Below are 41,139 nucleotides of genomic sequence, written 5' to 3' on the forward strand. Positions count from 1 at the left end.
AGTTCAGACGCGTGACACTAGGGGGTAGCACTTCCAACCCCCGCCATGAAAGTACATGACTATGTACTGTGCGTGCGGGGGGCAGCCCAGAACGTGGGAGGCGTGCCGTCACCCGAACCAGACCTAAGCCGCCTGCGAGATATCTTTGTCACCGCCCGCGCGGAGTCGGGGATGACGTTCGAGCAGCTCGCTGAAGCATCCGGCCTGCACCGGCAAACCCTCACCAACATCGCCCGCGGCGCAGCGAAGGGCGACTTGCGCACCTGGCTCATGCTGGCAAGGGCCTTCGACGCGACTCTTGACGAGCTCCTGGCGCCAGTGTGGCATGACTCAGCATCCTGAGGCACCCGCCCATACCCGGACGCGAAATTGAGCGAAGCGCTGCCCCGGAAGGCGGAGTTGTGGACTGGGAAGCGTCCACCGTTTCGACCCGCCGACATGGGTGACACCGAATGGTTGAAATGCCTGGAGGCCGGTCGCGTCGTCTGCGTCACGGTACGCGGTGTGGTCGCCGTGGCAGTAGCGGAAACGCTCAACTCTCTTTTGCGGGGTTGCCCTGATCGGGACGTGCCAGGCGTGCAAACGGCCCTGCAAAGGCACATGTGCGAGACCATCAGGCTTGGGCGCGAGCTGCCTAAATATGACGAAGCAGATTTACTACTACGGTCGCCGGAAACCGCGCCACTACTGGGAAGTCGACTTCTTCTCGGACTGCTGCGACGCGTTCGAGAAGAGGTGGACCAGCCTGAGCTGACCCGCATCGTTGATCAGGGTGTTCCCGTGACCGAAGGAACCCTTGTTGCGGCTGCACCGGCTCTTGATCGAGCAGGTGCTGTGCACGCTGCCCGCGAACTCGTTGACCTGTTGATCGACAATGCAGCAACGACCGCACCGAGCCGTGGCGGCAAGGACGTGAGTCTGCTGCTGCATGGGAGTGGGCGCGCCTACCGGGTGACGCCCCTGACGCAGCGAGACATGGTGCGCACAGTCATCCCCCCGGATGGCACCCCGATCGCGAATAAGGACATCCGCGAAGCCGTCAAGGAACAGTTCGGCGACGCGGCACCAACCGACAATCAGATCGACCAGACGATTGTCGGCCTGCGCCGCGACAAGGAACTGCGGCGCGTCTCGCATGGCGTCCAAGCGGCGACGGAGTTGTTCGGTCACGAGCCCTACCCGACCGATCCGGGCCGCAAGCGGGCTCGGAGCTAGGAGCACGTGAATACATGAGTGAGCACCCGTATCGGGTGCACCCAGAAAAGACGAAAGCTCCCGCCGCCAGCGTCAACTGGCGATACGAGAGCCGTCATCAAGGTCTTGGAACCGCCTTCGATGCTACGGCACCCCCAGCGGGCACGCAATCATCACTCCTGGGTGCCCCATGCCCAAAACTCTCCGAACCGCGCATGACCCACACGTCTGCGTCGAGCGCGTCTTCCAGCGCGGCGAGTGTCGCGACGTCGCACCACGTCTCACCGCGGAGCACTCGCGTCACCGTCGTGTGCGCGACATTGGCGCGCGCCGCGACGCTACGCACGGACTCGCCGGACGCGTGGAGGTGGTCACGCAGGCTGCGGCACGTCGCTTGCACGCGTTCTACGTGCGGTGGGGCGTCGTCGCGCAGCACCGCATCGGGCCAGCTGCCACTCGCGACGTAGCGGGCTGTGCGCGGTGTGCGGGCGTCACTCATGCACCCCATTTTGCCCGGGATTTCGGGGTTGTCGGTGCCTACACCTCTAATGGTGCACATGAGCACCACTTGGGGATGGGCGCATGACCGCCACGCGACCGGCACCACTGACTCTCGACCAGGCCGATGTGCTGGTGGCCGCCATGAGTGATACGCCGCTATCGACCGCCATCCGCGTCCTCATCGCCACCTGGCGCGAGCGTGCCAGTGCGGGCGACATGTCGCCTCAGACCGTCGACAAGTTCACCCTGCTCATGGGGCGATTCGACCGCTACGCCTACGCGACGGGCGCCCTCATTTGCGCCGACGTCACCCCCGACCTCGTGAGCGATTTCATCCGCGCGCACGGTCGTGACAGGCAGGGCAACGAAGCGCCACCATCGGTATCGACGCAGCATCAGCGACGCAGCGTCATCCGGCTGTGGGCCCGCGACGCGATCGTCGCCGGGTACCTCCTCGCTGATCCGACGCTGCACCTCGATCTCCCGCCCCGTAGCCGGTCGCTGACACGCCCGGTCACGGACGATGAGGTCGCACTCATCGAGTACCAGGCCGAGTCGTGGGCGACGCACACGCGCCACGCGGCGACAGTTGCCCTCGCCCTCAGCGGCGTCCACTCGGGCGAAATTGCGTCGATTCGCCCCGGCGACGTGCGGGACGGGTTGATCGCAGCGCCTGGGACCGTACGCGTGCAGGCCCGCACCCTCAGCATCGCGTCGCCGTGGTGCCGTCGTGTCCTCACCGAGCGCGTCGACCTCGTCGGTGGCGCCGATGGTGGGCGCACCCTCGTCTCCACGGGCAAGGGCACCGACGCACAGCAACAGGCCCGCGCGTGCACCGCTATCCGAGACGTCATCATCCGTGCCGGACTCGACACTGACCCGGCGATTAAGCCGTCGTCCCTGACGGCGCATCCCGCCCGCGCCGTTTTCGACCGCACGGGGCGTATCCAGGATTCGGCGCGTCTGCTTGGCGTGACATCGCTCGACGCGGCAGCGTCCGCGATCGACTGGGACTGGCAGGCCGCCCCATGATGAACACCGATGCGCTCACCCGAGAGCGGGCCCGTGTGACGCAGCTGTACAACGACGACCTGGTGAAGCGCATCAAGTCCGGTGACGCTGTACTGATCGGCGACCAGCGGGTCGAAGCGGTCATCCGCAACAGAGACCTCATGAGCCTCGGCGCGCTCGTCCCCGCTTCGAACGCCTCCGGCATGGGCCGCCCCAGTCGGTACCCGTCCTGGCTGTGGGTGTACATCGCGGCCATAGTCGGTACCCGCGGCAGCCAGCGCGCCGCGATCAACTGGCTTCGGTACCCCCGACACTGGTTCACCGTGGTGGACCTCTTTCGCGAGGTCTACGGGGACGAGGTCGCAGCCAGGCTGCCTCAGCAGCCGCCCTGCCGCTCCACGGTGCGGCATCACACCAAACGCATCATTGCTGTGTTTCCGATCCTGCAAGAGGCAGCCGCCGCCCAGTGGGTGCGCCAAGCGCAAGCACAGGGCTGCCTGGACCCTGAAGATGACAGCACGTGGATGGAGCCGTCACGCGGTTGCACGGTTTGGGGTGACGGCACCGTCGTCAAATCATCCGTGCGGCAACGCAAGAGCACCGAGAAGGCCGTCCGTCAGGCTGACGCTGCGATGTACTACGAATGCGGCGAGGAAGACGGGAACCCCGTCTACGGAGTCAAGTACGTCACCGTATCGACACGTCCTTCCTCAGACCCCTACGGCCGCGTCATTCTGCGTATGGAGCGGCAGGTGGGTGCCAGGGAGGCAGATCAGGGCGCCACCATGATCGAGCGCATTCAACACCTGTGCGGCGGCGCGATCCGCGCTGTCGCATGGGACGGCGCCCACCGTGGACTGCACCGCCAACGCGTCCTGAACGCCATCGGCGCGATCCCCGTCACCCCACCACACGGCAGCGTCAAACCGCGACGACTCAGGCGCGCCGAAGACGGCACCGACCTGTGGACGTGCGACGGAGCTCTGTGCGCCATGACGCTCACCGTGGAAGGCAAGCGCCGCTACGAACCGTTGCCCCTGCACAAGGTGCTCCGCCGACGCCGGGCCGACGGCACGTTCCGCTGGTATGCCGAATACGCCCTGCCCAGCGGCCTCATCCACCGCGAGCGACTCGATCAGACTCTCGAAGACGTCGCCACGAAGTTCAACCGCGCGGAGCACCTCCAACCCTTCCCGAAGGGCACTCCAGAGTACGAAGCCGTGTATCACCGACGCCCCGACGCGGAATCGCTGCACGACACCCTCGACAGCCTGTTCTACAAGGGGCGAATGATCGCGTACTTCAAGGAGACGCAAGACCTCGCCATGCTGTCGTTCGCCCTCGGGCAGAACGCCGTCTCGCACTGGGTGTACCGCCTCTCGCAGCTCGGAGGTGAGCTGCTGACGAACTGAAGGGCGCCCCATTCAAGGCACCAGTCTGCCCGCCGACCGCCATGGTCGCGCGGGCCCCAGCCGTGCAATCGGCTAGGCTCTGACACGCACGATCCGGCGGCGACTTGCTCCCCTGCAAGCGGCCATCACGACCGGATCGTGCAGGACCAGGCCACAGCGACGTGAACGCCCAGGCGTGAGCGACTTTTAGTCCACCTTTTCGCCCGGTCCCGCTCCCGTAGCTCAGGGGATAGAGCACCGCTCTCCTAAAGCGGGTGTCGGCAGTTCGAATCTGCCCGGGAGCACAGCTGAGAACCGTTGCCCTGCAACGGTTCTCAGCAAGTCATGCTGAGAGCGAGATGCTTGGCTGGCGTCGCGGGCGCCCTGAAGTGCACACAAAGTGCACAGCAGTCAGAAGGCGTGATCACTCAGGTCGCCTGAGCTGGCCACAAAGGCTGCCGCTGCTTCTGCCGCAGCACGCTCTTCCTGGCTGCGAGTCTCTTGCAAGGCGCGCGAGTGCACATACGCCGCGTGCGCCCGGTCGATGGCATCAGCAGCCTTGCCTACATCGGTATCGAAGAGGTCGCTGTAGGTGTCGAGGGTGATACTGGCGCTCGCATGGCCGAGCATGTTGCGCACCTGAAGAGCGCTGGCGCCGCTGCTGATAGCGATGCTGGCCGCGGTGTGTCGCAGCGAGTGTGGCGTGAGGTCAGGCACCCCGATCTTCGCGGCTGCGGCATCGAACCAGCCGCGGCGGACGCTGCGGTTCCGCAAGATCTGTCCCTTGGGGGAGCGGAAAATGTGAGCCTGATCGTTGAGGTCTACACACAGGGGCTCCAAGAGGTCCATGACGTGGCGAGGAACCCTGATTGTTCGCGGATTCCCGTTCTTCGGTGGCGACTCGACAAGCGTTCCGTTCACCTCGGTGAAGGAGCGCTCGATGTGAAGATCCCGGGTGCGAGTGTCGAGATCGTGGCGCTGGAGACCGGCGAGTTCACCGAAGCGGATGCCCGTGATGGCGAGGGTGCGAATAACGGCAGTAGCCTGGGGCCACGTTGATCCGCCGAGCTCGGCGGCTGCCTCCTCCAGTGCCTGCACCTGGTCCCATTGCAGGTAGCGACGACGCTTGGGGACTTCGCGCCGTCCGACGCGGATGTCGGCAATGGGGGAGCGGGCAATCCAGCGGTCTTGCACCGCAAGTTGCAACGGACCGGAGAGTACGGACAGTGCCTTCTTGCGGGTTGCCTGTGCGCCGGGGAGCTCGTCGATCCACCGCTGCACTTCTGCTCGAGTCACCTTGCTGAGGCGGACTTCGGACCATCGGGGCGCGACATGGTTCTTCCAGACTGACGCGTTGCGTTCTCGCGTAGAGGCTGCCCACTCAGGGTGCGCCAAGACCCAGCTGGCATAGGCGTCGCCGACGGTGGCCTTCTCGCGTTGAGTCAGTGTCAGCGTGCCTGACTCGAGGCGAGTGCGGATCTCGGTCGCATGGGCTTCGGCGTCGCGCTTCAACGAGAATTGTCTCGAGCGCTGGCGACCTGCATCATCTCGCCACCGGACCTGCCACGTCCGCTGATCAGCACGCTTAGACACCGACACCATGAGCACAGTCTGACAGGCGCCTCACGTACTCCGCTTGAGCTTCAGCAGCGCGGTTTTCAAGACCGCCGCTTCGATGCAGCCAGGGCTCACATGCCGCGCCGATCCGCGGTTACATCTACTCGAAACCGGCTCGATGAGCACCTGGCGGGGTCACCTTTGGCACACAAATGGCACACGTGCGGCCCCATCCGGCGTCCGTCTCCTGGGCTCCCTGAAAGGGCGCAGACTGCTCATCATGTCTCGCCAGAAGAGCATCGGCGCAGGAAGTCGACGGCCCGGGCCACACGCGCGCATGACGCGATTCACGTGTTGGGTGCCGTCAGACCCGCGCGTCGCAGCGCTCCTTCCGAGCGCCTGCGCCGCGTCAAGACTCGAGCAGGTCGCGCCTCAGCCGTCAGAAACGCTATGCCCACTGCGTCGGGTTGTCGGGATCACTCGGGTCGATCGACGGCTCTTCGCGATCCTCGGTCGACCACGCCCGATCAAGCTCGGTGCGCCACCCATCCATTTCTGCGGGGTGTGAGCGAGGGGGAGCGTCGAGACCGAACTCGTCGACATTGAAGGGTACTCGTCTCGGCTGCCCCGTCATGCCCTTGCTCTCGCTCTGGGCGATGCGTTCGTCCTCTATACGCATGGCCTCTAGGGCGCCTAGCACGAGGACGTCAGCGGGCGTGTCCGGGGCGTCGTGGGTCTCCGCGCGCACGATCAGCCACCTGGCTACCGCGCGCGCCGCCCGGTCCAACGCGTTCTCGTAGCCAACGAGCGCCCGGGCCCGGTTAGCCGCTGCTCGTAGGGTGGGCACGTCGACATCCACGAGGGCATCCAACGTCACGCCCAGCGCCTTGGCGAGAAGCCTGCCCTGATCCAGGCTCGGAGACATCTCACCTCGCTCTAGGCGGGAGATCCCTGATTGATCGACGAAGATCTTCGAGCCGAGAAATTGGCCCGACCATCCATGCGCCTCGCGCATAAAGCGCACCGCTTCCCCGAAATCTTGCGGGTCAACCTCCGACACCGTGGGTCTCATGAGCATCGAATCTAGCGCAAGAAACGGCAGAAGACGCATAGAAACAGCGTCGCCTCCATGCGCACCCACCCTCACGCTGGAGACATCAAGAAACCGTCTCGACCGACGAGAGGAAGAACTCATGGACCGTAACGACTTGATGCCCCTGCCCGAGGTGGCCGCCTATCTCGGTATGCGACCGGGGGCGATCTACTCCGCCCGCAGCCGCGGTCAGTTCCCGCCCGCAGCGCGTCTTGGGGGCAGGTTGGTATGGCGACGCAGTGACATCCAGCACTACCTCGAAGAGCTCGTCGCTGCCGATGAGAGGGACATGGCAGAGCACCGCTGGCGGCAGATGACCGTTAAGCGTCGCGAGCAGCCGCCAGCGTCGGCGCCCACGTCCCGCGAGGGTGGACGGGGTGCCAGCCATGTCTGAGGTGCGCGACACGGCCGTTGTCCCCCGGATCCTGGTGGCCAGGTTCGACAGTCCGCGACGAAGCATCTGGACGCGACTGGCCAAGCACACGTCTCCTACCGCCATCATGCAGCCGCCTGGGGCGGGGGCTGTCTTTGCCGTTTGGGACTCGGTCCATCCGCGCCTCGCTGACGAGGTCGTTGCGCTGGTGGCACCCCAGCCGGTCTGCTTCCTGACCCGTTTGGGGCCGGTGGGAGAGGTCGATCCCATGGTCCAGGCGTTCATCGGCGTTCTCGCGGAATATCAGGCCCTGGAGGCAGGAGAGGGCTGGGGATAACCACACCCGCAGCCAGCACCCGAGGTCCGGCCAGAACGCCTCCCGCCCTGCCCGGACTTACACCCCCACAACGAACAAGGACCGGGGTAGCCGCCCCGGTCCCTGAATGGCGAAGCGCCGCGGCTTGGAGAGCCGCTTCTCATGAATGAATCTAGCGTAAACCCTTTCACCGCGTGGGCGCAGCTGCCCCACACGGCAGTGCCCGACACCGCCTTTGCACGCTGGCCTAAGCCTGTTCGCGACAAGCTGATCGCCAGCGCCGTCAGCGAGTCCGTCGCGCAGGCATCTCAGTGGTGGGCCTTCGACGACGAACCCGAGATGCAGGAGCACTTCAACCTGTCCGGGCTCCAGTACGCAGGCGTCGGCCACCTGCCTGTGCACGCCTTCCCGGTCTTGTTTATGACCGCCCGCGGGTTTGCCCGCGTAGGGGCTGACGCGCCTCTGACGCTCGGGCGCGCGGTCGGGGGCCAGGTGCGTACCGCGGTCAAGATTAAGAAGGACTCCAACGACGGGGAGTCAAAGCCCGCACAGTATTTCACGCTTACTGGCCCGGGGTTGGACCAGCCGAACGCACCGTACGTCGGACCACTCGCGGGGAGGGCCGTTGCTGACGCGACGCAGCCGCTGGTCATCACCGAAGGGCCCCTGAAGGGCGGCTCGCTCGAGACGCAGGGCATCCCGGCCATCGCTTTGAACGGGGTGTACAACGTCAGCTGCCGAGTGACCGACGGTCTGGTCGTGGATCCCGACACCGAGGAGTTGAGGCCCCGCCGTGACGACGACCCCGAAGCACGCGTCTTCCACCCCAGTCTCGAGGCGTTTACGTGGAAGGGACGAGACGTCGTCATCGCTTTCGACGGCGACGTGATGATCAAGCCTCAGGTGAAGGAGGCGTGCCGACGTTTGGCGGGCCTGCTGGAAGGCCGCGAGGCCCGCGTGTGGTTCGCGCACCTGCCGACCACGCTGCCTGGGAGTGACAACAAGTGCGGAATCGACGATTTCCTCGCCGAGCTCGGCCCCAAGGAATTCGTAGACACGATCCGCGACTACGCCCCGGGCGAGCCCACCTTGCTGAGGCAGGCCCTCATGCAGGGCCACGATGCCGACGCGGACTGGGCGGAGGCGTGGGTCGCAAACCGGGCCGCGCGCTACGCGCGCTGGGTGGCCGACATGAAGACCTGGATGGTGTGGCGTGCCCCTATCTGGGAACCGTGCGGCGTGCCACTGTCTCATCTGTCCTCATGGCTGCTCGATGAGGCCCGGCGTATCGAACCCGAAGTCGGTGTCCTGAACGAGGAGATCGAGCCCCTGGAGGAGCAGATCGCGGCCCTCAAGGAAGAACAGAGCGCCTATGACAAGGACGACGACGAATGGAAGGAGCTGGCGGCGGAGGTCGGGAAGCTCACTCACGAGATCAACGGGAAGTCCGCCCGGAGGGATGCCGTCAAGCGTATCGAAAAGACGATTCGAGACGCTCGCTCTCGGCGCCGCATGGAAGCGATCGCGGCCGTCGCGGCCGATCTGTCGAGCCCCATGCGGATCATGACTGCCGACCTCGACCCCAATCCGCACGCCATCCCGATGAGCAATGGCATGCTGCGCCTGGACGATCTCGACGAGTCCGGAGCGCCGCGGCTCGTGCCGCACGCGCCCGAGATGCTGTCTACGATCAAGCCGGGTTGCGAATGGCGAGGGCTGGAGGCGACGAGCCCCTTGCTGGATGCGCTCCTCGAGGCCCTCCCTGACTTCGAGACGCGCACCTTCCTGCAGTGGATCGTCGGAGCTGATCTGCTGGGTACGAGCACGTCGTACCGCTGGCTGGTGCAGCTCGTCGGACCGGAAAGCAACGGCAAGACACTGCTCATGGATGCTATTCATGGGGCGTTCGGGGACAGTGTGCGGCTGCTCACCGATGAGGTACTCGGTGGTACGGAGCCTGGTGCGCCCTCCCCTGGGCAGATGAAACTGCGCGGTTGCCGCCTGGGCTACCTGGAGGAGGTACCCGGGGACATCATCCGAGCTCATCAGCTCAAGCGACTGGTAGGCACCCCGACGCTCAGCGCTCGCGAGCTCCACAAGGGGCTCGTGACGTGGAGGGCTACTCACTCCCTCATGCTCATCACCAACGACGTCGTCCAGATCGCCGGAGGAGACGCGGCGGCGTACGGACGGGTGCAGCTGCTGAAGTTCCCGTTCACGTTCACCGATGATCCCACTCTGCTCGAGATGGGCGAGCAGTCCGGATACCGGCCCCGCAATCCGGCTTTGGCTGCGGCCGTGAAGTCGCGAGAGCCTGACCTGATGGCAGCCGTCGCAGCATGGGCCGTCCGAGGATCACTCGACTATCTGGCTGCACAGGAAGACCCCGAACGGCGACAGCTGGGCCGCGGCCTGGGCATGCCGCTTCCCCGCGAGGTGGAACGTGAGACCAGCCGCTGGCGCGGTGACGTCGACGCGGCCGCGAGCCTGGCCGAGTACCTCGAGGTCACCGGTGATCCCACCCATTTCCTGCCCAACGACGACCTCAAGATCCTGTGGACCTTCACCAGTGACCAGACTGGCCGCAGCGCTCCGAGCGCACGCACGGTCAACGACCGAGTCTCCAAGGCCGAGCCCCTCAGGTCCGCCCTTGCCAGGGGTGACGTCACCCGGCCGAACTCTCCCCGCAAGGTGGGCGGGCGCTCCGTGCGCGGATGGGCCGGGGTGCGGCTGACCGCAGCAGGGCACGCAGTCGTGGCTCAGGAACCGGTAACGCTCATCGCCTGGTGAACACCTCAGGTGGGGCGAGATCGCGACGATCTCGCCCCACCTGCGGCTACGAAGAGGCACGTGCGGTTACAGGCTCGGGCGCCTTTGTAACCGCGCGGGTCCGCTGAAATTCCAGTGGTTCCTGCCCCTTCTTCTACAGAACTACAGGATTCTCCAAGAGTCTCGACCTGAGGGATGCTCCCCTCACACCTCGCTATCGGCAGGCCTAGGCGCTCGTTGCCCCTGTGGGCGCTACGGAGATGACACGTAGATGCGTAGTTCTGTGTCACGCCCCATCGGCGCGGGCCTGGTGGTGACCATCAGTCGGAAAGAGCTCGGCCAGCTCAACCCCGAGACCGCAGGAGAGCTTCATCATCGTGTCGAGCGAGGGTGCCACCTCACCGCGCTCGACGCGGCCCACCATCGAAAGGTGAAGATCCACCGCATGTGCGAGAGCCTCTTGCGACATCCCGCGCCCGGTCCTCACGCGTCGCACTGACTCCCCGAAGCGACGTCGCCCTTCGCGAAGATCCGCAGCGCTCGGCGCCCCAGGTGCGACGGGGGATCCAGGTTCGGGAGATGGCACCTCACGACCGTGCTGGAGGCGAGCGCCACGATCTAGCGCATATATGCGCTATCGTCGGGGAACTTGCCTGACTCTCGCCGGGGTGCGTGAGCGGGCCGACTGTGGGAGGTCTCACCATGCCCAGAAGTTCACTGATGGTCACGTTTGCGGGTGCAGCCTGTTTCGCCCTGTCAGCTTGCGGCGGGGGCAGCGGAAGTGCACACGATTCCAGCACCGCCACCGCGCCGTCGAGCAGCTCAGGTAACACGGGTTCCGCTCATAGCAACTCCTCGCCCAGCAGCAACGGACAGGCTTCAGCACTAGCCTCGGCTACGGCCGATGCCTCCCTGCCTAAAAATGCGGGCAAGGCCGTGTGGGTGATCCATGACGGCGGCTCATACTTGATGTCGACCGACGCCACAGTGGTGACGCAGGCGTCCTCTGACGCCGAGCGTCCTGTAGTGCGGGGCTACCACACCCAAGACGGCAGCGCGGCGTGGACCCTCGACACGAAGACTCCCCCGGGCGTGCAACTCAACGGGCCTGATTCTTCGTTGAGCGGGCCGTCCGTGACTGCCGCAGGCCAAGGCTTCGTCGTCACATGGCGCGGGACTCCTCAGAACTCGGGGAAACCATCTCTCATCTCGGCAGCGTTTTCCGCAGAAACCGGCAAGCAGGTGGGCAAGACGCTCGTGAATGAGCTGGGGCAGACGCCCCGCGCCACTACCGAACCCGCCCCGCCATTCGCGGCCAACGTGTTCTCGATCGGCAGCGCGGGGGACTTTACCTCCGTATCAGGCAAGCCTCAGTGGCTTTTCGGGGACGGCTCGACCGGAACGGTTGTTCATCAAGTCAAGGGGGTCGACGTGAATTTCACGGGCGATCAACCCTTGGTGCCGACGTCACCGCGAGGCGGTTTCGCCGCGTGGCCGCCGGACACCACGCACACGCGCACCTGGACTTATCAGGCGTACGAGGGCGAGTCCCTCACCGGGTCACCCACGACCTGCGCGCACACGCCGGACCTGACGAGTACGAAGGCGGTTGGCTCGCCCAACGGGCGGTTCATCGGTTGGGGCGCGGCGGTCATCGATGTGAAGACGCAGCACGTGCGTTGTCTTGATCAGCTGCAGGATCGCCCCGTGACCATCAATCAGGTCGGGGACGACGGCGCTACCTCTGGCAGCACTTTGGAAGGGCAGTTCTCCGCCCCTGCCGGTTCGACATCTCCGACACCACTGGATCGCCGCGCACCGCTGCCTCTCGCGACGCTCAGCAACGGCATCACCATCGCGACAGGCAACGACGCGATCGTCGGCCTCAAGAAGTAATCGCTTGGACGCATCTGGAGGAAACATGGAGACAACGCGCAGGGCACTTGCACTCATTGGAGTGCTCACACTTCCGACGATCGCCGCATGCGGTAGCTCCGACAGCGGTGGTGGGGGCGCGTCTGACGTGTCTTGGAAAGAAGTCGTCGCTAAGAAAGTCGACGCTACGGCGGCGTGCCAGGACCTCTTCGGAGCGCACAACTCTGATGGCGCCAAGAAGATCGGCACCTCGGCCCTCGCCAGCGCGCCGTCTGACCTCAAGATCACCGGCGAGGTCGACGGCGACAGCGGCGGCAAGAGCGGCGACTCGACGCTCGATCTGCAGTGCAATCTCGGTGGTGTGGCGACCCGCTTCTACCCGAGCGGTCAGTCCGACATGGCAACCGACACCTCCGTCACGGCCGACGCCAATGGCTTTTCTGCCGAGTCACACGCGGGGGCCAAGGGCCCAGGCATGCAAAGCGTTCTGGCAGATGCCGTGAAGCATCTGAAACCGTGAGAATCCACGTCGCCTGCCCCTCCGAGAGTCACCTTTTCTTTTGACTCTCGGAGGGGCAGGCGACGTGGATTTCTGGTCGTATCGCGCCGCGCAGACCGAAGACGGTGCTTGTCGAAAGCACTGGCCGCGGGCTAGTCGGTTCAGTCCCACTCGGGTTCGACGACGCGGTCTGAGAGGGCGGTCAGTACGCGCGGTGCGCGATAGCCGTGGTGCTCGCACAGCACGGTCGCGCGGTGGGTAGCGAGGCCGATGGCTTCCGCAGGATTGCGCCCGGTGGTCACGAGCGCACGGCATGTCAGCCATCGACAGACGGTCCAGAGGGCTGTGGCGATGCCGCCGTGTTCCTCGCCGCCGTGGAAAACCGCGGTCGTGCTCAGCACGCGGTGGAGGGGCTTCAAGCCGCGAGAGTGCAAAGCAGCGCCAATCATCATCGGCTCGTAATACGCGCCGTCGAGGGGCCACCATGCGCATGCAACGACGGGACTCGAGAGCGACGGATCGCGCATATCGATGTCTGAGAAATCGTCCACGCCGGTGCCAAACTCATGGACCACGGCTTCGATGTGCGGGCGGCTGCCGGGGTGCCACCAGGCACCGTCGACAGGTGAGGCGCGCAGCGCGCGTCGATCCACTGGCCTCGCTGCTTTTCCTGAGACAAGCTCCCCGAGGAGCACCGCGCTGACGTCCATGCGCCACGGGTCGTCGGCGCGCAGACATCTCCCAAGCTCGGCCAGCAGACACGTCACGAGCAGCGGCATTTCGCGCGTGTGGTCAAGGGCGCGGGCGAGATCACGCGATGTCGCAGCACGGAAGCTCCGTGCTGCGACCGGGTCGGTGTGCGCCATCGCCCACGCCCGTAGAATCTGATCAAGGGGCGGATCGGTCCGTGTCATGGCGTCCAAGTGCGACGCAGTTTGCGACGCGATCGCCGATCGTCCTGAGAGACTGTGACGCATGAGTGTGACGGTGCATGAGGTCCTCGACGATATGCGGGCGAAAGCGACGTCGGAGCGGGACAAGGGTTCGCGGTTCGAGCAGCTCATGGCCGCGTACCTGCAGACCGATCCGTTGTTCGCCGATCAGTTCTCCGACGTGTGGTTGTGGCAGGACTGGCCAGGACGTGAGGGCAAGACGGACACGGGCATCGATCTCGTCGCTGTCGACCGCGTGACGGGTGAGAACGTCGCGATCCAGTGCAAGTTCTACGCTGAGAACCACACGGTGTCGAAAGGCGACATCGACTCGTTCTTGTCTGCGTCGGGCACCTCGAAGTTCGGGCAACGCGTCATCGTCGACACGGGTGCTCCATGGGGCAAGAACGCCGAGGACACGATCCGTGACCAGACGGTGAAGGTGCGCCGCATCAGCCTCGCCGACCTGCAGAACTCGAACGTCGACTGGAGCAAGTTCACCTGGTCCGCGCCCGATTCGCTACCGACGGTCGGGAAGAAGACCCCGCGCCCGCATCAGCGCACCGCGATCGACAAGGTCCTCGACGGTCTGAAAACGCACGATCGCGGCAAACTCATCATGGCGTGCGGCACGGGCAAGACGTTCACGTCGCTGCGCCTCGCGGAGGAGCAGGTCGGTGCGGGCGGCAGTGTGTTGTTCCTCGTGCCGTCCATCTCGCTGTTGAGCCAGACGGTGCGCGAGTGGTCAGCGAATAAGTTGATCCCCCAGGACGCAATCGCGATCTGCTCGGACCCGAAGTCGACGAGCCGCTCCAACGCCGTCGAGGACATTTCCGCCGTCGATGTCGCCCTGCCCGCGTCGACGAACAACGCGGTCGTGCAGGAACGCTGGGCGAAAGCAGCCGAACGTCCTGAGTCGATGACGGTGATCCTCTCGACGTACCAGTCCATCGACGTCGTCGCGGGTGCGCAGGCCCAGGGCGGGTTCGGTCCGTTCGACCTCATCATCTGCGACGAAGCCCACCGCACCACGGGCGTGAGTGTCGCGGGACAGAATGAGTCGGCGTTCGTACGCGTGCACAACAACGACGTCATCCAGGGCACCAAGCGGCTCTACATGACGGCGACGCCGCGGATCTTCGGTGAGGACTCGAAGAAGAAGGCCTTCGACGGTGCCGCGGAACTGGCGTCGATGGACGACGAGTCGAAGTTCGGGCCTGAGTTGCACCGACTCGGGTTCGGCGAAGCCGTCGAGAAGAACCTGCTGACGGATTACCGCGTGCTCATCCTCGCCGTCGATGAGGAGTACGTGACGAGAAACTTCCAGACCGAGCTCGCCCAGGATGGGGAGATTCAGCTCGGGGACGCCGCGCGGATGGTCGGGTGCTGGCAGGGCCTGGCCAAGCACTTCGACACGGTCGAGGGCGAAAGCCTCGCCCCGATGAAGCGCGCGGTCGCATTCGCGAAGGACATCAAGACCTCCAAAGCCATCGCGCAGGCCTTCCCCGACGTCGTCAACAAACACGTCGCCGCCGTCGATCTCCCCGACGACGCGGCTGAGGAGCAGTCCACCGATCTGAAGATCGAGATCCAGCACGTGGATGGCTCGTTCAACGCCCTCGCGCGCAACGAGCGTCTCGACTGGCTCAAGGCCGAGCCTGCCGACAACACATGCCGCATCCTGACCAACGCCCGCTGCCTGAGCGAGGGCGTCGACGTGCCGAACCTCGACGCGGTGCTGTTCCTCACGCCCCGCTCGTCCGAGGCCGACGTCGTGCAGTCGGTGGGCCGTGTGATGCGCAAGGCGCCTGGCAAGGAGTACGGGTACATCATCCTGCCCGTCGCCGTTCCCGCGGGCACGCCGCCTGAGCAGGCGCTGAACGACAACAAGAAGTACGCGACGGTCTGGCAGGTGCTGCGCGCACTGCGCGCCCACGACGATCGGTTCACCTCGACGGTCAACCAGATCGAACTGAACAAGAAGAAGCCGACGAAGAAGATCGGCATCGCGGGCATCGACGCCGACGGCAACGTGCACACACCCGATGAGGAAACCACCCAAGGTGAGCTCGACCTCATCTGGGGTGAGTGGTCGGACGCGATCTACGCGAAGATCGTGCAGAAGGTCGGCGAGCGACGCTACTGGGAGTCCTGGGCGGCCGACGTCGCGAAGATCGCCGAACAGCACATTGCCCGCATCAACGGCATCCTCACAGGCCCCGACAATGCGGTGACGGCCGAGTTCGAGCGGTTCCTCGACGGGTTGCGCGGCAACCTCAACGAAGGCATCAGCCGTGATGATGCGGTCGAGATGCTCGCCCAGCACCTCATCACCCGCCCCGTGTTCGAGGCGCTCTTCGGTGGCTACGACTTCGCGAAACACAATCCCGTCGCCCAGGCGATGGAGAGGATGCTCGCCTTGTTCGACGAGCACTCGCTCGACACGGAGAACTCCAGTCTCGAGGGGTTCTATGCGTCCGTTCGTTCACGCGTCGAGGGCATCGATAACGCCGAGGGGCGCCAGCGCATCATCGTCGAGCTGTACGACAAGTTCTTCGCCACCGCGTTCAAGCGCACCGTCGACAAGCTCGGCATCGTCTACACCCCCGTTGAGATCGTCGACTTCATCCTGCGCTCGGCCGACGCCGTGCTGCGCGAACACTTCGGGCAGACGCTCTCGGACGAGGGTGTGCACATCCTCGACGGGTTCGTCGGCACGGGCACGTTCATCGTGCGCCTGCTGCAGCTGGGCCTCATCGAACCGCATGACCTGGCGCGCAAATACGCGCACGAGTTGCACGCCAACGAGATCCTGTTGCTGGCGTACTACATCGCGGCGGTCAACATTGAGACGACGTATCAGGACTTGCGCGGGTCGCTGGAGCAACCGACGGACTACGAGCCGTTCGAAGGTCTGATCCTCACCGACACGTTCCAGTCATGGGAGAACGACGACCGCCTCGACACCGAGGTGTTCGTGCAGAACAATGAGCGCCTCGCGAAGCTCAAGAAGCTTGACATCCAGGTGATCGTTGGTAACCCGCCGTACTCGGTGGGCCAGGACTCGGCGAACGACAACAACGCGAACGAGAAGTATCCCGACCTCGATGCTGCGATTCGACGAACCTATGCAGAGAATTCCTCCGCCACACTCCTAAGAAACCTATACGACTCGTACGTGCGCGCAATTAAGTGGGCGTCGCTGCAGATCAAGGACCGCGGTGTCATCGCGTACGTAACGAACGGCGGCTGGCTAGAGTCCAACGCCTTTGACGGAATGCGCAAGAGCCTGACTGAAGAGTTTAGCGACATCTACGTCTATAACTTGCGCGGCAACCAGCGCACCGCGGGTGAGCAGTCGCGCAAGGAGGGGGGGAAGGTTTTCGACGCTGGCTCCCGCGCAACGGTGGCGATCACGGTTCTCGTCAAGGACCCCGCAAAGTCGGGCCCTGCGACGATCCACTACACCGACATCGGGGACTACCTCACCCGCGAACAGAAGCTTGCCAAGGTCGCCGAGGCGGCCGACGTCAAGGGACTCGAACCCCTGGCCATCACCCCAAATGAGCATGGCGACTGGCTCAACCAGCGACAGGGTGCATTCGCCGATTTCCTACCTCTGTCGAGCACAGACAGCTCCATCTTCACAACCAGCGGACCTGGCATCCTCACAAATCGTGACGCGTGGGTCTCAAATTTCTCACAGAACGCATTGCGTCGTTCAGTGGGTCTCCTATCTGACAACTTCAACAGAGCCTTGCAATCGGGTCTGGGACCCAATGAGATCACGGACACGACACAAATTTCTTGGACGCGCAGTCTGCGCAAACGATTCGCCGCGGGCAAACTCTTGGAGAGGGGTGGCGAGATTCGCACTACTGCTTACCGCCCTTTCATGAAACAACGCCTTTATTTCACTGCGGATCTAATCGAGGTTCCCTCTCGTATGGCATCTCGGGCGCCTACCGGCATGGCACAACAGTTCCTCTCCCTCAACGGCCCCGCCTCAAATGACCCTTTCGGCGCGCTCATCGTGAGCTCCGTCCCCAATCTGCACCTTATGAACACAGGGCACTATGTAGAACGGTATCGCTATGTGAAGGTTGAGACAGATCTCAGCATGCTCTCATTTGAAGGCTCAGATGCAGGCGTGGTTATCGATGACCGTCGACGCATCGATAACATCACCGACGAAGCCCTGATGACCTTCCAGGCGGCGTACGGAACCCCGATCACGAAGGACGACATCTTCTTCTACGTCTACGGGCTGCTGCACTCGCCCGACTACCGCGAGACCTACGCGGCGGACCTGAAGAAGATGCTGCCTCGTATCCCGCTCGTCGAAGACGCGCAGCCGTTCATCGACGCAGGACGCAGGCTCTCGGAGTTGCACCTCGGTTACGAGACCGTCGAACCGTACCCGCTCGAGGGGCTGGACGCGCAGCCTGCCGACGGTCAGGATCCGTACGCGTTCTACGCGGTGGGCGACAAGAAGATGCGCTTCGGTAAGCCGTCGCCCGAGCAGAAGGCCGCGGGTGAGCGTCACGACCGCACGACGATCCACTACAACTCGCGTATCACCCTCGCGGGCATCCCGCAGGAGGCGTACCGCTACATGCTGGGGTCGCGGTCGGCGATCGAGTGGATCATCGACCGTTACTACATCAAGACGGACAAGGCCTCGGGCATCGTCAACGACCCGAACGACTGGTCGAAGGAGGTCGGCGACCCGCGCTATATCATCGACCTGCTCGCCCGCATCGTCACCGTCAGCCTGGAGACGATGAGGATCGTCGACGCCCTCCCACCCCTGGCGATCCGGGAGGTGCAGTGAGATGGCGCTGTTCCGTATCGAGCAGGAGGGCCAGGGCTTGGTGCCGTTCGCGCAGTACGCGGCGGGCGACGGGTTGTATGAGCGCGAGGTTGAAGACCTGTTGTGGGACAACCTCGAGGAGATGCTCGGGCGGACGCTGTTTCGCGTGGCGCGTCAAGCGCACCTTCCGCACGGGGGTATCCCCGACATCCTCGCTCTCGACGAGACGGGTCGGATCGTCGTCATCGAGGTCAAGCGTGACGTCGATCGGCAGCTGTTGTCCCAGTCGCTGGAGTATGCGGGGTGGGCGCGTGAGAGCAACCTGCAGGAGGTTGCGACGCTGTACACGAACGGTGCTCAGCAGTTCTGGGCGGACTGGCAGGAGTTCACCGGCACCGAACAGCCCGTGCCGATCTCACCTAATCCCCATATCGTCCTGGCGGCGGCGTCCTTCCACCGCCGCACCGAGGCCGCGATCGCGTTCTTGCGCGGCGCGGGGGTGCCCTTGGTCGTGTTGAGCGTCGGTATGTATCAGGACGCTGACGGGCAGAAGTTCCTCGACGTCGATCGTCGCGGGGAGCTTGGCCCACCCATCGCTACATCGGTCGGGAACACCGAGACCGGAAACGACGGTGGCTCAGCAAAGCGTTCCTTCCCTGCGACGCTTGCTGATCTGCTCAACGCCGGGTTGCTGCATGAGGGTGAAATACTTGCCTGGCACCGACCACAGAGCGAGCAGACGTTCACCACGACGGTCGAACGAGATGGGCGCCTCCGCTTGCCGGATGGGCGGCACGCGTCGTCGTTGTCGGCCGCGGCCACGATGAGTGTCGGGCACGGCAGTTACCCCGGATGGGAGTGCTGGCGCACCCAAGACGGCGAGCTGCTGTACACGCTGAGAGACCAGTTCCTATCGCCCGTCGTCGATCCAGGTGCGACCCTCGACGAGTAGCTGCTTCGGGGCGTATCCCGCGGCACCGCGGCCTTCCAGCCCCGAGCTTGTCGCGCTCCCCTACCGGGCGGTGGCCCGGCTGACCGTGCGGGCGGAGACGCCGAATGCGGCCGCGCACTCCTCGAGAGACGCTCCATCGTCTCGCATGGCACGCACCGCTCGTACCTGCGCTTGCGTCAACGCTCGCGGGCGTCCCCCAACTCGTCCGCGCCGCCGCGCGGCGGCGAGCCCGTCGCGCGTGCGCTCCGATAGATGGTCGCGTTCAAGCTGTGCCACGGCCAGCAGGACGGTCAGCACCAGCCTTCCACTCGGCGTGGACGTGTCGAGGCCAAGTTGCAGGACGCGAAGACCCACTCCGCGCTGCTCGAGGTCATCCACGAGTTCGAGGACGCCACGAACGTCGCGGCCGAGCCGATCGAGGCTCACGATCGTGAGGACATCACCCGTACGCATCCACGCGAGAGCGGCTTGCAGCTCGGGGCGGTCCATCCGCACACCAGTGACCCCATGATCGATGAAGATGCGCTGGCACCCTGCGTCGCGGAGAGCATCGATCTGGCGATCGACGAGCTGCTCAGCGGTGGACACCCGTGAGTACCCGACAAAAACGGGGGTTCCGGCACTGTCAGTTTTGCGGGGGTTTCCGTCCATCTCAGCGCCGCCGGAACTCGCAGTCATCGCGCTGTGGGGTTCTGTCGCGCCAGAATCGATCGATTCTGACGTGACGTCGAACGTTGCCCTTCAGTCGATTACGACACCTTTCATCTGTTTTCCAAAACTTATTTTCTGGAACGTTTCATCGGGCCAGTGGATGCCGCTGGGGCTCGCGGTCGTTGAGAGGGGCAGGCGAATCCCCACGGGTCGGACCCCTGCGAGATCTTCGGGGGATGGGCTATCCAAGAGCCCACGCCAGGTGTCATGGACAAGTGCGGCGGAGTGCGCGTCGAGGCGGTAGTGGGCTGTCTTGATCATGGACCTCAACACAAGAGCCAAGAGCCACGCTTCGCTGACGATGACCAGCGGGTCGATGTGAAGGATTGTCCGGTCAAGTCCAGGGGGCGGTTCGCCCTTGGTCGCGCGCCTGCGATGTAGAAAGTCGATCGTAACTTTGTCGAAAATCTTCGCAGTGGTCGGGCCGTTGAGCACCTTGGCGGAGATCCGCCCCTGATCATCTGGCTTGGCGATCGTGAGGCTCGCAAGGAGGTGATCGTCTACGCGTGCGGCGACACCATGCTTGATCTTGTTAGCGGCACCACCCAGGTTAGCTCCCTGCTTCAGGGTGACGGTGATCGATCGATTGATCCAGCTACATGTCCGATCGATAGCGCGGAGATGGTCTTGCGTAAGGCTTGATCCATCGGGAAGGGGCAGCAAGATTCCGGCGAGAATCGCATGGCCGTGGGGCGAGTTCAACTGGCTGGTGACAGCCTTGATGACTTCAATAATGCTATTGGGAGATTCTGAGATCTCCACGCGAATACTGCGCGGACCATCGACTGTGTCCCGCGCAGCAAGTCGACCGTAAATGTGTCGTAGGAGCGCTTCGCCGACCTGGTGCCTAAGGAGGAAAGCATCCATGGCGAGGTGGGCACCATTTCCCCTGGTCGGGCCTGCGGGCGTTGCGGTGCGAGCGGCGGTCGGCCCGATCATGTGCTCTATTGCAGCGAGTCTGGACCGCGGGCCCGAGGGGCGTTGAACCAGTGCCTGCGACAGCCCCTCCAGCCTGTAAAAGAAATACTCGCTGGGGTCGGCTTCTACGTACTCTCGATCGATGTCGAGACACATGGCGCTATCGAGCTCGGGTGAAGCGGGTGGTTCGAACACAGATCTGCACTTTCAACTACTAGAGGCCCTTGATTCCGCGTTGGACGCGGCTCAGATAGATAAGCTCCGGACGGCGATCTTTCTCTCGATAGGACAACGCCTCCTGGACTAATGCATCAGCGGTAGACACGCTGGCTCCGGCGGCAAGGCTGAGAAGGCTGTCCAGTCCCGTGATCGAGGAGATCCCCATGGTCAGAACGCCCCCGGTGGCGATGCGGTTCAACCCTTCTCTCAACAACCGGCGGCCCGTAGCGCGTCCGACGGTCTTGGCTGCGGCACCGCGCCCCATGCCTTCAATGGCGGGAGCGACAACGTCGCGCCAGTACTCAGCGATGTCGCTGTTGAGGGGCTCATCGAAGGCTTGGGAGGAAAGCTCGTTGCTGATCCCGCGTACTGCTGCACGGTAGGCACGCCGCTCGCTGGTGAGGTCGTCGCGAAGTCTCAGCACGTCCGCCATGGCGGCGTTGGGGAACGTTGGGAGATGGCTAACCAGTCCTGACCCCACTGCGGCGCGCTTCGATCGGTCCTGGGTTGAGGCCCAGAGGGCTTGGGATTGAGCGTGGCGATCCGCCACTCGTCTGGCGCGGTCATCGAATAGGAGGGTGGAGCCAGGGTCGGACAGGCAAGCAGCGACCTGGTCTGCGAACCAGGCTTTGTGTTCGCGAGGCTGATGTTCAAGGTTGAATCCGGAGTTGGCAAAGGTCAGAATGCCGCGCTCACGTGCGAGGTCTAGTTCCGGCGTGAGTGCTGAGTCATACAGGGCGTCGGCTTCGAGAAGGGCTTCACGGATAGCGGGTAGATGCTCTGCCTCAAGCTTTGTGCGCCTCGGATCATGCGCTGGAAGCTGGGTGAGACTGGCCAGGCGCTTCCTGACAGACTTGACAGACTTCGTTTCGAAGATACGCATGAGCGTTAGGTCAGGCAGGCGGCGGACATCGTCCCAGGGGGAGATCTTGTTAATTCCCCTCAGCGGCTCGAAAGTGTCCAGCATCGCCGACGTCGCTGATATGAGTTCAACGCGATCGGCATACAAGAGAGCGCTACGGACCAGCTGCAGCTCCCGGCGAAGAGTGTTGCGCTCCAGTCTGCGAAGTGGTGACACCAAGACGGTGACGGTCGTACCCGGCGCTGCCTCACTGTTTGCAGCCTTCACGGGTGAGCGCATCAGCTTCCTCCTTCACCTTCGTCCTAGTTATTCCTCGGTTGGTTCAAGGGAGCAGGGGCATAGACCCCACGACCACTGAGCGCATCGTAAAGAGTCCGACGGGAACAGCTTAGGTCGCGAGCCACTGCGGCCTTCGGGGCTCCTGCCTCGACACGGTCACGAGCATGCTTGACTTGCTCCTCCGTGAGGCGGCGAACACGGCCACGGTATGCCCCGCGAGCCTTGGCGAGTTCAATACCTTCACGCTGACGTTCACGGATGAGTGATCGTTCGAGCTCGGCGACGGCGCCGATGAGTTGGCGTTGGAAGGTTGCGAAGGGATCCGAGGCGTCGGCGGTGAACGTCATTCGCTCCTTGACGAACGTGACGGCAACGCCGCGTTGAACGAGCTCGTCCACGATGGACTCGAGGTCAACAAGGGAGCGAGCGAGACGGTCCATGCTGGCGACTCGAAGTTCGTCACCAGCGCGCACCCAGGACAGTGCCGCGCTCAGCCCGGGCCGATCTGAACGGGAACGACCAGACACCTCATCCGTGAAGAGGCGATCAACCTCGCCGATGGCGACGACCTGACGGTCAAGCCGCTGGCCGACCGAGGACACGCGGGCGTAACCCACCTTCTGCCCCGTGATGTGTGCATCCATCTCTAGACCTCCGCACAGTTGTGTGCATCAAGGGCAGAACCGACCTCAGATGCGCGCGACATCGGGTCGAGCGTGAATGGTCATCTGAGGTGTACCCCAGATACCCAGTGCGACGGTCGGGCCGCAGACAGCTGGCTTGAAAACGCGATTATGATGGTGGTCATGAGCCACAGTGCCTTCGACTACCTGATGCTCGCCCTATCAGCTGCGAGTGCGGGCGGCGTTTGCCTAGCGGGCGCACAGTTGGGGCTCGCTCGGCGTGATGCTGCTGAGCGCGCAGAACAGCGGGAGGAAGCGAGGCGCGAAGCTCTGATGGATCAGGCCTCTTGCGTCAGCGGCGAGGTTGTCGTTGATGACGATAACTCTGGCGGCGTGGTGATCCGCGCCAAGGTAACCAACGCTTCGCCTTACCCCATCCACGAGGCCTCCTTCTGCCTCTCAGATGAGCCCTTGCCAGTTCGCAGCGTCGGGTACGTCGCGGGCAACGATGTCCGGACATCAACGGCCGGGTTCCCCGGACCTAGTAGCCTTCGTACAGGTGACCCCTTACCGTCACTGGTATTCCGCGATCGGCGGAACCGTTGGTGGCGGCGCCGCGGATCCGGCGAGCTGGAGAGGCTGCAGGATCGGCCGTACCTCGACCCGACCGGTAGCGCTCAGCGGGCGACCAGTGCCCAGAAGTTCATGGGTGCTGACTCCAACTTCGACTTCTGAGTTCCCGCCATGCGCTTCAAGGCTGCCTCGTGGGCATCGGTGCTTACCGAGCTATTGAGGCTGTAGCGAACCTGTCTGTTCCGAGATCAATTGGAGTGGAGACGCCCGAGTTCCCAGGGGCAGAGCGCGCAATGAGCACGGTGAAAGCCAATTAAGAGCACGTCGAGAAATGATGGAGATCCGTGGCGAAGTCGCCTGGTACCCGACGGTCACCGCTCAGGGTCCACATCAAGCGGGGCCAGGCATGCCCGTGGGCGAGCCCGCTGTAGGTGTTCCATAGCCATGCTGCTTCGTCTTTCAGGATCGCTACGTTCCCATCGGTGTGCTCATCCGGTGCGGCGATGATCAACGCTTCAGCGATAGCTGCGGTCATGTCGTCAACCGTCGTGCCATCCTTCGTCTCCATCTTCGAAGACCCCAGTGCCTGATGTTGTGCGCGGAAGCTATCCAGAAGTTCTTCAGGGGCCCGCACCCCGGCAAGGCCTTCGAACTGGACGTACCGTTTGAGTCCGCGGATCCCGCTGCCGAGATCTTGGGCGACAACTGCAGCGGCTCGCTCGCTTCGAAGTTCTGGGCCTGATGGCAGCAGGACGTAGACAACCCTCGCAGCTCGGACCAGAGCAGTACGCATGAGGGCCTGAAAGACGATCAGTGAGGTGGGCAGCTCATCAGTCACCAGTCTGGCGATCTGCTGCAGCGATCCGACTGATGCTTCGGCAGCGGAGAACAACACCTGATCGAGGCGAAGGGGCCCGTCCGCGAGCCCCTCTTGTAGTCGGTAGAGCTCGGTGGAGGCCGGGACTCGTTCAATCGCATTGAGACGCTCGGCCAGCTCCGTGATGGGATCCTGGATGACGAGGAGAGCGCGGTCGAAGTGGGCAGCTACGACGGGGTCGGCCAGGCCGAAGTCGATCATGTGTTCTCCTGAAACCGAGCCGTCGAGTATCTGCAGCCTAGTCAGCCTGGCGATTACGTGTAGGAGTGAGGACATCCGGATGGACGCGAACGAGACCGTTAGGCACCTGCGGTACTGGATGCAGGATCAACCGACTTCTGAGCGGCTAGCCGCTCAGATATTGGCTCACGCAGGGTACGAGGAGCTTGATCCCTCGCATCCGATGGGCGGTCCCGATGGCGGCTTCGACGCCGTGGGCAGCAAAGAGGGACAGCGCTGGGGGATGGCTGTCTACTTCCCCCGTGATACTCAATCCTTCAACGTCATCAAGGCGAAGTTCACGCACGACGCGTCGAAGATGGCGGAAGCTGACGCGCACGGGATTGCGTTCGTCACGAACCAGCCCATCAAGCTCAAGGAGCGAGACAAGCTCACGAAGATTGCCGACGACTTGAGCCTTGATGCCGAGATCTTCCACCTTGATCGAGTCGCGCACATCCTCGACACTCCGGTGATGCAGTCCGTTCGGCGCCGGTTCCTTCCCATTCAAGACGAGACGTGGCGCGATGACGCTCACCGTGCAGTACGTGATGAAGCCTTACGAGCGGGAGAGCAATGTGAGTTCGGTGCCCGTGTTCAGGCCTTCACGTGGCCCATCGCGGTTGGAGCGGACGACCCCGTCGGGGTGACGCTCCTTCGAGCTGGGGAGCGGGTGGAAGAGGTTCTCCCGTTCGAGGTTCTTGATCCGTCGCGCCTCGAGAAGGCCGTGCTGATCATCTGCGGACCGGGCGCAGACCCGCAGGAGGCTCTATCAGCCGTCCTGGCCATGGGGGAGGGGGCCGGGTGGAAGGCCCAGTACCAGGGGCCGCTAGAGCGCCCCGTCACGATTGTCGCAGCATGCACCTACGGAGTTGCGGCCGTGACGTCGCATCTTCGCGCTCTGCTTGATTCCGGTTTGGGTGGGACGGGGCGCCCCACGGTGGCGTGGGGAACGATCACGCCGTCGGGTACGTCAGCAAGCGAGTGATCATGACAGGGTCGATCACGGAGCGTCAGCGAGAAATCCTGAAATCGATCCGCGACGGGTCTGTGCCTGAGGACCCGCCCACCGGATACAGGATCTCAGCACGGGCGTTGGCCAACCGGCGGCTAGTCGCCATCCACGGACACGGCGACGAGTGGTACGTGGAACTCACCGACGCAGGGAAGCACTATCTCGAGACGGGCGACTACCCGGAAGGACACTTCGGCCCAACAAAGCACCATGATGCTCGCCGGGTTGCAGCAGCTGCCACGAAGACGAGAAAGCCGCGCGGACGCAGCCAACAGCTGGCGCGCGAGGAGCTGCCCATCGACTCTCCAAGTGGAGCACGCCGCCGAGGTGGCCGCCCGCGCGGCGACGAACTCTTTCGCGACAGCGACCCCGACCCTCACGACGAGCGGATCCTGATCACGGTGAAGGAAGCAGCCTGGCGCTTGAGCCTCACGGAGAACGCCATTCGTGAAGCCGTGCGTTCTGGGGACCTCCAGCGAGTCTTTATCGGGCAAGGCAATACGAACTACCGGATCGTCTATGGCTCCCTGCTGGCCTGGGTCAACGACATGCCGCAGGAACCGGCGCGCAGTTGGTGGTTCTGATGGCGTGGGAAGCCCCCGATGCTCCGCGGCTGCTTATCTCAGCCTCGCGGGTAGCCGCGGAGCTCGACATTCCCGCGTGGAAGGCGTGGGAGGTATGTTGGTGCTTGGAGAAGCGCTATTACTCAGAAGGCCAAAGCCACTACCGGGTGACCGTTCGGTCCTTCGATTCTCTGCGGGCGTTGTTGGCGCTCGGGCTGACGCTCAGTGACGCACGGACCGTCATGTGGCACTTCAAGCAGGAGGGCCAGTTGCCGCCGCCCGAGATGACGGAACATCAGATTCAGAGCATCATCTGGCTACGGGGACGTCGACGTCGAGGTCACGTCATCGGAGGCTGATCAGTGTCGGCGGCGCGGACCAGAGCGGCAGGTCCTGCCAGTTCTCCGGCAGCATCATCATGTCCGGGCTCAGTGTTCGGATCGAGGGGAATTGCTCCACCGAGTGGCGCAGCTGCCCGACGAGGTCATGTCGGTCGTCGTGACGCAGTAGGTAGGCGATGACTGCGAGGGTGCCGTAGACGCGGTCGACGCTGGCTCGAGCGTGATCGAGGAGTGGATCCTGCTTGCGGCGGTTGAGCTGGGGCTTCATGCCGATCGCTCGGTTCCAGAGGCGACCGTGATGAGCGACGACGTTTCGCACGATGTTGATGGCCTTGAGCCACGAGCGCAGTTCGTCCGCGCGTGCGCCGAAGTGGTCGGCGATGGCTGCGCGGCATTCGAACGGGGTCATCTCGTAGAGGGTGACGAGTTGCCCGAGCTGCATGATCTCTGTTGCGACCCAGACGGGCATCTGACCCTCGTAGTGGCGCTCATGATGCTGGACGAAGTCTTCCTTCGACCGCGCCTGAAGGTTGGCCAGTGACTTTCGGAACTGATCGAACTTCTGGTTGGCGGTGCGTTCGTCCAGGACTGCGCGGTCGAGGTGAGCGAACGATCCGAGTCGCCCTAGCTCGTAACCGACGGCCACGCGCAGGTGTAGCTCGATGTGCGAGATGCAGCGCCAGACGGTGTCGCGCAACTCAGTGTCGAAGTGGTGGATGGCGAGCACGTCGTCGAATGTGGTGCCTTCGAAGAAGTGATCGAGACGTTCGCCGTCGGGGGAGAGTGCGCGGAACGGGTACCAGTAGCCACTGAGGCGGTAGTAGCCAAAGTGGGCCAGGTCATCGATGCGGCTTCGTGCGCCGACGAGGCCGCGAGACTCGAGAAGTTCAGCCTGGTCGTGCATCGACAACCAAGGCTTTCCGTATGGCGTCGACACTGGCTGACCCCCTACATGCGAGGACCGGCCCTGACCTGCGATGCAGGCGGGCCGGTCATGGTGATCTGAGTCTACAGGATCCGGGCGGGCCGCAGGCCCAGGAAGCACCGCGATAGTCGTGCAGCAGCGTGATTGAAGTGCACGAAAAGTACACACGAGATGGCTCGCAGCTTCCACGATGGGCGATCCGTGGCGCGAGACGCCATGGCCTCAAGATCTCGAAATCCGTTGCAGGACAGTCGATGTACCGCAAGCGTGTCGCGAGGTCCACTGGCGCCGAGGTTAACGACCAAGTTCTCCTAAAGCGGGTGTCGCAGGTTCGAATCCTGCCGGGAGCACCACGCCTCGCCTCGACGGTGAATGCGAGCGAAATGGCTGGAAGTGAGCGGCAGATCGCTCGTAGCCAGCCATTTCGCCCGCATTCATGGCAACGCACTTGATCGTCCACGCTGAGCTTGCCCACTTGTGCGACGACTCGCGCACGTGGGGACGGAGTCGTGCGCCGACACCCCACTCGCGCGACGTGACGCGCAAGTGGGGCGGGCCGCAGGGCTCAGGCCGTCAGAGACCCTTCGTGCTGGCCGTGTCGGGCATGCCCTGCGGGCGCGTGCGCTTGAGTTCGTAGAACGCAGGGACGCTGACGAGGCCGACGAGCGAATCCCACAGGCGCAGCGCGTCGTCCTTGCTCGGCAGCTCCTGCAGCACCGGGCCGTAGAAGCCGCGGCGCTGACCGTCATCGGAGACGGAGACGATCGTCGGCACGCCCGTGTCATCACCGACCGCCTCGACAGCGGAGTCGATCGACGCCTGCAGAACCTCGTCGAGCGACGTGTCGTCAGCCGCCTTCGCCAGCCCCGCCGGCAGCCCGGCGGCGGCGAGAACGTCGGCGATCATCGCGTCGTCGTACTTCTCGTGGTCGAGGTGGAAACGACGCCCGAAGGCCGAGTACAGGTCGATGACACTCGCGCCGTGCTGCTCCGCCGCCTTCGTGATGACGCGCAACACGCGATGCGACGAACGGTGCATCTCGCCGTGCTCGTTGACGGCATCATCGTCTCCGGCGAGCTCGTTGTTCTTCATCGCCAAGCTGAACGGACGCCACGTGACGTCGACGTCACGCTCCGCGCTCACCTCGAGAAGGAACCGGCTCGTGATCCAGCAGAACGGACAACACGGGTCATAGAAGAATTCGATGCGCTCCATGACACGACGGTAGCAAGGCCTGCCATCGTCAGCCGAGCGTCACGAAGCGTCGCGTTCACGCGAGCAGAGGTATGAGGATGGCCCCGCCTGCGCGTCGAGGCCGGGTGCGACCTCGACGCGCGTGTGAACGCCACGACGCGCCCCGGCGTGCCTGGCGTGACGCCCGCACCTCCGTGCCCCGGCGCATACTGGACGAGGCGTCGCGCCACTCGGCGCCATGACCGCCCGGGTTGACGGCGGTTCGAGATTTGACGACCTGGGAGATCGACATGGCTGGCGAGGGCAAGGCGTACACCCGCGACACGCAGTACATCGAGGACCGCATCCTCGACGATCTCGACGCGCGGTGGCCCGTGGAGCCGGGGCGCTACCGTCTCGTCGCCGCCCGCGCGTGCCCGTGGGCGAACCGCGCCATCATCGTCCGGCGCCTGCTCGGGCTCGAGGACGTCATCTCGATGGGGTTGTGCGGCCCGACGCACGACGAGAACTCGTGGACGTTCGACCTCGACCCCGGCGGGCTCGACCCCGTCCTGCGAATCCCGCGCCTCAAGGACGCCTATGAGGCGCGCTTACCCGGCTATCCGAGGGGCATCACGGTGCCGGCGATCGTCGACGAGCGCAGCGGCGAGGTCGTGACCAACGACTTCGCACAGATCACCGAGGACTTCGCGACGCAGTGGACGCGCCACCACCGCGACGGCGCCCCCGACCTGTGGCCGCAGGAACTGCGCGAGGAGATGGACGCCGTCAACAAGCGCGTCTACACCGAGGTGAACAACGGCGTCTATCGTTGCGGCTTCGCGGGGGATCAGCAGGCCTACGACGCCGCCTACGAGCGGCTGTTCACCGCCCTCGACTGGCTCGAGGAGCGTCTCGCCACGCGCCGCTACCTCGTCGGCGACGCGATCACCGAATCCGACGTGCGCCTGTTCACGACGCTCGCGCGATTCGACGCCGTCTACCACGGTCACTTCAAGTGCAATCGCCGCAAGCTCACCGAGATGCCGAACCTGTGGGGTTACGCGCGCGACCTGTTCACGACGCCCGGATTCGGCGACACGATCGACTTCACCCAGATCAAGCAGCACTACTACCTCGTGCACCGCGACCTCAACCCCAAGGGCATCATCCCCGACGGTCCCGACCTGAGCGTCTGGGCCGAACCGCACGATCGAGCGCGTCTCGGCGGCACCCCGTTCGGTGACGGCACCGCGCCCGGCGCGATCTCCGAGGCCGAACGCGTGCCGACGAGCGCCAACCCCCTCGTCGGGACCGACGGTCTCGTGCACTGACGAGCGTGCCGACGGGTGGCGCGGGGGAGTGGCGCGTTGTCGGTGGCAGGGCATAGCGTCAACGGTGTGGATCAGGTAACTCTCGTTCTCGTGCGTCATGGCCAGTCGGAGGGCAATGTCGCAGCGGAGGCGGCGCTGCGCGATGACCTCGAGCGCATCGACGTGCCCGCGCGCGACCCCGACATCGAACTGAGCGAACTCGGCCGCCGACAAGCCGCCGCCGTCGGCACGTGGCTCGCGAAACAGCCCGCCGACGATCAGCCGGACGTCACGTGGACGAGCCCGTATCGACGCGCGCGTCAGACGGGCCAGATCGCGCTCTACGAGGCGTCGCTCGAACTGCCCGTCCTCGTCGACGAGCGTCTGCGCGACCGCGACATGGGTGTCACCGACATGCTCACCGGGCGCGGCATCCGCGACGCCTACCCCGAGGAGGCGAAGCGCCGCGAATGGATCGGCAAGTTCTACTACCGCCCCTCCGGCGGCGAATCCTGGGCCGACGTCGCCGGCCGCGTCCGCGCCGTCATGGCCGATCTGCGCCTGCGCGCCGCGGGCAAGACGGTGCTCGTCACGGCGCACGACGTCGTCAACCTCATGTTCTGCTACGTCGCCGAGGGCATGGACGAGGACGCCGTCATGGAGCGCGCCCGCACGAACGGAATGCGCAACGCCGCGATCTGCCGACTCGTCAGCGACGACGAATCGCCGACCGGCTGGCGCCTGCTCGACTACAACCTCGACGAACACCTGCGCGACGCGGGCATCGCCGTCACCGATCAACCGGGCGCGGCCGACGACATCGACTCACATGGTTCGGCGCAGCGCGACGAGAAGCGCGAGTCCGACGACAGCGCGTCGAACGCCGGCGAGAATGAGACGCCCGCATGAGCATCGAGCGCCCCGAGATCCCAGACGTCGCACGCGGCGGTGACGCCACGTCGCCGACGACGGTGAGGCCCAACCTGCTGCGCAGCTGGCCGCTGCCCGAGCCGACCGGCACGAAGTACAGCCGCGGCCAGCGCCTCGTCATCGGCGGCGATCGATCGACGCCTGGCGCGGCGATGCTTTCCGGGCAGGCGGCACTGCGCGTCGGGCTCGCGCAGGCCCTCGTGTGGGGCAAGCACGTCCATGCTGCGGCTGGTGATGTGCTCGCGGCCGAACACGGGCGCGTCGGCTTCCTCGCCGGTGAGATCCCGCCCCGCCTGCCCATGGCACTCGCCACCCTGCGCGGTGACTGACGCCCGGGCCCTGGCCGCGAAACTCGTTGCCGCGCACGGTGAGACGTTCGCCGAACGCGCCGGTGTGAGACTCGTCGACGAACCCGCGACGCTGTGGCAGCTGCTCGTCGTCGCACAGTTGCTGTCGGCTCGCATCCGCGCCGAGGCGGCCCTTGCGAGCGCGCGCGAGCTGTTCGCGATCGGTTGCACGACACCGTCGGGCACCCGTGCGACGTCGTGGCAGCAACGCGTCGACGCCCTCGGCCGCGGCGGCTATCGGCGCTACGACTTCTCGACGTCGACGCGTCTCGGCAAGAACGCCGCGACGATCCGCGAGCGATGGGACGACGACCTGCGGCGTCTGCGCGACGAAGCGGGCGCTGACCCGAAACGGATCGTGAAGCTGCTGCAGGAGTTCGACGGCATCGGCGCGACGGGCGCGGGCATCGTCGTGCGCGAGGTGCAGTCGACGTGGCACCTGAGAGAACCCTTCGCCGACACGCTGACGGTCAAGGGCGCCCGGCTGGCGGGGTTCCCCACCGACGCCGCAGCCCTGGCCGACCTCGTCGCCCCTGACGAACGCTCCGCTCTCGCCGCGGCACTCGTCGTCGTCGCTCGACAGCCGGGTGTGCTCGACGAGCTCGGCTGAGGGCGCGGGCTCGGCCGACGCGTCGTTTTCGATCGCCTCAGCGAGGTCGGCGCAAGCGCCCGCCACAACCACGATCGTCCTCGCCGGTCAGCAGTCGCAGCGCCGGCGGCCTTGCGTGCCAGACCATCCCGTCGACCCGCCGCGCGAGCGCCAGGCCGAGCACACGTCATGTCATGGTGACCAAAAGGGCTGGTCGAAACGCCCCACGCGCGTCGTCCGCCTGCCACGATGAGCGCATGAGCACACCAGCTGACGCCGCAGCGTCGCGGCAGGCCGCCACTGCGGCCGCATCCCGTCGCCTCTCCGTCGAGACCACGGGCATCGAGATCATCGACGAATCGGAGCGTACGGCGCGCCCGCGCGACCTGTTCCGGCCATGGTTCGCGGCCAACGTCAGCGTCTTCGGCATGGCGACCGCCTCGTTCGTCCTCGGCTTCGGCATCTCTTTCGCGCAGGCGCTCGCGGTGTGCGTCGTCGGCGTCGCCCTGTCGTTCCTGCTGTGCGGACTCATCGCCGTCGCCGGCAAGCGGGGCAGCGCGCCGACGATGGTGCTGTCGCGCGCTGCGTTCGGTGTCCGCGGCCAGAAGGTGCCGGGCGTCATCTCGTGGCTGACGTCGATCGGGTGGGAGACGTTCCTGTCGATCATGGCGGTGCTCGCGACATCCACGATCTTCGACCGGCTCGGCTGGGGCGGTGGCACGGCCACGAAGATAGTCGCCGCCGTCGTCGTCGCCGCGATGATCGTGCTCGCCTCCGTCGCGGGCTACCACATCATCATGAAGCTGCAGTCCGTCCTCACCTGGCTGACGGGGCTCGCCACCCTCGCCTACGTCGCCCTCACCCTCGACGAGGTGCACTGGAGCGCGGTGACGGCCGTCCCCGCCGGTTCATGGCAGGCGGTGACGGGCGCGCTCGTCATGGTGATGACGGGGTTCGGCCTCGGCTGGATCAACATCGCCGCCGACTGGTCGCGCTACCAGCGCCGTGACGCCTCGGGCGGCGCGATCGTCTTCTGGAACACGTTCGGCGGCGCCGTCGCGCCCGTCCTGCTGCTGACGTACGGTCTGCTGCTCGCCGCATCGAATCCGAAGCTCGAGGAAGGCATCGCCGCCGACCCCGTCGGCACGCTCGCGACGATCCTGCCGACGTGGTTCCTCATCCCGTTCCTCGTCGCGGCCGTACTCGCACTCGTGTCGGGCGCGGTTCTCGGCATCTACTCCTCGGGCCTGACGCTGCTCAGCCTCGGCGTGCGCATCCCGCGACCGGCGGCGGCGCTCGTCGACGGCGCGATCCTGACGCTCGGCACGATCTGGGTCGTGTTCTTCGCGCAGGACTTCCTCGGCCCGTTCCAGTCGTTCCTCATCACCCTCGGCGTGCCCCTCGCGTCGTGGGCGGGCATCATGATCGCCGACATCGCGCTGCGGCGCCGCGACTACGACGAGGCTGCGCTGTTCGACGCCCGCGGGCGCTACGGCGCGTTCGACTGGACGTCACTGGCCGTCCTCGCGGTCGCCTCCGTCATCGGGTGGGGGCTCGTCGTCAACAGCTTCGCCGCGGACGCGTCGTGGAACAACTGGCAGGGCTACCTGCTCGACCCGCTCGGCCTCGGCCACGAGACGACGGACGGTTGGAGCGGCGACTGGGCCTACTCCAACATCGGCGTGCTTCTCGCGCTCGTGCTGTCGTTCGTCGCGACGCTGCTGCTGCGACGTGGGCGGGTGCGTCGTCAGGAACTCGACGATGACGCCCGACGCGGCGTTGTGGGCTCGGACGACCGGCGCGGGAAGGTGACGTCATGATTGCCGATGTGCTTACCGACGACGCGTGGCTCGTCATCATCGACCCGCAGGTCGTGTTCGCCTCGTCCTCGAGCGAGTGGGGTTCGCCGATGTTCTCCGCCGCGCTCACGCCGATGCATGCATTGGCTGAGCGGTACACCGGCCGCACGATCGTCACGCGCTTCGTGCCGCAGCTGCCGCCGCGAGGATCGTGGGCGGATTACTACGCCGCGTGGCCGTTCGCGGCCCGCCCGGGCGAGGACGAGATGTACGCCCTCGTGCCCGAGATCGCCGACATCGCGGCGGGCGCCCACCATGTCGACGAACCGACGTTCGGCAAGTGGGGCGAGCAGGTGCGCGGACTCACAGGCGACACCCCGACGCTCGTGCTCGCGGGTGTCTCCACCGACTGCTGCGTCGTCGCGACAGCACTCGCTGCCGCTGACGCCGGGGCGCGCGTCCACGTCGTCGCCTCGGCCTGCGCCGGCTCGGACGTCACGAACCACGAGCGCGCCCTCGACGTCATGCGACTGTTCGCGCCGCAGATCACGGTGCACTGAAGCGTGTGCTGACGACGCGTCTCGACCTGACGTCGTGTCGTCAACAGGGTGCGTACTGCTCGACGGATGGGAGCAGCAGCCCCGCGCGGCGGGATTCGAGCTCGCAGGCAACGACGCGCGCCCAGCAGGCGTCGAACTGCTGAAGATGGCAGCCTCGGCCACCACCTCCCCGGTACATTGGGGGGTCATGGCCGAACATCACACGCCCACGCCCAGCGTCCCCACCCGTCGTCGGGTGATGGCGCTCGCCGGGCTGGCCGGCGTCGTCGCCGTCACGGGGGCGGGGGCGACGAAGGTGGTCGCCGCGCACGGCGAGGGGCGTACGAACTGCTCGGCGCAGTCGGTCGTGCAGGTCGCGGCTCCCGCGGCGATCGCCGACGCCGTTCGTCACGCCGCGGATCAGGTCGAGGCACGCGGTGACGTATGCGCGTCGTACAGCGTCAGCTCGCAGAACCCGGGCGACACGTACCAGTCGATCATCACGAGTTCGCCGAGCGAACCGCAGGTGTGGATCAGCGACTCGCCCGCGTGGACGCAGCTCATCGAGAAGAAGCTCGGCAGCGGCTGGGTGACGACGGGCGACACGATCGCGACGAGCCCCGTCGTCATGGGCGTGCCCGCGAGCTTGCGCAGCGCGGCGAAGAAGCCGAACAGCTGGTTGAGCGTGCTCGACAACAAGCTGCCCGTCAGTTTCATCGACACCGATGTCGCGACGGAGAGCCTGCTCGCCGTCGTCGCCGCAGATCAGCAGGCCAACACCAACGACGCGCGCTCCGACCTCATGCGCGCGGTGCTGCGCCTGTCGCGGTCGCTGACGACGGCCGCGACGATGGACGGCAACGCGCTGCAGGGCGCCGACCGCGCGCGCATCTACCCGGTGAGCGAGCAGCAGATGCTCGCGTTCAACAAGGCCCACCCCGACAAGCCGCTGACGCCGATGGTGCCGACGGGCGGCGCGAAACAACTCGAGTATCAGTGGGTGACGCCGGTGCGCGGCACCCAGGCCGACAGCGCTGCCCTCGATGCGCTGAAGCAGCAGTTGCTCAGCCCCGCGGAGAAGACCTACCGCAGCGAGCAGGGCTTCCGCGACGGCGGCAGTGACGCTCCGGCGGGCGGCAGCGTCCTACCGGCATCGCTGCCGATGATGGCGCCTGCGTCGCAAGCGACGACCGTCAGCGCCGACACGGCCTGGACGAACCTCAAGAAGGACGCGCGGATGCTCGTCCTCATCGACGTCTCCGGGTCGATGCAGACGAAGATCGACGGCGGCCAGAGCCGCATCGAGCTGATGGAGAGCACCGCCATCGCGGCGCTCGACGTGCTGCCGAAGACCACGCGCCTCGGGGCCTGGGCGTTCAGCTCCAACCTGCAGAAGAACCACGTCGACTACCTGCCGCTGACGAACGGTGAGCAGCCGATCCTCGACGACACCTACCGAAACGGCCTCATCGCGAAGGCGCACACGCTGCCGGGCCTCGCAGCGAAGAACGGCGACACGGCGCTGTACGACACGATCGCGGCGGCGTACAAGAGCGTCACCGACACCTACGACCCGAACTACGTCAACTCCGTCGTCGTCCTCACCGACGGCACGAACGACGACCCCAACGGCGGCCTCGCGCTCGATCAGCTCCTCGCGCGCCTCAAGTCGCAGTACTCGGCCGACAAGCCCGTCAAGATCGTGACGATCTCGCTCGGCACGGGTACCGATCCCGACGCGCTCAAGCGCATCGCCAAGGCCACTGACGGCCTCAGCTACCAGACGAAGACACCCGAGCAGATCTCCGGCGTGTTCGTCGACGCGTTCCTGCGACGCTCCGACTACTGAGCGCCGGGGAGCCTGACGACGAACGCCAGGTTTCACCGATAACCTGCCGTGGTGACGAACGAACACGTGAACGCTGCGCACGAGACGATGAACGCGGCGGACGAAGACCGTCGTCAGGCCGTGCGTGATGCCGCCGCGGTGTGGCAGCGTCACCTCGTCGACCTCGGCGGGCGCAACTCGCTGCTGTGGCAGCGCACCGACGACTCCGTCGAGCTCGACCTCACGACGGCGCACCCGGCGGGCGTCGCGAAGCTGCTGTCGGGACGTAGCGTGCTGCTGTCGCAGATCGTGCGCTCGGAGCACGCGTACGCCGAGGCGTACGAGAAGGCGCTCGCGATCCGTGACCTGTCACGCGAACTGCTCGAGGAGCGCGGCATCCTCAGCTGTTTCCTCGCCCTCGGCCGCGCGACGTGGCAGATGAGCGGTGACGCGGTGCCGGCCGCGCCGATCCTGTTGCGCCAGTGCGACATCCACTTCGGTGGCCGCGGCGGTGACGATCTCGTCCTCGAGGTCTCGCGCACCGTCGAACTCAACTCGGCGCTGTCCACCTACTTCGCCTCACGCGGCATCAACATCGACCACGAGTACGTGACGGCGTCGTCGGCCGGCCCGCACGGGTTCGACCCGGCCCCGACGTACGCGATGATGCGCCGCGCGGGCGCGTCGATCCCGGGGTTCCGCATCGACGAGCGCCTCGTCGTCTCGACGTTCAGCTACGCGAAGCTTTCGATGGTGCGCGACGTCGCAGAGCAGGCGCCGCGCCTGCACACGCACCCCGTCGTCGCCGCGATGGCCGGTGACGAGGCGTCGATCTTCGACGTCGGCGCCGAGGCGCCCGCCGCTGGGCTCGACGCCGACCCGCGCGAGGAGTTTCTCGTCCTCGACGCCGACTCGGCGCAGCAGGCGGCGATCGACGCCGTCATGGGTGGACAGCACCTCGTCCTCATGGGCCCACCCGGCACCGGCAAGAGCCAGACGATCGCAAATCTCGTCGCCACCCTGACCGCGCACGGCAAGAGCGCGCTGTTCGTCGCGGAGAAGCGCGCCGCGATCGACGCCGTCATCGGACGGCTGTCGGCGCTCGGCCTCGGCGACCTCATGCTCGACGCGCACGCCGGTTCCGGCACGCCCGCCGACCTCGTCGACACCCTCGCGCGACGCCTCGTCACCGCGCCCGCAGCGGGTGCCCCGCACGTCGGTGACGCCCTACGCTCACCGCACGGCGACGGTCCGAGCGCGGATGGGCCGGACCCGCGCGTCATCGACGAACTCGAATCCGAGCGCGTCACCCTGATCGAGCACGTGCGCGCCCTGCACCGCGTGCGCGACCCGTTCGGCGTCAGCGCGCACGACGCGCAGAGCCGCATCGCCGAACTCAACGCCCTGCCGCACCCGCCGCGCTCACGCGTGCGTCTCGAGGGCGAGCCGCTCAACCGTCTCGACACCGAGGCGCGCGACGAGACCGGACGCACGCTGCTCGGACTCGCGCAGGATCGCGCGTGGAAGGGCGAGGGCGAACCCGACGCCTGGTTCGGCGCGCGCGTGCGCGGTAGCGAGCACAGCGAACGCGCTCGAGACCTCGTGCTGCGACTGGCCGGCGATGACGGCTCGGTTGGCGGAGGCTCGGGCGACGACGGCTCGGCCGATGAGGCCGGCGGCGAACTGGCCCGCCACCGTGCGTCGCTCGCGGCCCTCGCGGACGCGGCAGGGTTGCCCGTGCCGACGACGATGACGCAGGCCTCGGACGTGCTCGACCTCATGAGCCACGTGACGAAGACCCTCGACGTGTTCACCTCCGACGTGTTCGCGCTCGACCTCGACGCGGGCGTCGTCGCGAGCGCGCCGCGTACCGAGCGCAAGGGCGCCGAGCACCAGGTGGGCGCGATGGAGCGTCGCCGGCTGCTCAAGGAGGCCCGCGCGACGCTGCGTCCCGGGCGTCCGCCCGAGGATCTGCACGCCATGCTGCAGCGCGCCGCCGACGAGCAGGCGCGCTGGCGTGAGTTCGGCGGGCAGGGGCGCCCCTGCGTGCCGCCGATGACGGAGCAGGTGCGCGCCGCGCACACGCGCCTGACCGACGAACTCGACTGGCTCGGGCAGCGTCTCGAGGGCACGCGCGGTGCGACGAACCTCGTGACGCTCGACCTCGACGAGCTCGCCGCACGCCTCCAGACCCTCGCCGCCGACGCCGACCGTATCGAGGTCGCGGCGCGCTCCGGCTCGCAGATCGACCGCCTGCGCGCTCTCGGCCTCGGACCGGTCGTCGACGACTTCGCGGCGCGGGGCGTGAACGAGGACGCCGTGCCCGCCGAGTGGGAGTTCATCTGGTGGACGAGCGTGCTCGAGCGCGTGCGCCGTCAGGATCCGGCATACGAGGAGCACCGCGGCAACGACCTGCGCGCCGCCGCGCAGCGCTACGCAGCAGCCGATCGCCGTCACCTCGACGAGACACCGCACCGCGTGCGTCAGCGCGCCTACCGGCGCATCGACGCCGTCGCGCAGCACCTGCCCGAGCAGGTCGAGGCGATGGAGGCGGCTCTCGTCTTCGGTCACCACGCGGGCAGCGCCGACGCGCTGCGTCAGGCCTTCGCCGGTGCGCCGGATCTCATGACGGCGCTCGCGCCGTGCTGGGCGATGAGCCCGCTCGTCGTCGCGCAGACGCTGCCGCCGGGGCGCTGGTTCGACGTCGTCATCTTCGACGAGGCGAGCCAGATCCCGCCCGCCGAGGCGATCTCGGCGATCTCGCGTGGCGTGCAGGTCGTCGTCGCCGGTGACACACAGCAGCTCGCGCCGACGAGCTTCTTCCAGCGCACCTCGGCGGGGGAGGACACCGCGCACACGGGCGAATCCGTGCTCGACGTGCTCGCCGGCCTGCTGCCCGTGCGCCACCTGCGCTGGCACTACCGCTCTCTCGACGAGCGTCTCATCGCCTTCTCCAACGAAGCGGTCTACGAGGGTGAACTCATCACCTTCCCGCGCGCCGACGTCGAGAACGTGCTGCGCCTTCACCGCGTCGAGGTGCGCGAACCGTACCCCGACGAGGCGGCGCCGGATCAGGGCAAGGCCGAGGTCGAGGCCGTCCTCGACCTCGTGCGTCAGCACGCCGCGCAGCGCCCGCACGAGTCGCTGGGCGTCATCACCCTCGGCCTCACGCATGCTCGCCGCCTCGAACGTGCCGTCACCGCGCAGGCACGCGTCGACAGCGAGCTCGCCGCGTTCCTCGCCGCCCACCCGGAGGCGCCGTTCTTCGTCAAGAACCTCGAACGCGTCCAGGGCGACGAGCGCGACGCCGTCATCCTCTCCCTCGGCATCGCGCCGTACCCCACGGGCGCTCTCGTGCGCCGGTTCGGGGCGCTCAACCACGTCGGCGGTGAGCGTCGCCTCAACGTCGCCATCTCCCGCGCGCGCCGACGGATGGACGTCGTCTCCGCGTTCACCGGCGACGAGGTCGACCCGGCCGCGCTGCGCTCGCGTGGCGCGGTGCTCCTGCGCGACTTCCTGCTCTACGTCGCCGAGTGCGATGAGCGTCTCGACACCGGCGCGGGCGAGCCGGAGCTCGACGGTGACGAACTCGTCACCGTCGTCGCCGGGCGACGGCGCCGCACGTCGTCGTCGGGGTCGGTGGCGCTGCGCCGCGTCGGCGCGGACGCCGTCATCGTGCCCGTGCCGTACGTCGTCGAGGACCTCGCGCGGCGCCTGCGCGCCGAGGGCCTCGTCGTGCACACCGGGTACGGGCACTCGCGGATGCGCGTCGACCTGGCCGTCGAGCATCCGAAGGAGCCCGGCCGCATGCTGCTCGCCGTCGAGAGCGACGGTGACGCCTACGCCGCGATGGGCAGTGTCCGCGAACGCGATCGGCTGCGCCCCGAGGCGCTGGCGCGGCTCGGCTGGCACCATGATCGCGTGTGGACCGTCGACCTGTTCCGCGATCCGGCCCGCGATAGCTCCCGCATCGTCGCGCTCGTGGGTCGCCTCCTCGCGGAGGAGAACGATGAGCGATTCTGAGCCCCGTCGTCGCCGTCCGCGCCGGGCGTCGGCGCCTGCGACGCGGACGGTGGACGGGCAGACGAGCGTTGCCACGAGCCGCGACGGTGAGGTCGCCGCTGACGGCGCCGCTGCGCCCGCGTCGGCCACGCCTGACGCCGACTGGTCGCGCTGGTGGAGCCGTGACGACGACGCGCCGGGGCCGCGCAGCGCTCAGGATCAGTGGTACCTCGATCAGCGTCCGCCGCACTGGGGTTGAGCCTGGGCTCCGGGGGAGTGGCGGAGCGGACATGACGAAGGGCGTGAACACCATGGTGTTCACGCCCTTCGTGCGTGTCAGAGACCGAGAGGCCTCATGCGCTCGGTGAGCCTCAGAGGCGGCGGCCGGCGCGCAGCTCGTCGCGGATCTCGGCGAGCAGCGACAGCTCGGTGTCCTCGGCGTCAGCCGGCTTGGCGAAGCGGGCCTTGGCAGCCTCGTAGGGCTTGACCATCGCGAAGTACACGACGAACGCGAGGACGAGGAAGCTGACGAGAACCGTGAGGAACGCGCCGACGTGGACGCCGCCCGGCTTGTAGGACGAGAAGTCCGGCGTGCCGCCGAGCTTGCCCAGCAGGTCCATGACGATCGTGACGAAGGCCTCGACGACCTTCGCGAACGCGCCGGCCATGATGAAGGCGACGGCAAGCTCGATGAGATTGCCGCGCATGATGAAGTCCTTGAAGCCCTTCATGGCTTCTCCTAACTGCTCGGAATGCTGTGTGGAAGGTGCAGTGATGAGAGTACCCAGATGGGTGGAAAGTCGGGAAATCAAAACGGCCAGGCGTGTCGTCGTGCGTGATATAAGGCCATCGCTCACAGGCAGCCGGTGACGAGGAGGCCGCTTCCCGAATCCGCGGCGTCTCCCAGATGTTTGGCCACGCGGACGGTCTCGGCATCGGTCAGCGCGATCGAGACCGTGCTTGGCGACGTGTTCGACATCACATCGCGAGCGGGAACTCGAGACGAACCCGGGTAGGTCGGGGCGCAGCTGACGAGCCGCGTCCCGGAGGCGTCCCACACGTCGACGCGGGCGGCATCCTGTGGGTTCGGCCCCACCGCCGTGATGCGCACGATGTGGCGTCCCCGCAGAGCGGCCGGTGCAGGGCCGTCGGCCGAGGCGCCCGACGTGGCCGCGGACGCCGCAGGAGCGGGGGCGCCGCCCGACGGTGCCGCGAGCG

At 66.0% G+C, this 41,139-nt stretch carries 36 protein-coding genes, 1 tRNA gene and 1 pseudogene; 24 read left to right on the plus strand and 14 right to left on the minus strand.

The window, feature by feature from the left end:
• Positions 1–141 precede the first annotated feature (141 nt).
• Both HMPREF0321_RS17255 and HMPREF0321_RS16065 read left to right on the plus strand, forming a co-directional pair.
• Entirely contained in the window at positions 142–342 is a 201-nt protein-coding gene (locus HMPREF0321_RS17255) for a helix-turn-helix transcriptional regulator (protein WP_260853058.1), read from the plus strand.
• A gap of 96 nt (positions 343–438) precedes the next feature.
• The gene (locus HMPREF0321_RS16065) at positions 439–1,215 is read left to right on the plus strand and encodes a hypothetical protein (RefSeq protein ID WP_139023604.1); all 777 of its coding nucleotides are present in this window, start codon (positions 439–441) and stop codon (positions 1,213–1,215) included.
• 97 nt (positions 1,216–1,312) lie between these two features.
• Here HMPREF0321_RS16065 and HMPREF0321_RS16775 read toward each other — a convergent pair whose 3' ends face one another.
• The gene (locus tag HMPREF0321_RS16775) at positions 1,313–1,693 is read right to left on the minus strand and encodes a helix-turn-helix domain-containing protein (RefSeq protein WP_217490532.1); all 381 of its coding nucleotides are present in this window, start codon (positions 1,691–1,693) and stop codon (positions 1,313–1,315) included.
• 143 nt (positions 1,694–1,836) lie between these two features.
• On the opposite strand from HMPREF0321_RS16775, the gene HMPREF0321_RS08425 reads away from it, so the two are divergent.
• From HMPREF0321_RS08425 to HMPREF0321_RS08435, 3 genes are all read left to right on the plus strand, one after another.
• Positions 1,837–2,727 carry a hypothetical protein gene (locus tag HMPREF0321_RS08425; protein ID WP_040014760.1) on the plus strand — a complete coding sequence of 297 codons (891 nt, stop codon included), beginning with the start codon at positions 1,837–1,839 and terminating at the stop codon, positions 2,725–2,727.
• Positions 2,724–4,118, plus strand: coding sequence for a hypothetical protein (locus HMPREF0321_RS14915; protein ID WP_006945798.1), 1,395 nt, complete (start codon positions 2,724–2,726; stop codon positions 4,116–4,118). Before HMPREF0321_RS08425 ends, HMPREF0321_RS14915 begins: the two co-directional genes overlap by 4 nt.
• Positions 4,119–4,329: 211 nt before the next feature.
• A tRNA-Arg gene (locus HMPREF0321_RS08435) sits at positions 4,330–4,402 on the plus strand.
• A gap of 106 nt (positions 4,403–4,508) precedes the next feature.
• Here HMPREF0321_RS08435 and HMPREF0321_RS08440 read toward each other — a convergent pair.
• Positions 4,509–5,609, minus strand: a complete 1,101-nt coding sequence (locus tag HMPREF0321_RS08440; RefSeq protein ID WP_175282477.1) for a site-specific integrase — start codon at positions 5,607–5,609, stop codon at positions 4,509–4,511.
• A 493-nt stretch (positions 5,610–6,102) separates the two neighbouring features.
• Entirely contained in the window at positions 6,103–6,714 is a 612-nt protein-coding gene (locus HMPREF0321_RS14920; RefSeq protein WP_217490533.1) for a helix-turn-helix transcriptional regulator, read from the minus strand.
• Between the two features lie 133 nt (positions 6,715–6,847).
• On the opposite strand from HMPREF0321_RS14920, the gene HMPREF0321_RS08450 reads away from it, so the two are divergent.
• The 3 genes from HMPREF0321_RS08450 (at position 6,848) to HMPREF0321_RS08460 (ending at position 10,226) form a co-directional block, all read left to right on the plus strand.
• The gene (locus HMPREF0321_RS08450) at positions 6,848–7,141 is read left to right on the plus strand and encodes an AlpA family transcriptional regulator (protein ID WP_006945790.1); all 294 of its coding nucleotides are present in this window, start codon (positions 6,848–6,850) and stop codon (positions 7,139–7,141) included.
• Entirely contained in the window at positions 7,134–7,457 is a 324-nt protein-coding gene (locus HMPREF0321_RS08455; RefSeq protein ID WP_040014747.1) for a hypothetical protein, read from the plus strand. The genes HMPREF0321_RS08450 and HMPREF0321_RS08455 overlap by 8 nt, the downstream gene beginning before the upstream one ends.
• A gap of 198 nt (positions 7,458–7,655) precedes the next feature.
• Positions 7,656–10,226, plus strand: a complete 2,571-nt coding sequence (locus HMPREF0321_RS08460) for a DUF3854 domain-containing protein (protein ID WP_217490534.1) — start codon at positions 7,656–7,658, stop codon at positions 10,224–10,226.
• Between the two features lie 265 nt (positions 10,227–10,491).
• Here HMPREF0321_RS08460 and HMPREF0321_RS17410 read toward each other — a convergent pair whose 3' ends face one another.
• On the minus strand, positions 10,492–10,791 hold the full coding sequence (locus tag HMPREF0321_RS17410) for a helix-turn-helix transcriptional regulator (protein ID WP_050786536.1): 300 nt from the start codon (positions 10,789–10,791) through the stop codon (positions 10,492–10,494).
• Positions 10,792–11,174: 383 nt separating this feature from the next.
• On the opposite strand from HMPREF0321_RS17410, the gene HMPREF0321_RS16070 reads away from it, so the two are divergent.
• Both HMPREF0321_RS16070 and HMPREF0321_RS08475 read left to right on the plus strand, forming a co-directional pair.
• Positions 11,175–12,101, plus strand: a complete 927-nt coding sequence (locus tag HMPREF0321_RS16070; protein WP_139023606.1) for a hypothetical protein — start codon at positions 11,175–11,177, stop codon at positions 12,099–12,101.
• 61 nt (positions 12,102–12,162) lie between these two features.
• Positions 12,163–12,600 (plus strand): hypothetical protein, encoded by a 438-nt coding sequence (locus HMPREF0321_RS08475; RefSeq protein WP_217490535.1) that lies wholly within the window; start codon positions 12,163–12,165, stop codon positions 12,598–12,600.
• A gap of 140 nt (positions 12,601–12,740) precedes the next feature.
• Here the strand turns inward: HMPREF0321_RS08475 and HMPREF0321_RS08480 are convergent, their stop codons facing one another.
• Complete coding sequence (locus tag HMPREF0321_RS08480; RefSeq protein ID WP_139023607.1) at positions 12,741–13,445, minus strand: hypothetical protein; 705 nt, start codon at positions 13,443–13,445, stop codon at positions 12,741–12,743.
• A 109-nt stretch (positions 13,446–13,554) separates the two neighbouring features.
• On the opposite strand from HMPREF0321_RS08480, the gene HMPREF0321_RS08485 reads away from it, so the two are divergent.
• Together HMPREF0321_RS08485 and HMPREF0321_RS08490 are read left to right on the plus strand one after the other, a co-directional pair.
• Positions 13,555–18,345, plus strand: coding sequence for a type ISP restriction/modification enzyme (locus tag HMPREF0321_RS08485; protein WP_040014750.1), 4,791 nt, complete (start codon positions 13,555–13,557; stop codon positions 18,343–18,345).
• A gap of 1 nt (position 18,346) precedes the next feature.
• A complete protein-coding gene (locus HMPREF0321_RS08490) occupies positions 18,347–19,276 on the plus strand; it encodes a hypothetical protein (protein ID WP_006945811.1) in 930 nt (309 codons plus the stop codon).
• A gap of 60 nt (positions 19,277–19,336) precedes the next feature.
• Here the strand turns inward: HMPREF0321_RS08490 and HMPREF0321_RS15580 are convergent, their stop codons facing one another.
• The 4 genes from HMPREF0321_RS15580 to HMPREF0321_RS15585 form a co-directional block, all read right to left on the minus strand.
• Positions 19,337–19,954 carry a recombinase family protein gene (locus HMPREF0321_RS15580; protein ID WP_371168042.1) on the minus strand — a complete coding sequence of 206 codons (618 nt, stop codon included), beginning with the start codon at positions 19,952–19,954 and terminating at the stop codon, positions 19,337–19,339.
• A gap of 63 nt (positions 19,955–20,017) precedes the next feature.
• Positions 20,018–21,061 (minus strand): hypothetical protein, encoded by a 1,044-nt coding sequence (locus HMPREF0321_RS08500; RefSeq protein ID WP_040014751.1) that lies wholly within the window; start codon positions 21,059–21,061, stop codon positions 20,018–20,020.
• A gap of 58 nt (positions 21,062–21,119) precedes the next feature.
• Entirely contained in the window at positions 21,120–22,265 is a 1,146-nt protein-coding gene (locus HMPREF0321_RS08505) for a hypothetical protein (RefSeq protein ID WP_139023608.1), read from the minus strand.
• A 23-nt stretch (positions 22,266–22,288) separates the two neighbouring features.
• Entirely contained in the window at positions 22,289–22,897 is a 609-nt protein-coding gene (locus HMPREF0321_RS15585) for a recombinase family protein (RefSeq protein WP_139023613.1), read from the minus strand.
• A 174-nt stretch (positions 22,898–23,071) separates the two neighbouring features.
• On the opposite strand from HMPREF0321_RS15585, the gene HMPREF0321_RS08515 reads away from it, so the two are divergent.
• Positions 23,072–23,623: a hypothetical protein gene (locus HMPREF0321_RS08515; protein ID WP_139023609.1), complete on the plus strand. Its 552-nt coding sequence runs from the start codon at positions 23,072–23,074 to the stop codon at positions 23,621–23,623.
• Positions 23,624–23,774: 151 nt separating this feature from the next.
• Here HMPREF0321_RS08515 and HMPREF0321_RS08520 read toward each other — a convergent pair whose 3' ends face one another.
• Complete coding sequence (locus HMPREF0321_RS08520; protein WP_006945806.1) at positions 23,775–24,539, minus strand: hypothetical protein; 765 nt, start codon at positions 24,537–24,539, stop codon at positions 23,775–23,777.
• Between the two features lie 79 nt (positions 24,540–24,618).
• On the opposite strand from HMPREF0321_RS08520, the gene HMPREF0321_RS08525 reads away from it, so the two are divergent.
• Positions 24,619–25,545 (plus strand): hypothetical protein, encoded by a 927-nt coding sequence (locus tag HMPREF0321_RS08525; RefSeq protein ID WP_139023610.1) that lies wholly within the window; start codon positions 24,619–24,621, stop codon positions 25,543–25,545.
• A 158-nt stretch (positions 25,546–25,703) separates the two neighbouring features.
• On the plus strand, positions 25,704–26,156 hold the full coding sequence (locus HMPREF0321_RS08530) for a hypothetical protein (protein WP_006945827.1): 453 nt from the start codon (positions 25,704–25,706) through the stop codon (positions 26,154–26,156).
• 324 nt (positions 26,157–26,480) lie between these two features.
• On the opposite strand, the gene HMPREF0321_RS08540 is transcribed toward HMPREF0321_RS08530, so the two are convergent.
• Complete coding sequence (locus HMPREF0321_RS08540; RefSeq protein ID WP_040014757.1) at positions 26,481–27,380, minus strand: Abi family protein; 900 nt, start codon at positions 27,378–27,380, stop codon at positions 26,481–26,483.
• 594 nt (positions 27,381–27,974) lie between these two features.
• Entirely contained in the window at positions 27,975–28,616 is a 642-nt protein-coding gene (locus tag HMPREF0321_RS08545) for a DsbA family protein (RefSeq protein WP_006945802.1), read from the minus strand.
• Positions 28,617–28,885: 269 nt separating this feature from the next.
• Between HMPREF0321_RS08545 and HMPREF0321_RS08550 the strand changes: the two genes are divergently transcribed.
• The 9 genes from HMPREF0321_RS08550 (at position 28,886) to HMPREF0321_RS08590 (ending at position 40,180) form a co-directional block, all read left to right on the plus strand.
• Complete coding sequence (locus HMPREF0321_RS08550) at positions 28,886–29,908, plus strand: glutathione S-transferase family protein (RefSeq protein WP_006945839.1); 1,023 nt, start codon at positions 28,886–28,888, stop codon at positions 29,906–29,908.
• 66 nt (positions 29,909–29,974) lie between these two features.
• Positions 29,975–30,796, plus strand: a complete 822-nt coding sequence (locus HMPREF0321_RS08555) for a histidine phosphatase family protein (protein WP_254653982.1) — start codon at positions 29,975–29,977, stop codon at positions 30,794–30,796.
• Positions 30,793–31,146, plus strand: a complete 354-nt coding sequence (locus HMPREF0321_RS17415; RefSeq protein WP_006945841.1) for a hypothetical protein — start codon at positions 30,793–30,795, stop codon at positions 31,144–31,146. The genes HMPREF0321_RS08555 and HMPREF0321_RS17415 overlap by 4 nt, the downstream gene beginning before the upstream one ends.
• The gene (locus HMPREF0321_RS08565; protein ID WP_006945801.1) at positions 31,139–31,774 is read left to right on the plus strand and encodes a hypothetical protein; all 636 of its coding nucleotides are present in this window, start codon (positions 31,139–31,141) and stop codon (positions 31,772–31,774) included. The genes HMPREF0321_RS17415 and HMPREF0321_RS08565 overlap by 8 nt, the downstream gene beginning before the upstream one ends.
• A 236-nt stretch (positions 31,775–32,010) precedes the next feature.
• Positions 32,011–33,573 (plus strand): cytosine permease, encoded by a 1,563-nt coding sequence (locus HMPREF0321_RS08570; protein ID WP_006945822.1) that lies wholly within the window; start codon positions 32,011–32,013, stop codon positions 33,571–33,573.
• The gene (locus HMPREF0321_RS08575; protein WP_040014758.1) at positions 33,570–34,112 is read left to right on the plus strand and encodes an isochorismatase family protein; all 543 of its coding nucleotides are present in this window, start codon (positions 33,570–33,572) and stop codon (positions 34,110–34,112) included. Before HMPREF0321_RS08570 ends, HMPREF0321_RS08575 begins: the two co-directional genes overlap by 4 nt.
• Before the next feature lie 187 nt (positions 34,113–34,299).
• On the plus strand, positions 34,300–35,940 hold the full coding sequence (locus tag HMPREF0321_RS08580) for a VWA domain-containing protein (RefSeq protein WP_175282478.1): 1,641 nt from the start codon (positions 34,300–34,302) through the stop codon (positions 35,938–35,940).
• Positions 35,941–35,991: 51 nt separating this feature from the next.
• The gene (locus HMPREF0321_RS08585) at positions 35,992–39,942 is read left to right on the plus strand and encodes an AAA domain-containing protein (protein ID WP_156444943.1); all 3,951 of its coding nucleotides are present in this window, start codon (positions 35,992–35,994) and stop codon (positions 39,940–39,942) included.
• A complete protein-coding gene (locus tag HMPREF0321_RS08590; RefSeq protein WP_139023612.1) occupies positions 39,929–40,180 on the plus strand; it encodes a hypothetical protein in 252 nt (83 codons plus the stop codon). Before HMPREF0321_RS08585 ends, HMPREF0321_RS08590 begins: the two co-directional genes overlap by 14 nt.
• A 112-nt stretch (positions 40,181–40,292) precedes the next feature.
• Here HMPREF0321_RS08590 and HMPREF0321_RS08595 read toward each other — a convergent pair whose 3' ends face one another.
• Positions 40,293–40,652, minus strand: a complete 360-nt coding sequence (locus HMPREF0321_RS08595; RefSeq protein ID WP_006945817.1) for an MscL family protein — start codon at positions 40,650–40,652, stop codon at positions 40,293–40,295.
• A 122-nt stretch (positions 40,653–40,774) separates the two neighbouring features.
• Positions 40,775–41,139: pseudogene (locus tag HMPREF0321_RS16080) on the minus strand (hypothetical protein); the annotation flags it as partial.

The sequence above is a fragment of the Dermacoccus sp. Ellin185 genome (assembly GCF_000152185.1).
Lineage (GTDB): Bacteria > Actinomycetota > Actinomycetes > Actinomycetales > Dermatophilaceae > Dermacoccus > Dermacoccus nishinomiyaensis.

What these genes read in the sequence shown, in the direction of transcription:
- HMPREF0321_RS16065 (WP_139023604.1), top strand. Translation starts at nt 439, where the DNA reads ATGGGTGACACCGAATGGTTGAAATGCCTGGAGGCCGGTCGCGTCGTC.
- HMPREF0321_RS08425 (WP_040014760.1), top strand. Translation starts at nt 1,837, where the DNA reads ATGAGTGATACGCCGCTATCGACCGCCATCCGCGTCCTCATCGCCACC.
- HMPREF0321_RS08520 (WP_006945806.1), bottom strand. Translation starts at nt 24,539, where the DNA reads ATGATCGACTTCGGCCTGGCCGACCCCGTCGTAGCTGCCCACTTCGAC.
- HMPREF0321_RS08450 (WP_006945790.1), top strand. Translation starts at nt 6,848, where the DNA reads ATGGACCGTAACGACTTGATGCCCCTGCCCGAGGTGGCCGCCTATCTC.
- HMPREF0321_RS15580 (WP_371168042.1), bottom strand. Translation starts at nt 19,954, where the DNA reads ATGACTGCGAGTTCCGGCGGCGCTGAGATGGACGGAAACCCCCGCAAA.
- HMPREF0321_RS08500 (WP_040014751.1), bottom strand. Translation starts at nt 21,061, where the DNA reads ATGTGTCTCGACATCGATCGAGAGTACGTAGAAGCCGACCCCAGCGAG.
- HMPREF0321_RS08590 (WP_139023612.1), top strand. Translation starts at nt 39,929, where the DNA reads ATGAGCGATTCTGAGCCCCGTCGTCGCCGTCCGCGCCGGGCGTCGGCG.
- HMPREF0321_RS08515 (WP_139023609.1), top strand. Translation starts at nt 23,072, where the DNA reads ATGAGCCACAGTGCCTTCGACTACCTGATGCTCGCCCTATCAGCTGCG.
- HMPREF0321_RS08455 (WP_040014747.1), top strand. Translation starts at nt 7,134, where the DNA reads ATGTCTGAGGTGCGCGACACGGCCGTTGTCCCCCGGATCCTGGTGGCC.
- HMPREF0321_RS08580 (WP_175282478.1), top strand. Translation starts at nt 34,300, where the DNA reads ATGGCCGAACATCACACGCCCACGCCCAGCGTCCCCACCCGTCGTCGG.
- HMPREF0321_RS08480 (WP_139023607.1), bottom strand. Translation starts at nt 13,445, where the DNA reads ATGGCGCACACCGACCCGGTCGCAGCACGGAGCTTCCGTGCTGCGACA.
- HMPREF0321_RS08485 (WP_040014750.1), top strand. Translation starts at nt 13,555, where the DNA reads ATGAGTGTGACGGTGCATGAGGTCCTCGACGATATGCGGGCGAAAGCG.
- HMPREF0321_RS08595 (WP_006945817.1), bottom strand. Translation starts at nt 40,652, where the DNA reads ATGAAGGGCTTCAAGGACTTCATCATGCGCGGCAATCTCATCGAGCTT.
- HMPREF0321_RS08570 (WP_006945822.1), top strand. Translation starts at nt 32,011, where the DNA reads ATGAGCACACCAGCTGACGCCGCAGCGTCGCGGCAGGCCGCCACTGCG.
- HMPREF0321_RS17415 (WP_006945841.1), top strand. Translation starts at nt 30,793, where the DNA reads ATGAGCATCGAGCGCCCCGAGATCCCAGACGTCGCACGCGGCGGTGAC.
- HMPREF0321_RS08540 (WP_040014757.1), bottom strand. Translation starts at nt 27,380, where the DNA reads ATGCACGACCAGGCTGAACTTCTCGAGTCTCGCGGCCTCGTCGGCGCA.
- HMPREF0321_RS08550 (WP_006945839.1), top strand. Translation starts at nt 28,886, where the DNA reads ATGGCTGGCGAGGGCAAGGCGTACACCCGCGACACGCAGTACATCGAG.
- HMPREF0321_RS16775 (WP_217490532.1), bottom strand. Translation starts at nt 1,693, where the DNA reads ATGAGTGACGCCCGCACACCGCGCACAGCCCGCTACGTCGCGAGTGGC.
- HMPREF0321_RS14915 (WP_006945798.1), top strand. Translation starts at nt 2,724, where the DNA reads ATGATGAACACCGATGCGCTCACCCGAGAGCGGGCCCGTGTGACGCAG.
- HMPREF0321_RS08545 (WP_006945802.1), bottom strand. Translation starts at nt 28,616, where the DNA reads ATGGAGCGCATCGAATTCTTCTATGACCCGTGTTGTCCGTTCTGCTGG.
- HMPREF0321_RS16070 (WP_139023606.1), top strand. Translation starts at nt 11,175, where the DNA reads ATGTCGACCGACGCCACAGTGGTGACGCAGGCGTCCTCTGACGCCGAG.
- HMPREF0321_RS08490 (WP_006945811.1), top strand. Translation starts at nt 18,347, where the DNA reads ATGGCGCTGTTCCGTATCGAGCAGGAGGGCCAGGGCTTGGTGCCGTTC.
- HMPREF0321_RS08525 (WP_139023610.1), top strand. Translation starts at nt 24,619, where the DNA reads ATGGACGCGAACGAGACCGTTAGGCACCTGCGGTACTGGATGCAGGAT.
- HMPREF0321_RS08575 (WP_040014758.1), top strand. Translation starts at nt 33,570, where the DNA reads ATGATTGCCGATGTGCTTACCGACGACGCGTGGCTCGTCATCATCGAC.
- HMPREF0321_RS08505 (WP_139023608.1), bottom strand. Translation starts at nt 22,265, where the DNA reads ATGCGCTCACCCGTGAAGGCTGCAAACAGTGAGGCAGCGCCGGGTACG.